We start from the raw sequence: 56,857 nt of genomic DNA, 5'->3' as shown, positions 1-56,857 counted from the left end.
AGATGTCGCGTCGGCGGCGTCGGACGTCGCGAAGATCGCCGACGCCCTGGAGATCGAGAGGTTCGCGGTCTTCGGCCATTCCGGCGGCGGGCCGCACGCGCTCGCGTGCGCCGCTCTGCTGCCGGAGCGGGTCTCGGCGGCGGTCGGTGTCGCGAGTATGGCGCCGTACGACGGCGAGGGGCTGGACTGGTTCGCGGGTATGGGTGCGGCGGGAGTCGGATCGCTGACGGCCGCCTTGGCGGGACGAACGGAAAAGGCGAGATACGAGGCCTCGGCCGAATACGACGCCGAGATGTTCACCGCGTCCGACCACGCGGCCTTGAAGGGCGACTGGGCCTGGTTCCTCGATGTCGTCGGCCCCGCCGTCCAGGGTGGGCCGGACGGGCTGATCGACGACGACCTCGCGTACGTCGCGCCGTGGGGATTCCAGCCGTCCGACATCACCGCGCCGGTTCTGCTCGTGCACGGTGGAGCGGATCGGATCGCGCCTCTCGCACACGGGGAGTGGCTCGCCCGGCAGTGCGCCACGGCCGAGCTGCGGACCTTCCCCGGGGACGGGCACATCTCGGTCCTGCGAGAGGGAAAGGCCGCGCTCGAATGGCTGGCCGGTCGGCGATGACGGAGGCCCGCACCTCTGTCGCCAGGTAGTGAAGGCCTCCTTCACTACGTTGAGGTCAGGGTTCCGGCAAAGTCGCAGAGTTGCTGGTCGGTGCTGTTCTTGGTGGTCCGGATGTGGCATCGCTGGTGCCCGCGGGGTTCGAGTGTGGAGGATTTGGGACGTTGCACGTCCCAAATCCTCCACACTCGGCGTGCCGGGTTCCTGAGCATGCCCCTGATCCTGTGTCGCTCAAGCTTCGCCACCCGGGCGCCAACCCCGCGTCCATGAAGGAATCGGGACACTCGACGTCCCAATTCCTTCATCGTCGGCCCGGACCATGACAAATAGTTGCCCGACCTGCACGATGGCGACTTTGCCGAGGCCCTGACCTTGAGGGTAGGCAAGGCGCCCTTCACGGGCAGCGGGCCGATCACGCCGTACGGCGAAGCCGGTAGCTAGGCCGCAGGCCGTCCGGCGCCCGTGTAGTCGTCGCCCTTCGAGTGATACGTGTGGATCTGGATCGCCTGGCCCTCGGTGGGCGCGTTGATCATCAGGCCGTTGCCGAGGTAGAGCCCGACGTGGTGGATCCGCGTCGCCGGGTTCCCGTAGAACACGAGGTCGCCCAGCTTCGGTTCCTGATCGCCGGGCACCCGCGGCAGGGCGCGGAACTGGCTGTCCGCGGTCCGCGGCAGCCCGACTCCGGCTTCGTCGTAGGACGCCTTGGTCAGCCCGGAGCAGTCGAAGCCCGCCGCACCCGCTTCCGGCCCGTTGCCGCCCCACACGTACGGGAGTCCCAGCTGGCCGAGGGCGAACCGGGTCGCCTTCACCGCGGGACTGGAGGCTCGCGCCGGGTCGAGCGAGAGGGTCGCGTACAGCTGCGCGTTGCCCAGGACGCGCTGGCGGAACAGCTCGGCGTCGTTGCCGATCTTCCCGGTCCCCTTGCCGCCCTGGTATCCGGCGATCGCCTTCCACCAGCCGGCGCCGCCGCCGAGGTCGGCTCCGGACGCGCACAGCGCGCGACCGGCGGCGACCGAAGCCGAGTCGGGGTCGGTGAGCGCGGGTTTCGTGATCCCGGGGATCGCCGTCCCGTACTTCTTCCACTGCTGCGCCGACAGGCCGAGCGGGTTGTCGCCGCCGCGCCCGTGGTTCGAACTCGCCGCGCCGACCCCCGCCAGAGTGACCCAGGAAAGGTGACAGTTCGGCTGTTCGCCGCGCAGTGCCAGCTCGCCGTTCGCGTAGCCGATCAGCGACTTCGCCGGGATGTCGAGCGGTCCGGAGAGCTTGGTGGCCCACTCCTCCAGCGGCCGGGCGCCCTTCGGCGTCTCCTGGGCCTTGACCGGTGCGCTGACTTCGAGGACCGAGGGACCCGCGCCGCCGCCGACGGTGGCCGGATCCTGGTTGGCCGCCGGGAGGGGGACCGGCTGGGTCCCGTCGGCGGGTGCCGGATCGTTCCCGCCCGCGAGCAGCCAGCCCGCCGTCGCGAGCCCGGCGACCAGCGGGAGGGCGACCAGGCTGCGCATCGCCACACCATGCGCCCACGACTTCCTCTTCGGGCTGGTTTCGGGCGCGCTCGGGGCGGGCTCGGGCTCAGTCACGCCGTCCAGGCTATTGGAGACCACCTCTCTGTAACGAGCGACCGCCTTGCACGTTAGGGGGACTCTCATATTCTGGACAAATGACTGAGACGGGAGCGCTCGACGCCGGGCGTCTGAGTGCCGCGCTGTCCGGCCGGTACGCCGCGATCCAGGTCGTGGCGAGCACCGGGTCCACCAACGCCGACCTGCGGGAAGCCGCCGCGAAGGGGGGCGAGGACCGCACCGTGCTGATCGCCGAGGAGCAGACGGCAGGGGTCGGCCGCCGCGCCCGGCAGTGGTCCTCGCCGAAGGGATCCGGGCTCTACGTCAGTGTCCTGCTGCGCCCCCGTGAGGTCCCGTTCGCCAATTTGGGTTCACTTTCCGTGGTCGCCGGCCTCGCGGTGCGGGAGGTCGCCGCGGGCCTGGGCGTCGATGCCGTCCTCAAGTGGCCGAACGACGTCCTGGCCGGGCCGGACCGCGGCAAATGCGCGGGCATCCTGGCCGAGGCCGTCGCCGGGGACGACACCACCGTGATCCTCGGTATCGGCCTGAACGTGCTGCCGCTCGGCGAGAGCGTCCCGGCCGGGCCGGGCGGTCTGCCCGCGACGTCGCTGGCCGAGCAGGGGGCGACCGACACCGATCGCGGCGAGATCGCCATCCGCCTGCTCGCCGGTTTCGACGAACTCGAACGCCGCTGGCGTCTGGCGGGCGGCTCACTGGCCGAGGCGGGCCTGCTCGGTGACTACCGGCGGCATTGCGCCACGCTGGGCCAGGACGTCGAGGTCCAGCTGCCCGACGGCTCGGCGCTGACCGGCCGCGCCGCCGACATCGATCCCGCCGGCCAGCTCCAGGTCGACGTTCCCGGTGGTGAGCGGTACACGGTGTTCGCCGGAGACGTCGTCCACGTGCGGCCCGCGCGGTCCTGATCCGGCGAATCGTGACAATTCTCGATTTGCGGCGCCTCCTCTTCCCCCGGGGCTGTTCGCCGGTACGGTGAGGCTCACCAGCGCCGAACACACTTTGGGAGCGTCCGTCGTGGCCTATCCGGACGATTTGCTCAGCGAAAACGAGCACGTCGTGGTGCACAGTCACCCGCATTTCAAGATGCTGATCTTCCCCTTCCTCGCGCTGATCGTCACGCTCGGCGTGGGTATCTGGCTGGGCATCCTGGCGAAGGACGCGACGGCCCCCTGGGACCTGATCTCACTGATCGCGGTCGGCGTGGTCGGGCTCGGCCTCGTCGTCTGGCTCTTCCTCGCCCCGTTCGTCCGCTGGCGCACGACACATTTCATCGTGACCACGGACCGGCTGATCGCCCGTGAGGGCGTGCTCAAGCGGACCGGGATCGACATCCCGATGTCGCGGATCAACAGCGTCCAGTTCGAGCACGGGCTGCTGGACCGGGTGTTCGGCTGCGGCACGCTGGTGATCGAATCCGCGTCGGACGAACCGCTGAGGTTCGACGACATCCCCAAGGTCGAGCGGGTGCACACGGTCATCTACCGCGAGGTCAACGACAACCCGTACGACGACTACGCGCCGCCCGCACCCGGCGCCCCGCAACAGACCGAGCCGCTGCCTCCGCAGGGTCGTCCGCCGCGCGGCGACAGGCGCCGTTGATGGGCACGCGAGAGCTGGGCCTGCCCGACCGCGTCTCGTCTGCCGCGGCGTTGCCGGAACGGGTGACGATCTGGGAGGTCGGCCCCCGGGACGGCCTGCAGAACGAGAAGTCGATCGTTCCGGTCGAGGTGAAGCTCGAATTCCTGGACAAGCTGGCCGACGCCGGGTTGACCACGCTCGAAGCGACCAGTTTCGTGAGCCCGAAATGGGTGCCGCAGCTGGCCGACGCCGAGCAGCTCCTCGCCGGGCTCGAACGCCGCGAAGGCGTCCGTTATCCGGTGCTCGTCCCGAACGAGCGCGGGCTGGACCGCGCGCTGGAGGCCGGTGTCTCGCATATCGCGATCTTCGCCAGCGCCACCGAGACCTTCGCCAAGAAGAACCTCAATTCGACGGTGGACGACCAGTTCGCGATGTTCGAGCCGGTCGTCACCCGGGCGCGGGCCGAAGGGCTCGACGTGCGCGGCTACGTGTCGATGTGCTTCGGCGACCCGTGGGAGGGCGCCGTCCCGGCCTCGCAGGTCGCCGGGGTGGGCAAACGGCTGCTGGACCTCGGCTGTTCGCAGCTTTCGCTCGGCGACACCATCGGCGTCGCCACCGCGGGGCAGGTCGAGGCGCTGATCGGGCAGTTCGCCGACGTCAGCACCCTCGCCGTCCACTTCCACGACACCTACGGCCAGGCGCTCGCGAACACCTTGGCCGCCCTTCGCTGCGGTGTCTCCACTGTGGACTCGTCCGCCGGCGGGCTCGGTGGCTGCCCGTACGCCGAATCGGCCACCGGGAACCTCGCGACCGAGGATCTGGTGTGGATGCTCGACGGACTCGGCGTGGAAACCGGTGTCGACCTCGACGTGCTGGTGTCGGCGAGCAAGTGGATGGCCGGGAAGCTGGGCAGGCCGAGCCCGTCCCGGGTGGTCAACGCGCTCGCGGGATGAGGTTCGCCGAACTCACGGACGACACCTGGCCCCTGTTCGAGCGGTTGTTCGGCCCGGGCGGCGTGCAGGGCGGGTGCTGGTGCGCCTTCTTCCGGCTGACCGGTCCCGAGTTCAAACGGGCGGGCAAGGACGGCCGCAAGGCGCATGTCCGCGGCGAGGCCGCCGCCGGGAAACCGTTGGGATTGCTGGCCTTGGCCGACGACGACGAACCGGTCGGCTGGGTCGCGGTCTCACCCCGGCCGGACAACCCGAGGCTGGCGCGATCGCCGGTCGCGGCTTCGGCGGGAGACCAGGCAGGGGTCTGGTCCGTGACGTGCTTCTACATCGACCGGAAAGCCCGCCGCCAAGGGCTTTCCGGCGCGCTGCTGCGGGCGGCCGTCGAGTTCGCCGCCCGGCGCGGGGCGCGAGCCGTCGAGGGATATCCGGTCGAGGTACTGGGAAAGCGGCCGGGAGCGGATCTGTACCACGGCACGGTGAGCATGTTCGAGAAGGCGGGTTTCGAGCTCGTCGAACGCCGCCCGCCGGCACGGGCTTTGATGCGCTTTCGGGTATCCGCCGACGAGAACGCCGGTCGGCGATAAGGTCTTCACGGGACCTGTCCGCTGCCTCCCCCTTCACCGGTGGGATCGATTCCTTGGGGGAGGTGCGGTGACCGATCCGAGCGAGGCCGGAACGGGCCCGATCCGGCTGCCCGTCCAGTACGCCGACGCCGACGCGCCGACGCCGCCTCAGGGGCTCCGCGCTCCGTACGCGCCTTCGCCGTGGCCGCCCGCCGTCGCGCCGTTGCGCGTGCCCTTCCCACCCGCCGCGCCGCCCCCCGCTCCGTTGCCCCCGGCTCCGCCGCCGATGGGGGCTTTGCGCACCGAGCGGGAGAGCGTGATCGCGCTGTTCCTGGTGCATATGTTCCCCATCGGGCATCTCCCGGTCGCGATGGCCAAACCCGCGCGCCAGTTGCCGCTCCCCGAGGGCGGTTCCGGTCCGCTGGATCACCCCGACGCGGGCGTGCTGGACGACCTGGACGCGTTGTCGCATGTCAGCGGCGGTTTCCGGCGTTCCCCGACGGCTCCGCCCGCCTTCCCGCCACCGGCGTTGACCAGGGGGCACGATCCGTGGGGCGGCGAGTCCCGAGAGGACTGGGAGCGCCGGTTCACGGATGAGACCGGGTACCTGTGGCCGCCCGGCGAGCTCTTCCCCGAGGGGGGTATCGACCCCGCGACACCGGTGATGCTCGAGGTCGGCACCCACCTCGACCGGTTCGGGGACCACCACGGCCGGGTGTTCGCCGAAGACGCGACCCTGTTCTCGATGCGCTCGCTGCCGCCGGACCGGGTCACCGCGTACCGGCGCTACCGCGTCGTCCGGCCGCTGCCGGTCTGGCGATCGGTGACCGCCGAATGGTTCGGCCAGCCGGGCGGCGGGGTGCGCTTCCGCGCGGTCCTCGGCGCGGATGAACTCGTCACGCTGGGCTTCCTGGCGGACGTAACGGGGGAGGTTCGGTGAACACGGGGACGATCCTGCGGTGGCTGGCCGCGCTGGGCGTACCGCCCGAGGTGGTCTCGGTCGGCGCGGAGACGGACAACGCCTGGTGCCTCATGCGCACCGAGGAGGAGGGCGCCGAGCCCGCCTGGGAGGTGTTCTGGCGCGAGCAGGGGAACCGGTACGACTGGGCGCGCTTCACCAGTGAGCAGGTCGCCTGCCACTACCTCTTCGGCCGCCTGGCCTGGTCGCAGGTCGCGCGCGGCGCCGTCGGCCTCCTGCCCGGCGCGCAGTGACTCAGCGCTTCAGGATGGCCAGCGCTTCGTCGTGGAGCAGGCCGTTCGTCGACAGCGCCGAGCCGTTGTCGTAGCGGGCCTCGCCGGAAAGGTCGGTGAACCGTCCGCCGGCCTCGGTGATCAGCACCTGGGCGGCGGCGACGTCCCACGGGTTCACGATGCATTCCGCGGTGATGTCGAGCGCGCCCTCGGCGACCAGGCAGTGGTGCCAGAAGTCACCGAAAGCGCGGCTTTCCCAGCACGCGTTGACGAGGTCGAGGTACTTTTCCCGCGAGTGGTACTCGACCCACGAGTTCAAGTCCGTTGTGGACAGATAGGCGTCTTCGAGAGAGGCCACCTTCGACACCGAAAGACGCCGTTCGCCGCCGGAGTCGCGCAGCCAGGCGCCGTCCCCGGTGGCCGCCCACCAGCGGCGTCCGAGCAGCGGCGCGCTGATCATGCCCACCACCGGGGTGCCGTCTTCGACCAGCGCGATCAGCGTCGCCCACACCGGGACGCCGCGGAGGAAGTTCTTGGTCCCGTCGATCGGATCGAGCACCCAGGCCCGGCCGGTCGCGGCCGAACCGCCGCGTTCTTCGCCGAGGACGGTGTCGTCCGGGCGTTCCGCGGTGAGGATCGCGCGGATCGCGTCTTCGACGGCGGTGTCCGCGTCCGTCACCGGGGTCCGGTCGGGTTTGCGCTCCACGGCCAGGTCGAGCGCGCGGAACCGGTCGGTCGTGATGGCGTCGGCGGCGTCGGCCAGCCGGACGGCGAGTTCCAGATCATTCTCGTAGCCGGGCACGGTCACGATGCTTTCACGCCCGGCGGCCGTAGAGTTGACCAGGTGAGCATGGTGCTACTCGCCGAGGATGACCCGGCCATCGCCGACCCGCTTTCCCGCGCCCTTCAGCGGGAGGGATACGACGTGCGCGTCGTCGGTGACGGGCCCGCCGCCCTCGACGCGACCGAGAGCGACCGTGTCGACCTCCTGGTCCTCGATCTCGGCCTGCCCGGGATGGACGGACTCGAGGTGTGCCGCCGCCTGCGCGCCAGCGGGACGGAGGTGCCGGTGCTGATGCTCACCGCGCGCACGGACGAGGTCGACTTCGTGGTCGGGTTGGACGCGGGCGCCGACGACTACGTCGCGAAGCCGTTCCGTCTCGCCGAACTGCTGGCCCGTATCCGGGCGCTGCTCCGCCGCCGGGCTCCCGAGGTGCTCGAAGCCGGCGGGGTGCGGATGGACCTCGGCGCCCGGATGGTCACCGTGGACCTGCACGAGGTGCAGCTGGCGAACAAGGAGTTCGAGCTGCTGCGGGTGCTGATGAGCCGTGCGGGCCAGGTCGTCAGCCGCGACGAGATCCTCGCCGAGGTGTGGAACGACCTGGAATCGAAGACCTCCAAGACCCTCGACATGCACATGTCGTGGCTGCGCCGGAAACTCGCGATCGCCGCGGACGAGGCGGCGGGCCGGACGAGCAGGCCGGGCGGGAACGGGGACGGCGAACGGCGGATCGCCACGGTTCGCGGCGTCGGCTTCCGCTTCAACGCGGAATAGCATGCGGCGTCGCATCCTCCTGGCGATCCTGCTCGCCGTCGCGGTGACCGCGGCGGTGCTGGGCATCCCGCTCGGGATCACCGCCTGGCAGCTGGTCGAGAACCTCAACCGGGAGAACCTCGCGTCCGCGGCGCGCGGGATCGCGGCCACCCTCGACAACGAGATCGCCAACGGCCAGCCGATCGACCTCGACCAGGTCCGGGTGGCCGTGCCGCCGGGCGGGCTGCTGACCGTCCGCGCCGAGGGGCAGATCGAGAAGCGCTACGGCTCCGATCCCGGCAGCGACGTGGTCTCCGAAAAGGTGCCGATCGCGCTGCACGGCGAGGTCGAGCTGTCCGTGCCGGCCGGGCCCATGCGCACCCGGCAGACGCAGGTGACCCTGCTCGTGGTGCTGCTGGTCGTGCTGTCGGTCGGCACCGGCACGGTGGTCGCGACCGTGACCGCGCGACGGCTCGCGAAACCGCTGAGACACGTCGCCGATCGCGCGGTCAAACTCGGTGGCGGCGATTTCCGGCCGGATCCCAAGCGCTACGGCGTCGGCGAACTCGACATGGTCGCCGAAGCGCTCGACGCGTCCGGTTCGGCGCTGGCGCAGCTCGTCCAGCGAGAACGCCAGCTCGTGGGCGATGTCTCCCACCAGCTGCGGAGCCGGTTGACCGCGTTGCAACTGCGGCTCGAACCGCTCACCGTCCATCCCGATCAGGACGTCGTCGACGAGGCGAAGGCGGCGCAAGAGCAAGCCGACCGGCTGGCCGAGGCACTCGACGAGCTGCTGGCGGCCGCGCGGGCCGCCAGCGAGGTCAGCGCGGAACCGGTGAATCTGGCGGAAGTGCTCCCCGAGGTTTCGGAAGAATGGCGACAGCTGCTTCGCGCCGAAGGCAGGCATCTGCGGCTTCGCGTCACTGACGGGCTGAGGGCCAGGGCCACCCCCGGCCGGCTGCGCGAGGTCGTCGGCGTCCTGCTCGACAACGCCCTGCGCCACGGCGCGGGAACGGTCACCCTCGCCGCCCGCCGCGGCGACACGGACGGCACCGTGGTGATCGAGGTCGCCGACACCGGGTCGGGCGTGCCCGACGAGCTGGCCCCGCACATCTTCGAACGCGGGTTCTCCGGCGGCGGGTCGACCGGCGTCGGGCTCGCGCTCGCCCGCGCGCTCGTTGAAGCCGACGGCGGACGGCTGGAGCTGTCGAGCAAACAGCCCGTGGTGTTCAGCCTCTTCCTGAAGGTCCCCCGGCCGGGCGATGTGGCCGAAGTGCGGTGGCCCGCGGAACGAGTCCCCAGGTAAGACCTCCCCAAGAACTTCCCGATAGGGCAGCGTCGCGGACGCGGACCGACCTACCGTCTGGAGGGTGCGTGCGACGGCGTTCCGGTATCGCCCACCGGTGACTCCGGTGGCCGCGGCTACCGCGGAGATCGGCAAGGTGACGGTTTCCGTGCGCTTGTCCTTCGAAGGCGACCTCTACGCGTGCCGCCGCCCGCCCGGCGTGGTGGAGCGGGTGGAGGCCGAAGCGCTGGACCTGCTCTCGAAGGGTCTGTTCGTCAGCGGGATCGACACCCCGGTCGCGACCGTCACCGGAGCGGCCGGACATCGGTTCGTGCAGGAGACGGCCGTGTTCCAGGCACCGGACCGCTGGGTCTACCGGGGCACCTGCGGGGTCGGCGCCAGCCGGAACGGGCTGACCTTGACCGGCGTGCTCGGCTACCGGCTCGAAGTCCGGGCCTGCTGGGCCCGGCGAGCGGGCGAATGCGGCCCGCCCACGACCGCGGCCGAATGGTGCGAGTGCTTCGGAGCGCAGCTCGCGTCCATCGGCGGGGTGGTCCTGCGGCGGGCCTCCGTGCTCAGTCTCGGTACTCCGCCGTGACCGTGACGACGAACGCCGCGCGGGCGGGCAGGCCGAGGCCCGCCCACAGCCCGGTGAGATCGGTTTCCCCGATACCCAGCCGGAACGGCTGCGCGTCGACCATCAGGAACTCGGTTTCGAGCAGGACCCGCAGTGACCGGTCGAGCAGGGTGTGCTCGTCGCGGACCCGGTCCGCCCGCGCGGTGACCAGATAGGACAGTGCGCACCGCTTCGCCCGCACGGCGCCGTTTCCCGGACCGGCGCCGTGCAGGGCGAAGAGGAACAGGTCGACGCTCGACACCTGCGTCTCCGTCTGCCAGGTGGGTTTCGGCGGATCCAGCCGGACCACCGTCCCCTCCGGCAGATGAGGTGCGATGAGCAGGCACAAGGCCTCGTCGACCTGGGTGATCACGAGCTCAGATCAATCCCTCACGCAGTGCGTAAGCCACCGCGTGCGAGCGGTTCCGGAGCTGGAACCGGTTGGTCACGTCGTGCAGGATGCTCTTCACCGTGCGCTGCGAGTAGCAGAGCTGATCGGCGATCTCCTGCGTCGAGAACCCCGACGCGACCAGCTTGAGCACCTCGGTCTCCCGGTTGCTCATGCCGCCGAGGTGCAGACCGCGCGGCTGCAGGACCTGACGCTGCAGCCGGGAGACCCGGTGCAGGAGCCTGCCGAGCAGGTCGGGCGGGAGCGCGCCTTCCCCGGCGGCGGCCGCCTTGATCAGCCGGACCAGAACGTCGGCGCCGGCGTCCGAGCGGCGGGCGACCGCGCAGACACCGTGCTCGATGGCGCCGAGGATCTCGTTGTCGTCGACCTCACCCGCGATGAGCACGATGCGGGTGAACCCCTGGTGATGCAATGCGGACAGCATCTGCGTCATCGCCTCGTCGAGGCGGTCGGTGACCAGGAGGGCCACCATGCTCGGGTCGGCGGTCTCCCCGTCCACCAGCCAGACGTCGTCACGGGAGCGCAGCGTCATGCAGACGCCGTTGTGCAGGATCGGATCGGTGGCGCGGACGATCACCGGTGTCCTGTTCGGTTCGAACATGTGATTCCCATTCCCCTCGAACGGTGCGAGGGCCCCACCCCTCGCACTACTCACCCTGCCGGGTGAGGTGTCCCGGGCACATGGGACTCCGGTCCCGACATTGCCCGAAAAGCCGCCCTTATTGGGGTCGCCAAGTCGTCAGTGCGCGATGGCGACCGTTCACCGGCCCAGCCCGGCTTCGCGGGCGCGCACGATCGCTTCGGCGCGGTCCGCGACGTGGAGTTTGCTGAACACGTTGGAGATGTGGTTCCGCACCGTTTTCGGGCTGAGGCACAAGGTGCTGGCGATGGCGGTGTTGCTGTGGCCGCCGGCGATGAGGGAGAGGACCTCCCGTTCGCGGACGGTCAGTTCCGGGAACACCGTGTCCGGGCTCGGCTGAGAGTGATTGAAGAAGCCGAGGACCCGTGTCGCTATGTCGGGCCCGAAGATCGCTTCGCGCCTTGCGACGGCGTGGACGGCGCGGATGATTTCGTCGGGCTCCGCGTCTTTCAGCAGATATCCGCGGGCCCCGGCCCGCATCGCGGAGAAAACGGACTCGCTTTCGTCGGCCATCGTCAGCATGAGCACGCCGATGTCCGGCTGCCTGGCGACGATGTGACGGGTCGCTTCGGCGCCGCTGAGGTCGGGCAGGTGCAAGTCCATGACCACGACGTCGGGCCCGAGGACGCTCGCCGCGCTGATCGCGTGCGCCCCGCTCGCGGCCTCGCCGACCACGTCGATCTGTGGTTCGTTGGCGAGCAGCGTGCACACCCCGAACCGGAACAATGGATGGTCGTCGACCACGAGCACACGAAGGTGTTCATTCATCCGGGCTCCCCCTGTCTCCCCGTCGCGGCACGCTAGCGAGCGGGGCGGCCGCGGACAACGCGTGGTCCGTACAGCGGACCGGCAAGAATTCAACGCCTGACGAGTATCGCGTATACCGGCGATCCGCCCAAGTCCTTAACCCTTTCGGCGCAGGCGGGGGAGCAAGGGACCTTTGCTCTCGTCGCCCAGGCAGGCCAAGCGAGCGATAGCAAAGGTCCCTTGCTCTCTTTCCGCAGGTCAGGCGAAGGTGGCGGCGTGCTCGCCTGCCCACTCGGCGAACGTCAGCGGCGCCCGGCCGAGGAGTTCGCGGACGGTGTCGAACACGATCTCCTCGTTCCCGGCGGACTGCCGTTTGAGTTCGAAGAACCCGTCGACCGCCGAAGCGGGCCAGCCGTACCCGAGCATCCGTGCGCGGGCGTCGGCTTCGGGCTCTTCGACGTAGGTCAGCCGTCGTCCGAGGGCTTCGCCGAGGATCTCGACCTGCCGCCGCGTCGTGAGGGCTTCGCCGCCGGTGATCGGGTAGGTCTTGCCCGCGTGCCCGTCGGTGGTGAGCACGGTCGCGGCGACTTCGGCGATGTCGCGGACGTGCACCAGCGCGGACGCCGGATCGCTCTCGGGGACGCGGATGACGCCGTCGCCGCGTACGGCGGGCAGCCAGGCGAACCGGTTGTCCATGAACGTGCCGGGCCGCAGGATCGTCCAGTCCGGCCCGGCCTCGCGCACGGCCTGCTCGGCCGCGGCGTGTATCGAGGAGATCGGATCCGTCTGTCCGAAGTGGACGCCGGTGGTGGAGAGCTTGACGAGCCGTTCGACGCCGGTGGCCGCCTTGACCACCGCGCGTTCCTGGGCGAGAACGTCCGAGCCGTGCCCGGAGGTCAGGATGAAGACGCGATCGACACCGTCGAGCAGCGCGGGATCGAAGGCGTCGAGGTCGCAGGCGGCGACTTCGGCACGCGGATCGAGGCGGGCGCGGGCCGGATCACGGGTCAGGGCGCGCACGCGAGCGCCCTTGTCCAGCAGCGCGGGAACGAGTTCGCGGCCGATCTTGCCGGTGGAACCGAGGACGAGAATCATCGAAGAAGTCCTTCAGTGGTGGCGTCGCAGCGCGACGCGGGGCAGGAAGAGGGAAGCGACGAGGCCGATCACGAGGGCGGGGACCATCACCCAGAACACGCCGTTGAGCGCGGAGGCGTAGCCGGCGGGACTGTCGGTGCCGAACGCACTCGTGAACACCGCGCCGAAAACGGTCAGCCCGGCCGTGGTGCCGAGGGAGCGCAGGAAGCCGACGGTCGCCGAAACGGCGCCGAGGTCGGTCCGGGCCACGTTCTGCTGAGCGGCCATGGAGAGCACCTGGATGTTGAGCCCGGCGGCGATGCCGAATACGACGAGGTAGGCGACGACGAGCGGCAACGGCGTCTTTTCGTCCATTGTGGACATGGCGAGCGCGGCGGCGAGGCCGAGCGTCATGCTGAGGATCGGAGCCCAGCGATAAGCGCCGGTCTTGGCGATGATCCGGCCCGCGACCATCGACGACGCGGCGACCGCGAGCGTCATCGGCAGGAGCAGGAGCCCGGCTTCGGACGGTCCGGCACCACCCGCGGTCTGCAGGAAGAGCGCCAGGTAGTTGACCGAACCCAGGAAGACGAATCCGGCGGCGGCACTGGCCAGGACGCTCAGGCTGAACATCCTGGCGCGGAACAGCCGGAGCGGGATGACCGGCGCGGCGGCCCGGCGCTCGATGGCCAGGAAGGCGACGAGCAGCACCGCGCCGATCGACGCGGAGAGCGGCGTCGCCAGGGTGAGACCGACGATCGCACCGGACAGGACGACGATGCCCGCGAAGTCGAACGGTGCGGCCGTCCGGCGTCGTTCGAGCTGGAGGAAACGCGCGACGGCGCCGAGTGCGACCAGGCCGATCGGCACGTTGACCAGGAAGATCGAACGCCAGCCGGCCAGGTCGGTCAGCACACCGCCGACAACCGGGCCCGCCAGCGAGGAGCCGGCGAAACAGAGCGAGAACCAGGCGAAATAGCGGGCGCCTTCGCGGCCGGGGAACAGTTCGCCGATGATCGCGGCGACTGTGACGAACAGGCCGCCGGAGCCGACGCCCTGCAGGACGCGGGCGGCGATCAGCAGCGGCATCGTCGGTGCGAGCGCGCAGGCGAGGGAGCCGAGGACGAACAGGGCGATCGCGGCGAGAACGACGCGTTTACGGCCGAAGAGGTCGCCGAGCTTCCCGTAGACCGGCGCGCTGACGCTGCCGGCCAGCAGATAGGCGGTGGTGACCCAGGCGAACGACGTGGCGCCGCCGAGTTCGCCGACCATCCGAGGCAGGGCGGTCGCGACGACCTGGGCGTCGAGCATTCCCAGGAACACGGCGGCGAAGAGCCCGACGAGGGCAAGGGTGTGGTGGACGCGCGGAGGCGCGCCGAGAGCGGTGCTCAAGAAAGAGATCCATTCACTGGAAGAAACGAGGGAACGCGAGGGACGCAGAGCACTGCTTTCGAAAGCAGCCCCTGGATCCCCGCCAAGACGGGAAAAGGCTCAACCGTCATCCGAACCGGATGCGGTCCTCTTCGCGCTTGGCGATCACCTCGAATTCGTCCCGCTCGACCGTACGAACCCGGCCGGCGTCATCAGTGAAGGAACGTTGACGTGGATGACTCTAGACAATCACATGCACTTTGACAAGTACTTAGCGGAGCGGGATGACGTCCTCGTCCGGCTCGTCGCTGTCGCGGCGGCGTTTGCCCAGCTCATCCGGGAAGACCCACTTCTTGAAACCCCAGAAGCGGAAAAACATCGCCAGGAGCATGCCGATGATCGACCCGCTCGTGAAGTCCGCGAACTCCTGCACGAACCGCGTCACGTGCGGCACTTCGAGATCGAAGATGTACCGGGAGGTGTACAGCGGGATCAGGTTGACCACCACGGCGATCCCGCTGATCACGAAGAAGAGCGCCGCCTCGTGGTGCCGCTCGCGGCCGCCGCGGGTCCGGAAGGACCACTCGCGGTTGAGGATGTACGACACGATCGTCGCGACGATGATCGCGATCGCCTTCGCCGTGGTCGGCTTCGACTCGAGCACGCTGAGCTTCAGCAGGTACCAGACCCCGTTGTCGACCAGGAACGTCGTGCCGCCGACGATCCCGAACTTCAGCAGCTCGCGGTGCTTGATCAGCACGGAGCGGAACGGCTCGGGCGTCCGGGAAAGGACGGATTCGACCACGGTCACCCGACCAGTCTAATTCGGGTCGGTCCTCGAATGGGCTCGCAGGGCATATCCGGAGCGTTATATGACGCTTTGGGCGATTCATTGAGCCGGGTGTGCCGCCCGGGGGAGCAAGGGACCTTTGCTATCGCTTTGGCGGGTCAGGCGGCCTTGTCGCCGCGGTCGTCCGAAGAGGGACGCCCGCCGCCCCGCAGCAGCCGCGGTCGCGCACCTGCCTCCGGGAACACCCACTTCTTGAACGACCACCAGCGGAAGGCCGTGCCGAGAAGCGTGCCGATGAGCACACCGCTCACGAAATCAGCGATCTCCTGTGTCAGCAGCCCGACGTGCGGCTGCTCCAGGCCGAGCACGTAGCGCGAAACCAGCTGCGGAAGCGCGTTGAGCCCCAGCGCGATCGCGCTGAGCAGGAAGAAGAGCGCCGCTTCGTGGGCCCGCTCACGGCCGCCGCGGGTGCGAAAGGACCATTCGCGGTTCGCCACGTAGGAGAAGACGGTCGCCACCAGGACGCCGATCATCAGGGCGGTCACCGGTTTGTCGGTCAGCACGGTGAACTTCAGCCCGTAGGTGATCGTCATCGTGATGACGAAACTCGCACCCCCGACCACGGCGAAACGCAACAGTTCCCGGTGTTTCGCCAGCATGAGGGCACGCTACTAAAAGAGGCCCCCGAAGACCCCGTCGGGCTCCACGGTCGGCTTCGACTTACCCGGCCGAGGCGGTGCGCTCGTGGTCGCGGGCGGCGGGGCCGGCTCCTGCTTCGCCGGCTCCGAAGGCGTCGCGGACGGCGAAGGCTTCTTCGACGGAGCAGGCCAACCAGGCCGCCCCGGCTTCGTCGTCTCCGAAGTGGCCGGAGGCTTCGAAGTGATCGAAGGCAGCGAAGGCGGAGTGGTCGGCGGAAGCAGCGCGTGGTCGTCACACCAATGGTGCCAGCAGCCGAAGTAGACCGGCACCGGCTTCGCCTTGGCGACGCCGAGGGTGGCGTTCACCGTCACCGGCAGGTTGTCCGCCGGGCGTCCCTTCAACCGGACCCACAGGCTCACCTGACGCCCCGGGGTCAGCGAGCCGCGCGAAGTGCACGACGCGCCTTCGCCGGTCGGGTGGCACGGGATTCCGTACACGCTCCAGGAGCTGAGTACGCGATGGTCGAGAGTGATCGTCACCGGCTTCGTCGTCTTGCCGGTGTTCTTCACGCGGATCATCACCAGCGGGTTGCGGTTCCAGGGGAACGCGGACAGCCCGTCGCTCTCGGCGCTCAGGGTGAGGTCGTCCGGCGGCGGCTTCACGGTGACCTTCACCGCGACCGACACCTTGATCTGCGTGCCCGCCGTCACCGAACCGGTCACCATGCTGCCCGCTTCGGCCGTCGCGTCGGCACGCAGCCGGAACGTCAGCACCGCGGACTGCCCCGGTTCGAGGCCGGTGCCGGTCTTGCAGGTCACCGTTCCGCTGCCGCCGGGGCAGCTCACCGCGATCGGGGCGGGCGCCGCCTGCTGCCGGACGTCGGTGACGCCGCTCGCGCGACCACCGCCGACGGGGACGGCCCGCACGCCCTTGGGCAGGTTCAGCGTGACCGCCACGGGTTCGGACTTCGAGCCACCGTCGTTACGCACGGTGATCGGCAGGTTGGCGTCCTCGCCGGGTTCGAGCTGGATACCGCCGGACGGGGTCGACGCCGTCATCACCGGGGGCGCGGGGATCGCCGGCGACGAGGCGGGAGGCTCGGCGGGCGGCGGGGTCTCCGCGGGTGGCTGGGCCGGAGGCGCCGCGGGCGGCTGGGCCGGAGGCGCCGCGGGCGGCTGGGCCGGAGGTTGGGGCTGCGGCTGCGCGGGCGGAGGCACGGGCGGCGCCGGAGGGACCGCCGGGGGCGCGGGCGGGGGAGCGGCGGGCGCCGGTGCCGCGGCGGGCGGGGCGACGGCCGCGGCGGCGGGGATCTCCTGGGTGCCGCCCCCGGCGGCGAGAGCCACCGCGACGGCGGCGACGATGGCCGCGCTCGATCCGGCCACTCCGGCGAACTGGCGCGGTCCGGCCGCGGCGGCACCGGCCGCCGCCCCCGACCCCGATCCGGCCGCGGCGGCCGTCGCGGCCGCGGTGACCGCGCCCGCCTTGCCCGCCCCGGCGGTGGCCAGGTAGCCGAGCGCCGCGCCACCGAGCACGATCGGCGCGATGATGCCGCGCAGACCGCCGTTGATGTCGGCCAGCTCCGCGGCCAGCGCACGGCATTTCTCGCATTCGTCCAGGTGGTTCTCCACCTGGGCCCGTTCGCGTTTGGACAGCCCGTCACGGGTCCACGCGCCGAGTTTGTCCGCACTCGCGCGGCAGCGTTCGCCGGAGTTCTCGGCCAGGTGGACCTGCAGGTACGCCTGCCGCAGGCCTTCACGCGCCCGGTAGGCGAGCGCGGAGACGCCGTTCGCGGTCAGCCCCAGCAGCGGCGCGACCTCGGCGGGGCTCTGTCCCTCGATCTCGGTGTGCCACAGCACCGCCTGCCACCGTTCGGGCAGCCGGGTGAACGCCTTCGCGGCGAGCGTGCGCTCAAGCCCGGCGACGGCGGTGTCGGAGAAGGGGACCGTCAGCGCTTCGCCGACGGCACCGCCGACGTCGGACATGTCCTCGTTCAGGTCGACACGCTTGTCCTTGCGCGTCTTGTCGTAGGCGGTGTGGCGGAGCGCCGTCAGCAGGTACGCGCGGAAAGCTGTTTCGGGGCCCTTGCCGCCGCGCAGCGTGTCCAGCACCTTCGCGAAGGCCTCCGAAACGAGGTCGTCGGCTTCGGAACTCGACCGGGCGAGCTGGCGGGCGAGGTTGTGCGCCGCGCCGGCGTGACGTTCGTAAAGGGTTCCGTAAGACGCGATCTTCCCGTCACGCACCTCGGCGATCAGCTCGGCGTCACTCTTACCGGTGAGATCGGCGGGAACGGTGGACACGGGACTCCTTCACTGCAGGTTGGGCGGCTCTACTCATCTTCGACGCCCGAACAAGGTCAGTGTGACGGACAGGGCGACGTACGTCACCTCGCGGTCCCGCCGATGACCCGGAGGGCCCAACAGCTTCACCCGCCATGGGTTACCGAAGAGTTCGGAAAGATCCTTGGAAAACGCCGTCACGCCCGCCTCGGACCGGCGTCCCCACCGTGAAGCGATCGCAAGATCGAAAAGATCAGGACGGAAGGGGCGGTGGCCTGTGGACGTACCGGCGACCGGTGCGCCGTCCGGGGGACCCGACGGGCAAGCCGCCTGGAACCGGTTCGAACGAGATCGCTCTCTCCGCGCCCTGCGGGCTCGCTGGCGGACCGCCAGCCTGGCTTCGGGCTGGCGTTTCCCCAGTGACTGGGGCCTCCCCGAGGTCGACGCCGTCTGCGCGGCGGTGATCAAGAACGGCCGGGTGGTGACCGCCGACGTGGCGGAAACCGCGCTCGCGGGCTTGGGTCGCGCACGTGCCGCGGCGGGTGCCGGGCTGGCCGAGACGCTGGCGGATCTCGCGGCGTTGCACGCGGTGCTCGCCGACCCGGACGCGGTGGACGGATTCATCGCACCGGACGTCGACTCGACGCCGTCCCGGTTACTCCGGGTGACGGCGTTGGCATGGGCGGACGTCGCGACCGATCAGCTCGTGAACACGGAGGTCACCGAACCTCTCACGGGGCTGCCCACCGCCGCGTACCTGAGGACCCGGCTGAGTGAGCTGTACCGGCAGGCCCGCCGTGACGAGCGGCCGGTCGCGGAGGCGCACACCCTGCTGGTGGTCGCGATGGACTTCAGTTCGGTCGCGGGCTGGCCCCGGCTGACCGGGATGATCCTGGTGGCGGACGCGCTGAGGCACGTGTTCGACGGCGGCGAGAGCGTCGCTTCGCTCGGGCCGTCCATCGCGGGCGCGCTGGTGCCGAAGGACGTGAGGCTCGCTTCGTCCGGCGTCGCGTTGCGAAGGGCGCTCAACGAACGGCTTTCGGTCGACGCCCAGCTGTGTGACACCGGCCGTCCGCGGATTTCGGCCGTCCGGCTTCCGGCGACTTACGACCAGGCCTGCGATCTGCTCACCTCGCTCGCCCGTTCCTAGCGGGCTACCGTAAGACGTTCTCCTGGTCACGGCGACCCTGTCGACGTGCGACGACCCGGTTCATGATTTCCTGGTTCCGTGACCCGGACTGTTTCCGCCGATCCGAACGGCGACGTTTCGGCGAGCCGACCGCAGCATCGTCTCTCGTTGCGCAAGTCGCTCGCCCGCTTGTCCGTCCGGCCGAGATCGATCCTGATCCTTTCGGTGATTCCGCTGGTCGCGATCGGTTTCGGCATCTGGGGCTGGCAACACGAATGGGTGCTCGGCGTGGACAGCGCGGTTTATCGCGCCGGCGCCGAGACCCTGCTGAACGGCGATCCGCTGTACGACGCCAACACACTTCCGGTGGAACCGTGGTGGGCGCTGCTGCCGTTCACCTATCCGCCGACGGCCGCCCTGCTGTTCGTCCCGCTCGCGCTGGTCCCGACCCAGGTCGCCTGGGGCCTGCTGACCGCGGTCTCGCTGCTCGCCCTCGCGCTGTGCGTCCGGATCGCCATCGGCGCGCTGCCGAAGCCCTCGGCCGACGGCCCCCGCTGGTGGGCCTCGCCCGCCCGCTCGACGATCGCGTTCTTCCTGGTGTTCCTCGGCCTCGAGCCGGTGTGGCGCACGATCTTCCTGGGGCAGATCAACCTGATCCTGATGGCGCTGGTGATGCTCGACATCCTCGTCATCGGCGCCCGGGGCAGCCGCTGGGGCGGGGTGCTGGTCGGCGTCGCGGCCGCGGTGAAGCTGACCCCGATCGTCTTCCTGGGGCACCTGTTCATCACCGGCCGCCGGATGGACGCCGTCCGCGGCCTCATCACGTTCGTCGTGATGCAGGGCCTGATGTTCCTGATCATCCCGCACGACGCGGCGCGGTACTGGACCTACACGCTGCCCGACACCGGGCGTATCGGCCCGGTGCACTGGGCGGGCAACCAGTCGCTGAACGCGCTGATGAACCGCTTCACCGAACTCGCGCCCTGGGCGTCGAAGGCGGCGATGGGGATCGGCGCGCTGCTCGCGATCCCGGCGATCTGGCTGGTGCTGCGCTTCCACCGCAAGGGCCAGGCGCTCGCGGCGATGCTGGTGACGGCGTTCTGGATCCTGCTGATCTCGCCGATCTCCTGGACGCACCACTGGGTCTGGGTGGCGCCGCTGGTCGTGCTGCTGGTGTCGCGCCTGCCGCAGACCACGCCCGCCACCGCGTGGAAACGCTGGCTCGGCACCTTCGCGGTGTTCTTCGTCTTCATCAGCTGCGTGCTGCTGATCCTGCCGAACGGCCGCAACGTCGAGCTGCACTGGAAGGTGTGGCAGAACATCCTCGGCAGCGCGTACATCTTCATGCCGCTGGTGCTGGCGCTCGCGCTCGCCGGGCGGTGGTGGCTCCTGCGGAGGAAGCGGCATTCGGCGTCGGGGGGCAACGCTGTGGGGGACAACGACGAGCATGCTGAAATCGCGACCGGCGGCTGAACCCCGCGTCGTCGGGATCGCGCTGGCGGGTGCGCTCGCCCTGGCGATGCTCGTGCTGGGCGTCGTCGCGTGGCTCGGCGAATGGCACCTCGGCGCGGACAGCGCCGTCTACCGCGCCGGCGCGCTCACCCTGCTGAAGGGCGAACCGCTCTACACTCGCGAGGCGCTGACGACGCTGCCGCCGTGGGTGCTGCTGCCGTTCACCTACACCCCGGCCGCGGCCCCGCTGTTCCTGCCGCTGGCGATCGTGCCGGCCGGCCTGACCTGGGGCGTCGTCGGCGCGCTCTCGCTGGTCTGCCTCAGCGTCGTGATCTCCGCCGTCGCCCGCGCCTGCGGTGCCCCGATCACCCGGTGGTGGGTGCTGCCGCTGGCCACGGCGGGCGCGCTGGCCTTGGAGCCGGTCTGGAAAACGCTCTTCCTCGGGCAGATCAACCTCATCCTGATGGCGTTGATCGTCCTCGACGTCCTGGTGCTTTCGGCGCGCGGTTCGCGCTGGGCCGGGGTGCTGATCGGGATCTCGGCGGCGATCAAGCTGACGCCGCTGATCTTCGTGCCGCATCTGCTGTTCACCGGCCGCTGGAAGGACGCGCTGCGGGCGCTCGGCACGTTCGTCGTGCTCGAAGCCGTGATGTTCGCGGTGATCCCCGGCGACGCCGTCCGGTTCTGGACCGAGTCGGCCACCGATCCCAGCCGGGTCGGCTCCGTGCACTGGATCTTCAATCAGTCACTCAACGGGCTGGTGAACCGCGCTTCGGAACTCGCGCCCTGGTCGCTGACGGTGGCCATCGCGATCGCCGCGGTCCTGGCCGTCCCCGCGGTCTGGCTGGTCGTGCGCCTGCACCGCAGCGGTGACCCGGTCGGCGCGCTGCTGGTGACCGCGTTCTACGGACTGTTGCTCTCGCCGGTGTCCTGGTCCCATCACTGGGTGTGGACGGTGCCGCTGCTCGTCCTGCTCGTCGTCCGCCGATCGTGGGTTCCGGCCGCGGGTGCCGCGGCGCTGTTCGTGAGCGGCGTGATCATGTTCGTGCCCAACGGCGGGGACACCGAGTTCGGCTGGGGGCTGGGCTGGTCGCTGCTCGGCAACGTCTACGTCCTCGCGGCTGCGACGGCCATCACAGGGCTGGCCGTCCGGGAGCTGCGGCGCGGGTCCGCCCAGGTCGTGGCGGTGGCGGCCAAGTAATCTCATCCGCGGCATCGGCTTTTTCGGAGCGGGAGAGTGCGGCAGTAGTGGACAAGCGAACCGGTCTTCCGATCGTCGGCATGGTGGGCGGCGGGCAGCTGGCCAGGATGACCCACCAGGCGGCGATCTCCCTCGGCCAGTCCCTGCGTGTGCTGGCGGCCGGGGAGAACGAATCCGCCGGCCTCGTCGCGGGCGAGGTCGTGCACGGGCATCACACGGACCTCGAAGCGCTGCGCTCGTTCGCCGCCGGGGTCGACGTGCTGACCTTCGACCACGAGCACGTCCCCGGCGAGCACCTGCTGACGCTCGCGATGGAAGGCGTCACCATCCGGCCCGATCCGGCCGCACTGTCGATGGCGCAGAACAAGCTCGTCATGCGCGAGATGATGGCCGGACTCGAGATCCCCGGCCCCGATTTCGCCGAAGTGTCCTCTGTGGACGATGTGATCTCCTTCGGTGACAAGCACTCCTGGCCGGTCGTGCTCAAAGCGGCGCAGGGCGGCTACGACGGCCGCGGCGTCTGGATGCTCGACACCGCGCAGCACGCGCGCGAGACCGTCCCCGAACTGCTCGACGCCGGAACCCCTTTGCTGGTCGAGGAAAAGGTCGTCATGCGGCGCGAACTCTCCGCGCTGGTGGCGAGGTCCCCGTTCGGGCAGGGCGCGGCGTGGCCGGTGGTGGAGACCGTGCAGTCCGGCGGGATCAACACCGAGGTGCTCGCGCCCGCGCCGGGGCTGAGTTCCGCGCGCACGCAGGAGGCGCAGGATCTCGCGCTGCGGATCGCCGCGACGCTGAACGTGACCGGCCTGCTCGCCGTCGAGCTGTTCGAGACCGACGAAGGCCTGCTGGTCAACGAACTCGCCATGCGCCCGCACAACTCGGGACACTGGACGCAGGACGGCTCGAAGACGTCGCAGTTCGAGCAGCATCTGCGTGCCGTGCTCGATTATCCGCTCGGGGTGACCGATCTGATCGCCCCCGCCTGCGTGATGGCGAACGTCCTCGGTGCCCCCGAAGCGCCCGAAATGGGACCGGACGAGCGGCTGCATCACCTGTTCGCGCGGTACCCGGACGTCCGCGTTCACCTGTACGGCAAGGGAGAGCGTCCCGGCCGCAAACTCGGCCACGTCAATTTCGTGGGCGAACGCATGGAGGAGTTGCGCGACCGCGCGCTGCTCTCCGCGCACTGGCTTTCCCACGCCGTCTGGCTCGACGGCTACGAGATTCACTAGGAGTGTGAGCATGGCGCCGCAGGTGGGCGTGATCATGGGCAGCGACTCGGACTGGCCGACGATGGAGGCGGCCGGGCAGGCGCTGGCCGAGTTCGACGTCGAATACGAGGTCGGCGTCTACTCGGCGCACCGCACTCCGCAGCGGATGCTCGACTACGCGACGTCGGCCGCTTCGCGCGGCGTGCGCGTGATCATCGCGGGTGCCGGCGGTGCCGCGCACCTGCCGGGCATGGTCGCGTCGGCGACGGTGCTGCCGGTGATCGGCGTGCCGGTGCCGCTGAAGTACCTCGACGGCATGGACTCGCTGCTGTCGATCGTGCAGATGCCGGCCGGGGTCCCGGTCGCGACGGTTTCCGTTGGCGGAGCACGGAACGCCGGTCTGCTCGCGGTGCGGATCCTCGCCGCTTCCGACGAGGGACTGCAGGCGAAGATGGCCCGGTTCCAGGCGGATCTCGAGCAACTGGTGCTCGACAAGGACGCGGCCCTGCGCAAACGCGTCGAAGGCTGACGCGTTTCGTCCTCTGGATGCGATAGTTCGAGGTCGAATCACCGCATCCAGAGGACGAAACGCGGGAGATTCAGTCGGCGAGTTGCTTCCGCAGTTCCCGCTTCAGCACCTTCCCGGCGGCCGACACCGGGATCTGGTCGACGAAATGGACCGCCCGCAGTCGTTTGTACGGCAGCACCCGGGCGCCCACCGCCTCCATGAGCTGCTCCGCCGTGACGTTCTCGTCGCTGCGGACCACGAACGCGACCGGCAGTTCACCGACCTCGGTGTCCGGTTTGCCGACGACGGCCGCCGCTGCGACACCGGGCAGGGTGATCAGCAACTCTTCGAGTTCGCGGGGAAAGACGTTGTATCCCTTGTACAGCAGCATGTCCTTCTTACGGTCCACAATAGACAGGTAGCCGTCCTCGTCGAGGACGCCGATGTCGCCGGTGTGCAGCCAGCCGTCGACGAGCGCGGCCGCGGTCTCCTCCGGGCGGTTGCGATAGCCGGTCATCACCTGCGGCCCGCGTATGCACACCTCGCCGCGTTCCCCGGCGGGTAAGGAATCTTCGCCGCCTTCGGCAGGGACGATCTTGATTTCGGTGTCCGGCAACGGAAGGCCGACCGAGCCGACCTTCCGCGTACCGGAACGGTGGGACGGCGCGATGACCGCGCCCATGGTGACCTCGGTGAGGCCGTAGCCCTCGGTGATGATCACGCCGGGGAAGCGGTTCTGCAGCGCGCGGATCATCTCGTGGTTCATCGGCGCCGCGCCGGAGCCGATGGTCAGCACCGACGACAGATCGGCCGTGTGGAACGCCGGGCAGGCGAGCAGCGCCGCGAACAGCGCGGGCGCGCCGCCGATGGTGGTGACCCGCAGCATCTCGGCGTCCGCCACGTACGCGGCCGGGTCGAAGCGGTCGTGCAGGACGATCGTGCCGCCGTCGAGCAGGGGGACGTTGAGCGCGGCGATGGTGCCCATCGCGTGGAACCACGGCGTCAGGTTGAGGGCGATTCCCGTGCCGATCCGGGCGGGCCACTCCTCCGGGCCGCCGAGCTGCTCGACGATCACCTCTCCCGAACCGTCGACCGCCGGGACCGCGCCCAGTCGCCAGCAGGAACTCTGCAGGCTGTTGACCACGACGTTCCGATGCGGCAGGCAAACGCCTTTCGACAGACCCGTCGTACCGCCGGTGTACGCCAGATGGGCCAGATCGCGATAGATGTCGATCTCCACGTCCGGTCGCTCGTCCGGGTGATCGGCGTAGAACTTCGTGAACTCGACTTCGTCCTCGCCCGCTGTCCCGGGTGGGTGCACGACGATGCTCAGCCGTACCGACGTCCGCTCACGGATCGAAGCGAGCACACGCGCGACGGGACCGACGGTGACGGCCGCGACCGCACCGGCGTCGGCGAGCTGGAAGGCGAGGTCCTCCGGCGGGAGCAGGGGATTCGCCGGGGTGAAGGTGGCGCCCGCGAGCAGCGTTCCGTAGTACGCGACCGGGTACGCCAGGCAGTTCGGCAAATGGAGCGCGACGACGTCGCCCCGGCCGATGCCCTCGGCGCGCAGCGCGTTCGCGAACCTGCAGGCCGAGCTGAACGTTTCGGCGAAGGTGAGGCTCTGGTCTCCGTGGGCGAAGGCCGTACGGGAGCCCCAGCGAGCAGCGGCGCCGGCGAGAATCGAGCCGACCGGGACCTCGGGATAGTCGAGCGACCTGGGAAGCTGAGTGAGCTGCATCACCCGAACGTACGGACTTTGCGGCCAAAGACACAAGCGCTCGCGATGTCGCACGATGTGAACGAGCGCTAACATCGGTCAAACTCCCATTCGCGGTTACGAAGAGGTGACGAAGGTGTCTGACGGCCCGGGTCTGTACCAGCTTGCCGAGGAGCACGAAGAGCTGCGGGCCGCGGTCCGTGCGCTGGCTGAGAAGGAGATCGAGCCGTACGCGGCCGAGGTCGACGAGAACGAGCGCTACCCGATCGAGGCGTACAACGCACTGGTCAAGTCGGGTTTCAACGCCGTCCACATCGGCGAGGCCTACGACGGCCAGGGCGCGGACGCCATCGGCGCCTGCATCGTGATCGAAGAGGTCGCGCGCGTCGACGCGTCGGCGTCGCTCATCCCGGCGGTCAACAAGCTGGGCACCCAGCCGATCATTCTTTCGGCGTCGGAAGACCTCAAGAAGCTCGTTCTGCCGTCGATCGCCTCCGGTGAGACTTCGGCGTCGTACGCCCTTTCGGAGCGCGAAGCCGGCTCGGACACCGCGTCGATGCGCACCCGCGCGAAGCTCGACGGCGATCACTGGGTGCTGAACGGCACCAAGTGCTGGATCACCAACGCGGGTGAATCGTCCTGGTACACCGTGATGGCGGTGACCGACCCCAACGCCGAGAAGAAGGCCAACGGCATCTCCGCGTTCGTCGTGCACAAGGACGACCCCGGCTTCACCGTCGGCTCGAAGGAGCGGAAACTCGGCATCAAGGGCTCGCCGACCCGCGAGATCCACTTCGAGAACTGCACCATCCCGGCCGACCGCATCATCGGCGAGCCCGGCACCGGCCTGAAGACCGCGCTGCGCACCCTCGACCACACCCGCCCGACCATCGGCGCGCAGGCGCTGGGCATCGCGCAGGGCGCCCTCGACGCGTCGATCGCGTACGTCAAGGAGCGCAAGCAGTTCGGCAAGTCGATCTCGGAGTTCCAGGGCGTCCAGTTCATGCTGGCCGACATGGGCATCAAGATCGAGGCCGCCCGCAACCTCGTCTACGCCTCCGCCGCGGCGACCGAGCGCGGCGACAAGCGCGGCGGCTACATGGCCGCGGCCGCGAAGGCGTACGCGTCGGACATCGCGATGTCGGTGACGACGGACGCCGTGCAGCTCTTCGGTGGCGCGGGCTACACGCGCGACTTCCCAGTGGAGCGCATGATGCGTGACGCGAAGATCACGCAGATCTACGAAGGCACCAACCAGATCCAGCGCATGGTCATGGCTCGCGCCCTGCTCAAGGGCTGATTTGATCTTGATCCGGTAGTTCGGGCGGCTCTGGCTGCTCATGATCAGGCCGCCTCCAGGCCGTCATGGGCATCAGGCCGCCCGAACACCGCGTCGATCGCCTGCCGAGCCCGCTCGTGGCTCGACGGGACGAGGTGCGTGTAAGTCCGCAGGGTGAACCCGGCATCGGAGTGGCCGAGGTACTCGGCGAGTTCCTTGATCGACACGGCGCGAGACAGCAGCGTCGAGGCGAAGAAGTGCCGCAGCGCGTGCATGCCGTCCGCCCGGCCACGGTAGGCGATCTCCGCCGCCCTGAACGCGCCCTGCCACACGACCTTTGTGAACAGGTCTCCGGTGTAGAGCCGCCCGTCTTCCCCCGTCATCAGGAGCCGGACCGTCACGGGTTCGCCGTCTGGCTTCCGCCAGGGAAGTGTAACCGCGACGGACGGGAACCGGTCCTCATGGTCGTCGATCTCGGCGAGCATGGCGGGGGAGAGTGGCACAGTTCGAGTCTTCCCGCCCTTGGGCGGCGCGAACATCATCACGCCCTTGACGGTCTTGATCTGTCGTTGAACGCGGACGACCATCGCGTCCCGGTCGACGTCGTCCGGCGAGAACCCAAGAATCTCCCCTTGCCGCAGACCCAGCCCGGAGCCCAGCGGCACGGCGATGCGGAACCGTTCGGCGAGCCCCTTCCGCACCTTGTGCACTCGCTCCTCCGGCCACACGACCACCGGCGGGCTTTCGCCAACAGGTCGGCGAACCGTCTTGGCATGACAGGGGTTCTCTCGAATCAGCCTGTCGTCCACCGCTGAGTCCAGCACGCCGGCCACGATGGTGAACAGGACGACCTGATAGTTGGAGGAGAGCCCCCGTTCGTCCATGTCGCCCACCCAGTCACGGATGGTGGACGGCTTGATCTGGCCGAATTTCAGATGCCCGAAGGTTGGGTAGATCTGGCTTTCCAGGCGGCTACGCAGAATCTCGCGGGTGGCCGGGTCGGGTGAGGTGGCCTTGAGCCAGTTCTCGCCCTGCTTACGAAAGACCTTTAACGACGCCCGCGGATCGATGTACTTGTCTTCTCGCTTGTCTGCCTCCACACCGATGAGAAAGTTCTCGGCGCGCTTCTTTTGCTTGTCCGGGAAGGACTTCGAGCGCTCTTCGTTGTCGGGGTCGAGGTAGCGGACCTTGTACCGCATGCCGATGCCGTACAGCTCGGTCTTTTCGAGCACGGGCTTGCCCCGCCCGTTGAGGATGACCTTTCCGGTCTCCTCGTCACGGGCGGGGCGATACCAGCGATCTTGAATGTGTCCCATCAGGCCGCCGCCTCGTCTGTGCTCCAGGCGCGGACCTTGGTCGGGTCGTACCGCAGATGACGGCCGATCTTGCGGACTGGCGGGCCTTCACCGAGCCATTTCCACTGGTAGAGCGTCTTGACCGGTACCCCGAGGTAGGCCGAGACGTCTTCGACCGACCAGAGCCGGTCCACCTTGCTCACGTTGTCCATGTCGTCCCCCTCAGGCTGCTAGTGGAGTTGCCGAAAGATCTGGCGGGTCTTGTGCGGCGAGTAGCGCTCTGTCGTACTCGGCCTTCCATGTGATGCGTTCGGAGATCGCGTGCATCACCAGGTGGTCCCGAGGTGGCACGGACGGATCGCCGGAGTCGACCTTGCGCCACACCAGCCGAGCCGGATCAGGCGCAGGCTTCTCGATCCCGACCGCCGCCAGCGCCTCCAGGACGAACGCCTTTCGATCGGCCTTATGGTCGACGAGCGTCTTCCCCGACCACTTGCGCGACACCAGCACTCGACGCCCCGGCAGGCCGAGGGTGGTTCGCCGATGAGCCCGCCCCTTGCAGTGCCCCGGAGTCGTCTTTCCGTTGGCGCCCTTGGGATTGATCCCGTACAGCAACCAGACCGCGCAGCGAGGCGAGCAGGGTGTCACTGACAGTTCCGCGTGCAGCCGGTCGTGGTGATCGCGTTGCCGCACGGTGTCTGCCTCGACCACCTCACCGGTGGATTTGGTGAGGTATTTGGTCAGGTAGCCGATGTGTCGTCCGGCTTCTTCGGAGCCGCCGAGGATGCCCTTGGAGTGGACCTGGCGTCCGAAGGTGACCACGTGTGCCGGGTCTTCCACGGCTTCGACAGCGTCGTCCCAGTCGGTCAGTGGTTCGCGGGTGTCGGGGTCGACGAACACTCGGCGGTCGCCGTCCCAGAGCGGCATCCGATCGACGTAGACGACCTGGTCATGGTTGGGCCACCAGACCTGGTGATAGGTCGCTTCGGTGACTTGGCGGATCACGTCATGCGGGACCGATCCCCGAACAGCCGCGTGCAAGTGCGGAGCTGCCCGCCGTTGAGGCTCCACGGTCGCGAAGTACTGCGCGTCCCAGCCGACCACGCGCCGCAGGTTCTGCCACCACCGATCGACCAGGGCGGAGAAGTGCACGGCGTCCCGAGCCGCCCGCCGGTAGTCATAGGTCGCTGGGACGACGGGAGCGCCGTCGGAGCGGACCGGGCCGTAGGTGTCGCAGGTGAGCGTGACGAACATCGACGGCCGGAACCGCCCCGCGTACTCCCGGCCCACGGTGGTCTTGGCGACCTTCCGGCGAGGGAGGTTCGGCGCGTCCTGCCGCCTCTTGGTCGACCGCTTCACCGCCTTCTTTGCGGGCAGGTCGATCGACGGAAGGCGGCCCCGCATCCCGAGTTGCCGAAGTTCCTCATCGACACTCTGGATCTCCTCCCGCAGTTCCTCGGCTTCCTCTTGGTCCGTCTGTTGCCGGTAAGCGGCGACGAGATCAGCCCGGAACGCCAGCAACTCCGTCTGGACCTCGGAAGGCGGTTCCGGGGTGAAGTCCGGTTCGGTGTCGATGTGCCAGCCCTCACGGCACTGAACCTGCCGCAGCGCCTTCGCCTTCCGAGCACACGGCAGGCACACCGATTCGACCGTCGAGCCGCAGGGAACGGGGACGTAGCGAAGTTCTCCGGTGTCGGTGTCGCCGACCTCCATCGTGAACGGCCGGACACAGACTCCGTGCTTCTCAGCGGTCGCTTTCACCACGTCCGACGCCAGGGGTTCCCGCATCCGAGCGGCCCGGGTTTTGGCCGGCATGGTCACCGCGGATTCGTGGGTGCTCATTAGGCGGCCACCTCCCCGGGGCTGTTCCACTGCCGCAGTACGAACACCGGCATTTCCTGCCGCATCCCCGCAGGCAGGTCCGGGAAGGTCGCTTCGTCGAACCAGACGCCGCCGTAGACCACCACGGGGATGCCGCAGGGAGTCCGGCCGCTGAGTTCCAGGTGCACCGACCCGCCACCCTCAGGACGCCACAGCGAGGCCGTCACGTCGTCGAGCGAGGCAGCCCAGGTGAGCAGCCCACGGGCTACGTCCTCCAGGCGGTCGGAGTCGAGTTGCACCGTGATCGGATCAGGACCCACCCCAACCCGCACGGACGCGGCCGGAGGCAGAGCGAACGAGTCCAGGTGGTCGCGGATCGCGTCGAGGAACACCATTAGCCGGTTCATGCCGCCCTCCCTTCGGAGAGTCCAACCACGTGAGTGCCACAGTTGGTCACGTAGGTCTCCAGGGCCTTGATCTCCTCGTCGGCGACCCATCCGGCCCGGACGCGCAGGGGCTCACGGACGCCTTCGCCCCAGACGTAGCCGACACCGGCTTCGGAATCACCGATCCGGTTCGCCCACGCCCCGCGCTCGTAAGCGCCGTCGCCGAGGACCATCCCGACATGCGTCTTCGAGGTCACCCGCAGACAGACCCGGCGCGGGAACAGCTCACGAACCGGGACGGTGTCCTTGGTGGGTTCCTGGACGTAGCCGCGCACCGTGATCCCCAAGGCCCTGCCCTGCGTGGTGAGGAGCGCGACCTTTTCCACGATCGCGTCACGGGTCTTGCGGTCGGTGTACTTGGTCAGCGCGCCGATCTCGTCGAACTCCAGAACCTCCAGCGGATGCTCGACGCTGATCGGGATCATCCGCACGCGTCCGGCGAACTCGTGCTTGCGGGCTTCCATCTCCTCAAGCAGGCCGTCGAGGAGTTCGAGCGCCTGCTTGCCGGTCACCGCGTACCGGGCGAAGATCCCGCGTCCGTAGGCGAGTTCCATCCCCTTGGGATCGATGCCGGACACCCGGACCACACCGGACCGGATCGCGGGTGCGGCCGACACCAGCGGGCACCACATGACCGAGTTCTTGCCCGATCCGGTCGCGCCAGCGGTCAGGCAGTGCGCGCCCGAGCCGACCAGCGGAACCCGCCAGTCCGAGCCGTACTCCGTGGTCCCGGACCACACATGACGCAGATCCACGCCGAGCCCATCGGGGGACACCAGGTCAGGAACCGGCAGGGAGGTCACCGCGGATTTGAGTAGGTCACGGCGCTGGAAGTCGATGGAGACCACGTTGGGCTCCAACTCCCGCACCTGGCACCGCTTGACCTTGCGCGCCACAGCCAGCGCCCGCGCGGCTTCGTCGAAGTCCTCGGGCTTCTGCCCCGGAACGAGCTGCACTCGCACCTCATCCCACGACGGACCCGACCGGACCTTCAGCACCTTCGGCACCTGCACAGCGCGAGAGGCTGAAGCGGCCTTGCGGGAGAGCAAACGTCGACGGCCGACCAGGTTCACCGTCACTTCCACCGGCAGCGTCTCGTCCCGGATGCTCAGCCCGCAGGTGTGCAGCCAGGCCGGGAGCTTGCGCGCGTAGACCGCCCAGCGCATCCACCAGGACCGCAGGAACCGGCCGCAGTGCTGGTCATAGGACATCACGTTGATCAGACGCCACGACGTCAGCACGACGACGACCGAGCCCGTCACGATCGCCAGTGACAGCCACCCGAGGTACTGCCACCACGCCATGAACGCCACCACGGCTAGGCTGGTCCGCCAGCGCGTGATGACTTGCTTTCCCAGACACATCAACGATTTCAGCAGCCACCAGAGGGCGATGAACACCAGTGCGGCCGCCGCCAAGACTTCCAAAATCGAGGCGAGAGCACGACCGATCTTGTGCAGCAGCCAAACGGCCACACCGAGCACTCCACCGCCGATGAGAAGAAAGCCGATCCCGTTCATCGGCGACCACCGCCGGTCAGGTCCAGCGGAAGCATTCCCCGGCAGGGAGCACATTCGGTCTCACCGGGCAGGAGCTTCGCGAACCGCTTACAGACCGTGCAGCGCGTTCGGGTGACCCCGTCTAGCGGTCGCTTGTTGCCATCGTTTAGCGTTGTCATTGTTCACTTCCAGAGGTTGTGGACAGCGCAGGAGCGGCAAGGTTGGTAGCCGGATTCCGCTTCTGCGCCTTACAGGACAAGAAAAGCGTTTGAGGACGTGTTTGTACGCCGCACGTCCCCACGTGCGTTTTTCGCTCTGTTGTTCAGTTTCTAGCTGGCTTGCGACTTCTCCTTCTGGATCTGCGCGGCCACCTCGTTGGCCTTTCGTTCCTCATACCCGACCCAGTACTTGAGTTCGTGGTGGTGTGCACGGTCCACATCGGACACGGCTTGATACATGCGCGCGTTCTCTTTGTGGAATTTCAGCCACGTCGCCAGGTTCGAACCGGGTTTCGGGCGGCGAGCGGAAGCGACGGCATGTGCGTCCGCCAGCGTCTGCGGTTCATTCCGGCCCGGGGTCGTCACCTCACACCTCCTCGGCCTTCGCGTGCTTGCCGAGGAACACGGCCAGTTCGTCCGCGCTGTCGCGGATTTGGCGAAGGAGCCGGATGAATTCCGGCCACGCGGCCGGGTCGGACGGCGGCAGGATCGCCAGGCTGTCCGGATCGAGGTAGATCACCAGGGCCGGGTTCGCCGAACCATTGCCCTGCATCCCCGCGACCGCCTGCGGCCCCGGCTTCCACATCGCGTTGAACGCCACGGCCCTGCTCCTCCTCACTGTGAGCGCGGATCTCCCACGACCGCGCGTTCTCCTCGAATCCCTCAGCCGCCGCTGTCACGGCCGCGAGCACCCACCACGGCAACTGGCCTTCCGAAGCGAGGTCCCGCCAGGCCGACGCCACCGCGAGGGAAGCAACGGCCAGGTCATGCGCCGCCACGGAGTCGACCGCGTGCGCCCTCAGTGCGCTGTAGTGGTGGTAGGCCATCTCCCACGCCTGGACCAGGTGCGGAGGAACCACGGCCACACGGTGGCTCCCCGGCACCCCGCCCGGCATCACGCAGCCTTGGGCGTCGACTCAGCGGAACCTGAGGCCCGGCCCGACTTCGACGCACCGCTAGCGGCCGCAGCCTTGAAGCCGGTCGCGCGGAACGTGTACGACTGGTACTTGAACTCGCCCTGACCAGCCACCTTCGGCTCAGCCGTCAGGCCCTCCAGTTCGATCGGCCGCATACCCGGCAGCACCTCCGACGTGGTCGGCACCGGCTGCACATCGGCCAGCAACGTGATCTCGAACGACGCGCGCTTCGCCTTGACCTCGTCCGGGTCGGTCACCGTGACCTTCCACTGACGCTTGCCCGTCACCTCGTCGACCCGCTGCCGCGCCGGACGACCCGACGACCGGTCCTCTCGTGACTGGTACTCGTTGTCCGGCGACACCTCACCGACCATGACCAAGCCCTGGCCGAACGCCTCGTCGAACTCGATGGGGAACCGGAAACCCTTGTAGATAGCCATTTGTTGCTCCTAAGTGCGTGTGATCAGTCGTTCTTGCGCGTGACGGTTTCGTCGGCAGCGTCGGACCATTGGTCATGGAAGGAGGAGGAATGCGAGCGCGTGCGGTGCTGGGTTTCGCACCACTCGCTGAACTCGCTGGCAGCGGCCGCGAGACTCTGCGCGAACCGTGCGGTGTCCATCAGGCCGCCGATACGGGCGGGCACCTGGACAATGAAGGAGGTCTCTTCGCTTCCGGCGACGAGCTGACGAACGCCAGGAGAGGGTGAAACCACCGCCGCGCCGTAGCCGACGAGGGGCTGAATCACCACGTGAATGCCCATGTGCTCTCCCGATGTCTCGGTCTCGGCGAGCCCGGTCGGGCGCGCTGAACACAGGAGACACCCAGTGAGCAGCCTCACCCCGGACAAACTGTCCGGGTAGGGACTAGCGAGGGAGAGCGTCCTCAGAAATGACGGCCCACCTGGCGTGACGTAGCCGGGTTCAGGAGGCCCGGTACTCGTCGAGGAGGCGGAAGAACACCTTCAGCGGTTCCTCACCGTCGGCATGCGCCTCGATGGCAACCGCCCACCCTGCACACATCGACCAGCCAAAGCGAGCCTCGATCCATTGGGCGAACGGACCGACAGCCCCCATCGCGAACGTCTCATCAAGTCCGTGAACGTCCAGGGCGACGCCGTAGCCGAAGAGGATGCTCTCCAAGTCCCGCAAAGACCGCTGCCGCAGCCACATCCCCGGCCGCAGCCGGATCTGGTCGAGGATTTCTTGAACGTCCTGACACTGATCGATGGGTTTCGGCCGTTCCCCAGATGCAGCTGTCACACGTCGATCTTACCGAGCTAGCCCGGCGAGGGGACCGCTGCGTTCACCGCGGAAAGTACGGCTGACCAGGGCAGCTCTCGCCCTGGAGCGCTCCGCGGTTCGTGCAGCGGCCACACGTCGTCCCCGTACACGAGACGCACGCCAGCACGCCGAAGCGCGTCGATGTGGGTTTCCCAGGACGGGTGACGAGCGTGCGCGGCATTCACGCGCGGGAAGACGACGACTGGCAGGTTCAGGGTTCCGATGGCCTCGTTGACCTGCGTCAGAGCTTGATTGTCGGCGATGCCCATTGCGAGCTTGGCGACCATGTTCGCCGAGGCGGGCGCGACCAGGTAGCAGTCCGGCGCAGGATGAGGGCTGGATTCGGCCGGCGAGCGGGACTCGACCCGGACCGGGAACCCGGTGGCCTCCTCGATCTCGGCACGTCCGCCGTTCTCGTCCAGCCAGCGCCCCGCCGTCGGGGTTAAGGTCACCGCGACCGTCCAGCCGTCCGCTTGGAGGGGCCGGATCACGCGCGGAAGAAGATCTTCAACACCACCAGCACCCGAGCCCACCAGGCTCAGAACACGCGATGCCACCCGACCTACCTCACCGCGCCGCAGCGCTCAGCCAACGCCAACAAGGGCGAGGACTTTTTACCAGCCGTCGCCGGAGCACGGCGATACATCGACCGCACGACCTCCCGCACCGCCGTGCTGTGGCGGACGATCCCCGGCGCCTTCTGCTCCGCCGTCAGCAGCGCCGACAACGCCTCGTCATCCTTCGCCACCAGGCTCAACGCCCGCGCGAAGTCGATCAGGTGTGTGACCTGGCGTTCCACGGGGAGGTGGTCGACGGTGATCCTCGGAGCCCACTCGATCACCTGCGAAATGTCGCCCAGATCCAGCGCCGCCGACAACCGGTGAAGCTCGACATTGGCCGGACCGAACCCGGTCTGCCAATGGTTGGCGTCCACGCCGAGCTGATCAGCCGCGCGGCCCGCGTGAGACAGCAGTTCGTTGGCCGTCGACCGGTCCTGTTGCCGAGCAGCGGCGACGGCCGTCCGCAGGTAGAGCATTCCGTAGAGACTCAGAGCTGCCGGATCACCATCGCGCATCCTCGGGACCAGCCACTTCGCGGCGACGTCGCCCAGCTCAAGCGCGTCATCGAACCGGCCGACCGCCAGGAGCGCGTGAGTACCAGAACGGGCAGCCGAGGCCAGCACCAGGGGATCATCGGCCTCGTCGGCTGCTTGCATGGCGCGCTCTGCCGCGATCCACGCGAGGTCAGCTTCACCGATCTTGCTCAAAGTGGTCGCGGCCAGGTGGTGAACGCGTGCCGACACCGCTGCGCAGGCCCGCCGGTAGGCCGCGTCGTCGGCCGAGGCGGACTCCATGCCCTGGCTGGTCTTGATCAGGCCCGGTAGCGCGGCGACGACGCGACCGAGGTCGCCCTTCTGGTAGCTGGACCAGGCACCTTCCACCAGCCGTGCCACGGGGGCCGGGTCGATGTACTCCGGCGACATGGCCGAAGAGAACAGCGTGCGGGACAGACGACGGGGAGCCATGAGCGCGTCTCGGATGGCCGGGACGTCGTCGTTCTTGTCCTCATCCTCCATCAGCACCGGTTCGCCAAGGAGATCTCCCAGCGTCACCCGTAGGCCCCGCGCGACGTCGGCCAGCACATCCAGACGCCGGATCTCACGTTCGCCGCGCTCGATCTTGCTTAACCAGTCCTCAGTACGGCCTACCAGATCAGCAAGAACCGCCTGCGACAGACCACGCCGCCGCCGGTAGAAGGCAATACGCTCCCCGATGCTGAGCTGATCACCCGCACCACGCATACCCCCAGGCTAACAGCGTTGGTCTACGTGCCGTCCGGTCCAGGCTGGCCGCTCTTCCCAACGGCAAAGCCAGGCCGAGTCAACTTGCCAACGCAGCCGCCAGAACCTCATCTATTTCTCTCCGTACTAGCACAGGTAGATCGAGTGCCCCAAGCTCCGCGTCTCGGAGCCACTCTAGGCACTGGTCTGGCTGTAGATCATCAGCCGAAATATATTCGGAAACTCCGACAGCGCTAGTGCGAGATAGACCAATAGTCATCAATGAAAGTTCTGTTACACGCGAAACCCCAAGCTCAAGCATCATGCCAATATCGGGCAACTCTGAAAATGATTCAGGCGCGTTTTCCCCGAAATGATATCGCAGTATGTCTACATAGCATCCCAAAAATTTTGGAGCTTCAAACCTTGCGATTTGCTCTACATCGGACATGGTTGAGCGAATAACAGCGCTTAGACTTTCAGGTTTGGGTCTCTTGATATTGTAAGCGACTCGGCTCGCGATAATCTGAGCTAGAGGCCGGCCTCTCATCCAGTTGATCAATAGTATGGCCAGTTGCATTCGGCGGCCCTGGGGTCCAAAGTTTCCGCCGAGAAACCTTGCCACTCTCGATATCGCCTGAACGTAAACGCTGGCTGCGTCATCGTCCTCTGGTGCCGTCAGGGGCAGTCTTTCTGGTGCATCGTGTTCACGGAAGTAATCAAGAAGGCGCTGCATCGAAAGTGGGCTAATGCCAGAATGCTTGCTCACGATGCTCGGAGGGATATCCACATGAGACAACGCGGTAGTAACTACCGTTTCAAGGCGCTCTGCCGCGGATTCACTTAAACCAAGACCGGATATTTCGGCAATGTGTCGGCCTCGCAAGAGATTGTCGGCCACCAAGTTGAAAACAGATTCGGCAACTGGCCAACGGTTCTTTCGGTCGATCGGTGCCCCGGCTGTGATGAAGTCTATTAGCTTGTCGAATTCCCCAATCACGTCGTCCGAGGCGCGCCGAAGCGGTTGCCGCGATCTTACACGCGGCACCTCCGCCCACTTCCTGGCAACGGTAGTATCAACACAAACTATGTTGCCTTGGAATTCCTTTCCCCAGCGTCCTGCGCGGCCAGCTAAGTTCCAAAAATCAGCTGAAGACATTGGGCGACCGTTTCCTTTTTGAGGGCCGCGCACAAACAGGTTCTGGCATGGAAGGTTGACGCCTTCTAGCAACGTGGAAGTGCACACGAGATATCGCAGCTTGCCTATTCTGAATAGTCGCTCAATTTCTGCGCGAATAATGAGAGGCATGTTTCCATAGTGAAACGCCACGCGTCTCCGTAGTACGGCAGCGAGGGCATAATCTGGATGGATTGTCTTCATTACAAGATCGCGAAGGTTTAGTAGCTCTTGGTCACTGTCGCCGTCAAAATCAGGGTCGCCCACTACTGCGTCCCGAATCTGAAGCGCAGCCTTCTCGGCCTCTGCTGCACCATTTACGTAGACGACATTCCCTGTACTTTTGCGGCCAAGTGTTGCTGCAATTAAAGGAAGTCGCCTGCTCTCGGGGCTCGGTCGGCTGGGAAGCGAAAACTCGCCAATCTGGGTGACTTCTCCGGCAACTACCAGATCTATGGTCCAGCGCGTTGTTTTGCCGCGCTTCTGGTTGACCCAAAGCAGGTTCTGATTTACGGTTGCGCTGCCGCTAGAAACTGCGATCTTTGTGGCGGACAATGGTGCGTAGTCAAGTAATAACTCGGGATTATCCGACAAAGGACTTGCTAGCATTACCTGTGTATCAAGGTTTCTCCTAACAGTCTCAACGAGTACCTTCTGAAGGAGAACGCCACGTGAGTCATCGCCGAATTTTTGTGCCTCATCCACAAATACTACGCCAGGGGCGAATAATGGAAACTTTTGCTGGAGCACATGCAGGCGCTCCTGGGTTACGACGTGGACTTCTCTTGCGTTACTTCCTATGCTCGAATCCCAGGGCAGCGTATGGATGCCAACCCGAGCAAATCCCTGGTCCCTGCGAAGGTCGTTACTTACTTCTTCGATGAGCGCGCGTGTCGGAACTAGATAGACGCAGGTCAAAGCATCGGATATTGTGATTTTCTCTTGAAACCATCGTTTGACAATGTACGATTTTCCAGCAGAAGTTGGAGCGGACACGCTGATCCACGAGCTTCGAAGCGCCGCATTCCAGAACTGGCGCTGAAACAAGTTGGCCGTAATAGATTCGCCGGAGCTGGTTCCAATAGTCAACTCCATGCGGCGTCGTAAAATGTCTAGCTTTAGTGGTGCGGGAGAATTCAGCCAAGAATCTGAATCTACGAGCTCGCGATCGACAGCCAAAGACAAAGCAGGTCGATTTCCCATCCTCTCCAAGAGGATTGCTGCTGCTTCGCGGTGGTGATTCTGTGAAGTGTTGCTCATTAGGCAACCTTGCGCTATCCGCAGCGCGGCATCTTGGGCAGCGTCGGAAGCGTCAGCGCCGATTGCGCTCGCGCAGAATAGTGCAAAGTTCCAGTCTACTTCCTCGCGACTACGAGTAGCCTCGACACCAGACAGGGTATCGAAAACTGAGTTTCTTGCTACCGTAGTCATAGTTGAAGAAAAACGGCGTGATCTCAGTATCTCATTTGCTATCTCGGCTGTCGTCATTTCAGCCCCAGGCTGGATCGCACGTTGGCGCGAAATTCATCAACGGAAGGCACTGGAATGCAGAAGATCTCAATTTCAAACGAGAGTAACTCGTGTTCGGTCACCCGTTTAAGGATTCTTTTTGACCACTTCTGCATTGCTGTGGCAATCTCCTTCCGTATTGAAATCCCATCGGCGTCATGCGGTGTTGGGTAGTTGTCCATATCGAACCCAACGAGGCATGCGCCTCGAAATTCAATTTTTCCAGCCTCCGGGTTGTCTGAGATGAAGTATCTCACAAGAGCGTCGGTCACTTCTTGCGCGCCCATATCCAGGTGGTCTCTTATCAGCAGTAGATCTCGGGTCCTTACATCCGACATCTCGCCCACCAAAAATGGTGCGATGCTTTTAAAGCAGTCGTCCACCGCCGACGATACCGTTGCATGCATTTTGGACTCGCCCCAGTATAATGCAATATTCCCGCCAGGTAATACTTTTGCGTGAAGCCCATCGGTCCCATGTACATGCATCTGTCGGCTGGTCTTCAGTGGCATCTTGCATAGAATTTGCGGCAATTTAAGTATGGCTTCGAGTAAGAAGTAAAGAAGCAGCTCTCCACCCTCGCCGGACTTTTCTAAGCTAGTGAATAGGTTCACAGCTTCCTTGTGGAGCTGCGAGAACTTCTCGGCTGACCTTGTTTGTTCGTAGTAGAGATTTGCTTCTTCTAGTCTAGACCGCGGGATGCAATAGTCTATTGCGAGAGTGGCAAGCTTCTCACTTAGAGCTTTAACTCGCGGATAGCCATTTGCGTCTTTGACTACGAAATGAGTGCGCACAGTAGCCTTTGTTCCATCTAGAAGGATGGGGTCTCCCACTGTGCATAAGAAGTTGCCGACCCCGTCAGGCTGAACACGTGCAGCTCGATCGACGGAGTCAGCTAGCCAAGCGGTCACCCCATTTTGGCGCAGACTCTCGCCTGAGATCTCTGCTGGTATATCCGTCATGCCGTCACCGCTATGCCTTTGCCAAATTGATGGCCTGCCGAACTTGGCTCTATAGGATCAAGGGTGCGCCGCCGCTGGGCGGCGCACAGGGGCGCATCAGTAGCCACTCGCCTGGGCGGCCGCGCCGGTTCCCGACACGGCGGGCTGCCGCTCCGCTCCGCCCACCGGCCGGGCGACGCGGCCGCCAGCGAGTCACTTTGCGCAGCGCCACCCAGCGGCGGCGCACATGTCCCCATTGCCAACGTCGGCCCTCCTCAACGAGCGTCGTGACATACCGGTCGGCGATGTATCGCCACCTGTTACGCGCGGTTGTCGATCTCCTTCACCCCGACGCCTGATCGTGACAACGGCCGGTAACACCGCGTCAAGGCTGGAAGGCGTGCCTTGACCCGATGCCACCGGCCGCATGCTGGCTTCGTATCGGGATGAAGGGAGAGATGTGGGCAGGGTTTCGCCAGGCCGTCTACAGGCCGTCAGACGTCGGGTAGAGCCAAGATCCACCGAGAACTGCCGAGAGACGTTTAAGCAGCTCAGAGGCTGTTTTCAGGCAAGATCGCCAGGAAGCCCGAAACCGGCCGAGAGATCACCCAGATCTACGAAGGCACCAACCAACTCCAGCGCATGGTCATAGCGCGCGCTGCTCGAGGGCTGACGCCCTCGGTCAAGTACGTTACGGCCCCCTTCACTGCGTTTCCGGCGCCGAAGACTTCGCATTTAGAGGACGAAATGCGGTGCTTGCGCGTACAACTACCGCAGTTAGAGGACGAAAGGCGGGTGTGAGATCGCGCTTCGGTGAGATGCTTCACGGAGGGGCGGCGATCAAGCGCGGACCCTGTCACTCTCGAAGGATGTTCTGGTCCGCTCCGGTGTCGTGGACACCGCACGACGAGGCCGAGCTGATCGCCGGCTGGCGGTTGTGGCTCGAACTCGGGGATCGCACGTGGCCGTCGGCCGCGTGGGATGGGACGGCGGCCGACGTGGTGAGGCCGTTGCGCGAGCTGGTCGCGGCCTGCGACGAGATCGAGACGGGTTACCGCAAGGCGGTAACCGAGCCGTCCGAGGAGTTCATCCGCATCATTCAGTTCCTCGTGTTCACCGCCAGTCCGGTGATCGAGTTGTGGGCCGACGACGAGATCCCGCTTGAAGCCGAGCGGATCGCCTTGCTGCACGCGGATCTGGCCGGTTTCGCCGAGCACGCCGAGCGGGTGCTCGAAGTGCTGGCGGTCAGCGGTGGCTGGACGGGTCTGGCCGCGGAGCACCGGCGGACGGATCGCTGACCGAATCCGGCTTCTCGACCCACGCGAACCGCGCGCCCGCCAGGTGCTCGGTCAGCGGGTGAGCCAGCGAGAGCAGGGTCACCGGCGTGCTGTACGGGGCCTCGCCGGGCGCGATCGTGTAGCCGGTCTCGATCACGGATTCTTCTTTCTCGTCTGACTCGACGTCGTGGCGCAGGACACCGTCGTTGTTCGCCCAAGTCCCGCCGAGGGTGCGGTGGAATCTGAAGACCAATTCGCCCGGCGTGAGCGTCGCCCAAGTGAAGCGGGACACCGCGAACTCGGTGCTCCAGCTCGACCAGTAGAGCCATCCTGAGCCGTCGCGGCGGAACACCAGATCGACGGACTCGACACTGCCCGGATGCAAGATTTCATCCGTCCACATGCCGGTCAGACGTTCATCCCTCACGGAGGAGATTCTGCCTGTCGGGGCGGGGATAACGTGGAGGAGATGCCGCCGACCGGGTTCTGTTCCTGTCGGATACCTGTCGATCACGCTCCGGAGGTGCCGTCCGGGGCGCCCGGTGCCCTACCGTGATCCGGGTAAGTTGAATATTCACCGATCAGAAAGCTGATACCCGATGTTCGCTCGTTTCAAGGATGTCGCCCTCCTGCTGGGCCGGATCGGGGTCGGTGTGGTGTTCCTCGCCCACGGCCTGCAGAAGTGGGATAACGGGATCGACGGCACCGCGAAGTTCTTCGAGCAGACAGGAATCCCACTGCCGACACTGGCGGCGATCTTCGCGATCGCGGTGGAGATCGTGGGAGCCATCTTGTTCATCGTCGGTTTCCTGACGCCGCTGGTGGGCCTCGGCTTCGTCGTGGTCTCCGTCGGTGCTCTGCTCTCGGTGCACCTCGACAACGGCTTGACCGGTCAGGGCGGTTACGAGCTGGTCCTCGTCCTGGCGGTCGCCGGGCTCGCACTCGGTTTCAACGCCGGGAAGCTCTCGCTCGACCACGTGCTCTTCGGGCGCAAGCGTGAGGCGAAGCAGCTTCAGGACGCCTGACCCGCGTGCTATGAAAGGACCTTTCCTTGCAAAATTTGCAAGGAAAGGTCCTTTCATAGCGCTTCAGGAGGGGAGATCCGCGGTCGTCCGCTCGGCTTCGCGCCGAGAAGCGAGTTTGGCCGGATCGGCGTTGCTGACCTGGACCAGATGCGCACCGGCCGCCAGCGGGGTCAGGAACCCGGCGAGGATGCCCTCGGCGCCGGTCCATTCCACAGTGGACAGAACACGGTCGTTCGCGGACAAACTCGCCGAAGAGGCCCGGGAACGGGCTTCGGCGAGCACTTCGTCCACAGTGGATGAACCGAGTGCGGGAGTGTCGCCGGGCACGGGGAACAGGGGAGTGAACTGGTCGCCCGAAAGCCGGGCTTCGGTCAAGTAGTCCAAAGCCCCGTCGGGTACGGAAACGGCGGGCAGTCCGAGGCCCATCGGGTGCAGCGAGACGACGGCGGTCGCGGCCGCGTCGAAAACGCCGTCCGGCGCGATGAACGCCACCCGCGCGCCCGCGGTCTCCGTCACCACCCTGGCGCCGCACCACCACGCGCCCAGCAGGACACCGGCGGTCTGCCAATGCGACGGCAGCACCACGGCCACCTCGTCGCCCGGTTCGACGTCGAACTCCTCGACCAGCCAGTTCGCCGTCTTGGCGGCCCAGTTCACCGTGGTCGCCACGGACAGCTCGACCCGGCTGCCCTGCTTGTCGTCGTAGTGCGTGATCAGCGGTTTCGCGGGCGACCCGAGCACGGGCCGCAGCAGCAGTTCGGTGAGGCTCACGCCCCCAACGCTAGTTCACGCAGGGAACGCTCGACGCGGCGAGCAGCGGAGCGGCACCGGGGGCGCCGCCGCCACCGCCCCGGCCCACCAGGCCCGAGACGAAGGTCCGCACGGCGGCGGGGTCGATCTCGACGATGCTCTGGCCGTCTTCGCTGCGGCCGTTGATGTTCACCACCGGGATGGTCGTGAACGTCAGGTCACCCGACGCGATGCCCTTCGCCTGCTGCGCGAAGTCCAGCAGGTCGAGCCCCTCGTCCAGGACGATCGACCGGCGCACGACGTCCATCAGGCCGCTCATCGTCGACGGACTGGTCAGCGTGCCCGCCGAAAGCACCTGGTTCAGCGCCGAGGACAGGAAGGCCTGCTGCCGCACGATGCGGTCGAGGTCGCCCCGAGGCAGGTTCTTCCGCTGGCGCACGAAGGAAAGCGCCTCGCCCCCCGAGACGACCTGTTCCCCGCGCCGGAAGTTCGCGCCGGAGTCCTTGTCCTCGGTGGAGTGGTTCAGGCAGACCTTGACCCCGCCCAGCGCCTCCGTCAGCAGGTAGAACCCGAGCAGGTTGACCTCGGCGTAGTGGTCGATGCGGATCTGCGTCAGGTCCTGCACGGTCTGGACCAGTGCCCGGCGGCCTTCCTGATCGGAGTCGCGTTCGAGTTTCGCCTGGTCGCCCTCGCCGCGGTGCGCGTTCGCGTAGTTGGCCTTCGCGACGCCGTACGCGGAATTGATCTTGTTCTTGCCGCGGCCGGGGATGTCGGTCCAGGTGTCGCGCGGGAGCGAGACGCCGGACGGTTTCCCGCCGTTCTTCGGGATGCGCAGGATGATGATGGTGTCGGTGTTGACGCCCGGCTTCTCCTCGGTGCGCAGTTCCCTGAGCACCTTCAGCGGCAGCGGGTTGCCCTGCGCGTCGGTGCGCGCGTCGCTGCCGACCAGGAGGATGTCGGTCGCGCCGTCGTCGGCGGGCGGGGCGGCGGGGTCGTCGGCCTTGCTCAGGGCGTTCGTCGTGGGGACGTTGTTCTGCAACTGGTCCTTGGTGACGTACGCGTAGCCAGTGGTGCTGAGGGCGAGCAGCGACACGAGCCCGAGTGCGATCCGGCGGGTGATCCGGCCGGCGCGGCGCAGCCGGCGCTCGGGTACGGCGAGTACACCCGAGACCGATTCGTCTTCGGGCGGGGTGGACGGCTGGGGGAGCGGATCCCGCGGGTACGGCGTCGGGACGAACCGAGGCTCTTCGTCACTCTCGGTGTCCGAGCTGGTGTCCTGTTCCGGCTTCGGCTCTTCGGTGTCCGGTGTGTCCGGACGTTCGCTGATGTCCTTGTCCTCGCTGTCCATCCCTGTTCACCCCCCCCTTGGCTGCCCGTCGGTCCGATCGTAGGAGAAGGCTAGGCCACCGGAAGGTCGGCCACGCTGAGTACCCGGAGATTAATTGACGCAGGGCACATTGCCCGCGACGATCGGCGTCGTGGTGGGGGCCGGAGCACTGGACGGCGGCTGAGCGGGCTTCGACGGGGTCGACGTCGTGGACGGCGCCGTGGCCGTGCCCTTGAAGTCCTTGCCGAGCAGGACCCGCACCTTGCCGGGGGCGACATCGCGATCCGCCTCGGCCTGCACCGCGGTGCCGAAGACCTGCTTGATCAGGGCGAGCGCGTCGTCGTCACCCGGCGCGTAGCGGATGACCGTGGAGTTGCGCGTGCTGAGCTTGGTGTCGGCCGCGAGTTTGAAACCCTTGCCCTGCAAGAGGTTACGGGTTTCGGTGGCCACCGTGGGCGAACCCGAGCCGTCGAACAGTTCGACGGTCACCTTCTCCGCGCCCGGCAGGGTGGCCGGGGTCTGGGTGGGCGCCGCCTGCCCGTCGGAGGTCAGGCGGTTGACCTCGGCCTGCACCTGCGCCGGGTCCACCCGGAGCACGGCGGCGCCGCCGATGATCGCGTCGCCCTGGGTCGGGATCGTGTGGAACTCGACGTTGCCGCTGCTCAGCCCGCGCATCTGCGCGGCGAACTCCGGCAGGTCCCAGCCCGCCGACAGCACGACCGACTTCTTCACCGCTTCGATCAGGCTCGAGATCTTCGCCGGGTTGGCCAGGACGTCCGACGAGAGGACCTTGTTCGCCAGCCCGGACAGGAAGGCCTGCTGCCGCGCGATCCGGTCGAGGTCGCCGTTCTGCAGGTCGTACCGCTGCCGGACGAACGCGAGCGCCTGGACGCCCTCGACGGTCTGCCGTCCGCCGGGCAGGTCGACACCGGACTTCCGCTCCTTGACCGGGCCGTTGAGGCAGACCTCGACGCCGCCGATCGCCTTGGTGATCTCGTAGAAGCTCGACAGGTTCACCTCGGCGTACCGGTCGATCATCTTCGGCTTGCCGATGAACTTCTCCAGCGTCGCGATCAGGTTCTTGCGGCCGGCGTCCTTGGCCTTGGCGTCGACGTCCTTGAGGTCGGAGTTGCCCTGCTGCTGCAGCGTCTTCGACGTGTCGTTGTAGGCGTAGACGTACGCGCTGTTGAGCTTGTGCTTGCCGAAGCCGCCGGTGATCTCGACCCACGAGTCGCGGGGGAAGGAGATCGCGATCGCCTTCTCGCCGTTCTGGGGGATGTGCACCAGGATCATCGTGTCGGTCTGGCGCTCGCCGTCGGCGTTGCCCGCGTGGAGCATGTCGAGGACCTCGCGCGGCAGCGGGTTGCCCTGCGCGTCGGTGCGGCTGTCCTGGCCGACGAGCAGGATGTCGATCGCGCCGTCCAGCGGTTTCGCCGGCGGGTGGCCGTTGTCCTCGAAGAGGTTCGTCGTGGCGAAGCCCTGCGCCTGGTCGCCGAGGAGCTGCCAGCCCCACCAGGTCAGCGCCAGGACCGTGATCGAGATCAGGCTGAGGACGACCTTCACCCCGCGACGGGCGAACACCACGAAGCCGCCACGGCGCGCCGGAATGGGTGGCCCGGGCCACTCGGTCACGTGCGGTCCTCCACGAATCTCCCCAGGGCACACGTGTGCCTCGGATACAACTCTACTGATCCTCGTGTTAGACGTCCGTAGGCTGGTGGAAGGTTGCCCCGGTCGTGACACACTCGCCGGGTCCGGGAAGTCGTACAAGGAGGATCGCGGGATGCGGGTGCTGGTCACCGGGGGAGCCGGATTCATCGGTTCGCATTACGTCCGGCAGGTGCTGACAGGGGCGTATCCGTCGCTGGCCGACGCCGAGGTCGTCGTGCTCGACAAGCTGACGTACGCGGGCAACGAGGCGAATCTGGCGGCGGTGAGCAAGAGCCCGCGCTACCGGTTCGAGAAGGGCGACATCTGCGACGCCGCCCTGGTCAGCGAGCTGATGCGGGGGATCGACCTGGTCGTCCACTTCGCCGCCGAGTCCCATGTGGACCGTTCGATCACCGGTGCCGCCGACTTCGTGCTGACCAACGTGCTCGGCACGCAGACCCTGTTGCAGGGCGCGCTCGAGGCCGAGGTCGGGAAGTTCGTGCACGTGTCCACCGACGAGGTCTACGGCTCCATCGAGGAGGGTTCCTGGGCCGAAGACCACGCGCTGGAGCCGAATTCGCCGTACTCGGCGTCGAAGGCGTCCTCGGATCTGTTGGCACGTTCCTTCTTCCGTACCCACGGACTGCCTGTTTGTGTCACCAGGTGCTCGAACAACTACGGTCCGTACCAATTCCCGGAGAAGGTCATCCCCCTCTTCGTGACCAATCTGCTCGACGGCAAGAAGGTCCCGCTGTACGGCGACGGGCTCAACGTGCGTGACTGGCTGCACGTGGACGATCACTGTCGCGGCATCCAGTTCGTCGCCGACGGTGGCAGGCCGGGCGAGGTCTACAACATCGGCGGCGGCACGGAACTGACCAACCGCGGGCTGACCGAGCGGCTGCTGACCGCCCTCGGCGCCGACTGGGAGTCGGTCGAGCCGGTCGAGGACCGCAAGGGACACGACCGCCGGTACTCGGTCGACATCACCAAGATCTCGCAGGAACTCGGCTACGCGCCCCAGGTGTCCTTTGAGGACGGTCTGGCCGAAACCGTCGCCTGGTACGCGGAGAACCGATCTTGGTGGGAGCCGCTGAAGAACCGTTCGGTATAAGGGAGCAAGGGGTGCTGAGCATTCTCGTGCCGGGTGGATCCGGCCAGTTGGGCCAGGATATCGCCGCTTTGGCGCCGGACGCCGCGACGCCGTCTTCGGCGGAGCTGAACGTGCGCGACACCGGGCAGGTCATCGCCGCGGTGACCGAACTGGCGGACCGGGCCCGTGCGGCTGGGACGTCGCCCGTCGTGATCAACGCCGCCGCCTACACCGCGGTGGACGCGGCGGAAACCGATGAGGAACGGGCCTTCGCGGTGAACGCCGACGGCCCCCGGGTGCTCGCCGCGGCGTGCTCGTCGCGCGGAGTGCCGCTCATCCACGTGTCGACGGACTACGTCTTCGCCGGGGACGCGACTTCGCCGTACGAGACCGATGATCTGCTGGGGCCGCTCAACGCCTACGGCCGGACGAAGGCGGCCGGTGAGGACGCCGTGCTCGGATCCGGGGCGCGTTCCTGGATCGTCCGCACGTCCTGGGTGTACGGCAAGACCGGGTCGAATTTCGTGAAGACCATGGCGCGCCTGGAGAAGGAGCGCGAAGAACTGTCCGTTGTGGACGATCAGACCGGGGCGCCGACCTGGTCCCGTGACCTCGCCGCCGGTTTGCTGGAGCTGGCCGGACGCGTGGTCGCGGGTGAGGGGCCTGCCCGGCGGGTGCTGCACTGCACGGGTGGCGGATCGACGACGTGGTGCGGGTTCGCGCGGGCGATCTTCGCGGAACTCGGCGCGGATCCGGCACGGATCAAGCCTTGTACGACGGCGGAATTCCCGCGTCCGGCCGCCCGGCCGGCGTACGGGGTGCTGTCGAACGCCTCGTGGCGCGAGGCCGGTCTCACGCCCCTTCGCGACTGGACCGAGGCGCTCAAGGCGTACTTCTCTAGCGTTTAGTCCTCTGGATGCGGTAGTGAGTAGTGCGAACTGACGCATCCAGAGGACCAAACGCGGGGAGTCAGTGCTGCGTGCTGGCTTGGCGGTAGGCGGCGACGGTGAGTTCGGCGCACGCGCGCCAGGTGAAGTTCGCGACGTGGGCGCGGCGCGTGGCCGAGGTGGCGACGGCGTGCGGGTCGCTGACGGCGATCCGCAGGGCCTCCACGAGCCCGTCGACGTCCTCGTAGGGCACCAGGCTCGCGCAGTTCCCGGCGACCTCGCGCAGCGCCGGGATGTCCGTGCACACCACGGGGACGTCCGACGCCATCGCTTCCAGCACCGGGAGCCCGAAGCCCTCGTCGCGGGACGGCAGCACCAGCGCGCTCGCCCCGGCGACGACCGTCCGCAGGTTGACGTCGGAGAGGTAGCCGAGGTGCCGCGAACGCGAGCCCACCGAGAACGAGCCCGGTCCGGCGAACACCAGATCCGGCAGATCCGGCGCGGCTTCGTGAGCCTGCTGGAGCCAGTGCAGCCCCTTGCGCGGTCCGGGAGCGCCGGCGAAGAGCAGGTACTTGTCCGGCAGTCCGAGTTCCCTGCGGCGTTCCTTGTCCGGCGGCCGCGCGGTGAACCACGCCGGGTTCACCCCGAGCGGGGTGACCACGATCTTGCGGCGGTCCACGTCGAGCCGTTCGGCGATCCGGTCGGCGACGGCGTTGGTCGGCGTGCAGATCACGTCGGAGAGCCGGGCGCCGCGGCGGACCAGCTGCGGCAGTTCGTGATCGCTCGGCGCGAGTTCTTCCGGAGCGTCCAAAAAGGCCAGATCGTGGATCGTCACCACGCCCGCCGCGCGGAACCGTCCCGGCAGGACGAAGTTCGTGCCGTGCACGACATCCGTCGGCCCGGCGAACAGTTCCACCGGCGGCAGTTGCGACCGCAGCCACGCCTTGCGCAGCAACCGCGCTGCCACCGGCATCCCGCGGGCCCGGACGCCGTGCGGGAGCACGTGCCGCAGCCGCCGCCAGCCGCGCAACGTGAACGCGACCGCACGAGTGTCCACTTCGGACATCGAGGCGAGTTCTTCGGACAGGGCGACCGTGTACCGGCCGATACCCGTCCTGGCACCGAGAAGCGGGGTCCCGTCGAGCAGGACGCGCAAGGGGCGGTCAGCCACGGCCGAGCCTCTGCTTGGCGACCTTGACGACCCGGCCGCCGACGCGCCGCACGAGTTCCTTCGGCCCGCCGTCGGCGAGGTACTCGCGGATCAGGTCGACGTCGCGGCGCAGCATTTCCTTGCCCCGCACCGGTTCGGTGACGACGAGATCGTCCGTGCCGGGCAGTCTGTCCGCCGCGGGGCGCGGGTTCCGGCAGAACTCCACGAGCGGTTTCAGCGCCTCCGGCCAGGCGTAACGCTGGGCGACGGCGGCGATCCGCTCGACGCAACCCGCCGCGAACTCCTCGTCGTACAACGCCTTTTCCAGCGCGTCGGCGAGTGCGTCGACATCCTCGGCCGGGACGACGACGCCGAGCCGTTCCTCGCGGACCAGGTCGGCGAACGAGTCGCCGTCGGTGGTGACGATCGGCAGTCCGGCCCACAGGTAGTCCAGCACCCGGGTGCGGAACGCGAACGTCGTCTCGACGTGCTCGTAATGCGTGGTGACGCCGCAGTTCGCGTCCAGCAGCCAGTTCTGGCGCTCCTCGAACGGCACCCACTGCTGGTTGAAGAACACGTGCTTGCCGGTCAGCCCGAGGGTGTCGGACAGCAACATCGTGCGCGCGCCGATGTCCATCTCGGTGACCTCGGGGTTGGGATGCTTCATCCCGAGGAACACCAGCCGGACGTCGCCGCGGCGCTGCCGCAGCTTCTCGATCGCGCGGACCAGGGTGAGCGGGTCGAACCAGCTGTAGACCCCGCCTGCCCACAGCACGACGTGGTCGGTCTCGCCGATGCCGTCCACAGTGGACCGCAGGCCGGGGCCGGTGCGGACCGGGGCCTGCGGCGACAGGCCGAAAGGGACGACCGAGAGCAGCGACTGCGTGGTCGGGTCGGCGTCGTAGAGCCGCGGCGAGAGCCTGCCCATCGCGGCGAGGTGGCCGAGCCAGAAATGGCGCTGCCGTTCCGACGCGCAGAGGAAGAAGTCGCCGCGTTCGAGCTGCGCGTCGAGGACCTTGGTGACCCCGATGAGGTCCTTCGCGCGCTTGTCGTCGGCGACGCCCTTGCCCTGTTCGAGCAGCTCGAGATGCATCGGGTCGTAAAGATCCGCGACGACGATCTTGTGCGCGTACTGCTTCTTGAGCGCGGGCGCGAGTTCCAGCACGTGCCCCTGCAGGATGACGATGTCGGCCCACGCGATCGGGGCCTCCAGCTCACGCCTCGTCGCCGCGCCGACCCGGAACGGCGCGGGCGGCGGGTCCGCGAGCGGGTTGACCGTCACCAGGTGGACGTCGTGTTCGGTGGCCAGCGTCGCGGAGATGTTCCACGCGCGGATCGCCGGGCCCGCCATCCGCTCGGTGATCGCGTCCCCGGTGATCACCAGGATCTTGCGCCGCTGTCCGAAGAGCGCGTCGATGCCGAAGGTCTCGACCAGGATCTCGTGGGCGGCGAGGTAGCGCGGCAGCGGGTACGCGGGCTCCAAAGCCTTGCGCAGCAAGGGAAGCAGATCGACGTCGGTGCGGACGCGGGCGGCCTGCTCGGCGGCGCGCGACTCGGCCAGCGACGGAAGCAGCTCGACGAACTGGTCGATCGCCAGCACGCCTGCCAGCGTCGTCCGCGGTACCTCGACCGGGCCGGTCTCGGCCGGGCCGACCCCCTTGGCGAGGTCGAACCGGGTCGCGTCGAGGTCGCCGCGCGCGGTCGCCCGGCGGACGGCCAGCGCCAGCGCGGCGGGCAGCGCCCGTGCCAGCGTTTCGTCGGAGAGGTTCTTGTACAGCGCCGCCAAGGCGTTGCGCTCCAGCAGGAACGTCTCTCGCCCGGAGTCGGGGGCGTCCACTGTGGACATCGTGGCGTGGTGCTTGTGGTAGGTCAGCGACTCCGGCACGTACCGGACGCGCCAGCCGCGCAGGTTGAGGCGCCAGCCGAGGTCGACGTCCTCGTAGAACATGAAGAACCGCTCGTCGAAGCCGCCGAGTTCGGCGAACACCCCGGCGCGGACGAACATCGCCGAACCGGTGGCGAACAGGACGTCCTTGGCGATCTCGTGGTCGGCGGCCGGGACGTCGGCCAGCGGGCTGCCGGCGTGGCGTTTGTAGCCCATGCCGAACCAGGTCAGCCCCGCGTCGACGAAGTCGGTGCCGGTGCCGTCCCAGTCGAGGACCTTGCTGGCCACCGCGGCGACCGTCGGCTGGGCGCGCAGTTCGGCGACGGCCGCGCGCACCCAGCCCGGTGCCGGGCGGGCGTCGTTGTTGAGGAAGGCGAGGACGGTGCCGGTGGCGTGCTGTGCGCCGAGGTTGCAGCCGCCCGCGAAGCCGGAGTTCACCGGCGACTCGACGAGCTTGACGCCCGGGACGGCGGCCTTGATCTCGGCCACGTCGGAGCCGCCGGAGGCGTTGTCGACGCAGATGACCTCGAGGTTCGGGTAATCGTGTTCAGCGAGCGCGCGCAGGCAGGTGATGGTGTCGGCGGCTCCGCGATAGTTCACCACGATCACCGAGACGACCGGTTGCGTTTCCCCCTGCGCCAAAGCCGTACTCCCTGCACTCGATTGGACGGTGTCCTGAAGAGCCCGCGACCGCATCGCGCCGCCAGGACGCTCGTTCGTCTGCCCGTCACCACTGGTGCTCGGGGCGCCCTGCCACCGCGAAGCGGGGCCTTCGGCCGGGGGCGGGCTCCTGTGGGGCCCCTTCTCGGACTCGACCTTCATCTCCGTCTTCTGTCAGAGCTTAAAGCCCGGCCCACGCCTCCCAGACCGCGCCTCGGCCGAGTGCCGCGCGGCGCCCGATGGCCCGCCGCTCGACCAGCGTGCGCGGCAGCCGGATCGCGACGGCGGCCAGCACCCGGCAGCGGAGGCCGAGACGGAAGTTCGGCGCCGCCGCCTTCCCCCGAAGAGGTAAGACGAGCGTGAGCACGGCGAACTTCACCAGCTGCCGGGCGGCCACCTGTCCCGGCGCACACCGGAGCAGGGTGAGCAGGCGATTGCGTTCGTTCCAGAGGTGGAACCGGACCGAACCCGGCCGCGTACTCGCGCCGTGCCGGTGGACGACGTCGGCGTCGGCGCTGACGACGTCCCAGCCCGCCAGCCTCAGCCGCCACGCGGTGTCGGTGTCCTCGTAGTAGCAGAAGTAGGAGGCCGGGACGCCGCCGACTGAGCGGAGCGCCTCGACGTTCAGCACGGCCGCGCCGCCGCAGAAGCCGAAGACCTCGTCGGCGGATCCGGGCAGGTCGGCGCCGTGGCCGTCCGCGGTGAGGCGGACGCCGGTGGACTGGACGGTCCCGTCGGCCAGCGTCAGCCGGGCGCTCACGGCCGCGGCGAGTGGGGCCTTGCCGAGGGTGTCTTCGCAGGTCGCGAGCCATTTCGGGGCCGGCGCGGCGTCGTCGTTCAGCCAGGCCATCAGCGGAGTGTCCACTTTGTCCAGTGCGGCGGCCATGGCGCCCGCGTAACCGGTGTTGCGCCGCAGCCGGAGCACCGCGGGCTTCGACGGATGGGCGGCGAGGAGCGCGGCCGTCCCGTCGTCCGAGGCGTTGTCGACGACCAGGGTCCGGTGGGGGCGGGACTGCGCGGCGAGCGCGTCGAGGCAGGCGGTGATGTGCGCGGCGCCGCGCCAGGTGACCACGACGACGGTGGTGCTCGGCTCGGCGTCGGTCATGCCAGAGAGAATAGAGACCATGCCCGAACTGGTCGTGCTCGCCGAGCAACTGCTGGCGCCCGTCCCCGGCGGGACCGGCCGCTACACCGGTGAGCTGCTGCGGGCGCTCGCGGAGACCGCGCCGCCCGGCTGGACGGTGTCGAGCGTGGTCGCGCGGCATGCTCACGTCGAGGGCGCGGTGGTCGAAGGTGTCGAGGGGCCGCGGGTACTGCCGATCCCGCCGCGGGCGCTGATCGCGGCCTGGCAGCTGGGCTTGCCGTGGTGGCCGGGCGGCGACGCGGTCCACGCGCCGACGCCGCTCGCGCCCACCAGGGTGCCGAAGGGGCGGACGCTCTCGGTCGCGGTGCACGACACCGTGCCGTGGACGCATCCCGAGACGCTGACGCCGCGCGGGGTCGCGTGGCACAAGGCGATGATCGCGCGGGCCGCCCGTACGGCGACCGCGCTGACCGTGCCAACACGGGCGGTCGCGGACGAACTCGCCGGGCTGGTACCGGTTTCGGTGCCGGTGAGCGTGATCCCGCACGGGGTCCGGCCGCTGCCGGAGCCGGTGGAGATCGAGCTACCCGAGAAGTACGTCCTCGCGATCGGGACGATCGAGCCGCGCAAGGGCGTCGACGTGCTGATCGAGGCCGCCGGCCGGATCGGGGTGCCGCTGGTGCTGGCCGGGCAGCCCGGCTGGGGCGGGATCGACCCGCTCGCGTCGGCGCGCGAGCACGGCGCCGACGTCCGGCTGCTGGGGAAGGTGAGCGACGCGGAACTGGCGTTCGCGTTGCGGGGAGCGTCGGTGCTGGCGATGCCGAGCCGGGCCGAGGGATTCGGGCTGCCGCTGATCGAGGCGATGGCGGCCGGGGTGCCGGTGGTGCACTCGGACGTCCCGGCGCTGGTCGAGGTGGCCGGGGGAGCGGGCGTCGTCGTACCCGTGGGTGATGCGCAAGCGCTTGCCAAAGCCCTTGAAGACGTACTAGACCATCCGGAGCAGGCAGCTGCGCTGCGTGACGGCGGTCTCAGCCGTTCGAGTGAGTTCAGCTGGCGACGCGCGGCCGAGGCCGTGTGGGGGCTTCACCTGCGCGGGGAGTTTGTCGGTTCCCCACCGCGAGGCTAGTGCGCCGCCGTACCCTGCAAGGGTGACCGATGACCCTCGCGTGCTGATCGACGCGACCGCCGTCCCCGCGGACAGGGGTGGCGTCGGTCGTTACGTGGATTCGCTGGTCGCGGCGCTGGACGCGGACGGCGCGCGGATCACCGTCGTCTGCCAGCCGCGGGACGCGGTGCTGTACGACCGGCTGGCGCCCGGCGCGCGGATCGTGCCCACCTCCCCGTCGACTTCGACCCGGACGGCGCGGCTGACCTGGGAGCAGGCGACCCTGCCCCGGCTGGTCCGGCGGCTCGCCGCCGACGTCGTCCACTCACCGCACTACACGATGCCTTTGGCCAGCCCGGCCGCTTCGGTGGTGACGCTGCACGACGCGACCTTCTTCACCGACGCGGTCCTGCATTCTTCGGTGAAAGCGCGGTTCTTCCGCGCCTGGACCGCGACGGCGCTTCGCCGCGCGACGCTGTGCATCGTGCCGAGCATCGCGACGGCGACCGAGCTGGAGCGGGTCGGCCAGGTGCGGACGGCCGAACTGGAGATCATCCATCACGGTGTCGAGCCGGATCGGTTTCATCCGCCTTCGCCCGCCGAAATCGAGGCCGCGCGTAAGGCCGTCGGACTCGGTAAGACGCCGTACGTGGCTTTCCTCGGCGCACTGGAACCGCGCAAGAACGTGCCCGCGCTGATCCGAGGCTTCGCGCACGCCGTCACCGGCAGGCCCAACCCGCCCGCGCTGGTGCTGGCCGGGCAGCCGGGCTGGGATTCGCAGGTCGAGCGCGCGCTGGACGCCGTGCCGCACCGGCTGCGGGTGATCCGGGCCGGCTATCTGCCGTTCGGCACGCTCGCCGGGTTCCTCGGTGGCTCGGAACTGGTCGCCTATCCGAGCCTCGGCGAGGGGTTCGGGCTGCCGGTGCTGGAGGCGATGGCCTGCGGCGCGGCCGTGCTCACGACGCGGCGGCTCTCGCTGCCGGAGGTCGGCGGAGACGCGGTCGCCTATTGCGGTGTCGGCGCCGGGGACGTCGCGGCGGCGATCTCGGAGCTGCTCGACGATCCGTCACGGCGGGCGGAACTGGCCGAGGCCGCGCAGCGCCGGGCGAAGGAGTTCTCGTGGGCGACGACCGCGGAGCGGCACCGGGAGGCCTACGCGAAGGCTTGGCACCGGCACGCGCGGCGGCGGGCCGGCTGAGTTCTCGTGAGTGGTAATGACGGTTAGAACCGTCTTTACCACTCACGAGGTGGTGGGGGTATAGTTATCGATGCGAGGCCCCGGTGGGGCCGAGTATGAAAGCCCGTGACGCGTCCGGACGGTCGTCTCGCGGGCTTTTCGCTGTTCTTACCTCGACGATCGATTCGATGAGCGGCGCCGCTCTCCGGCGCCAATCGCCGCCTGCGCCGAAGCACCATCCGGCGGCGTCGGAAATCCAAAGCAGAGGCTCACTCGTCGAGTTCAAATGCTCGTAGGTGAGTTCGGTTTTGGACGGGCGATAGCCGAGGGCTCGCTGCAGGGTCTTGCGGTCGTGGATATCGCGATGATCCCGAGAGTCGAGGACCAGCCGGTGAGCACTCTTGGCCAGCAAATCGGTGACTGCGCGTTCGAGGCATTTCTGCCGGGTGTTTTCTTCTGTTTTCCGGGTGCACGAACCCAGGTAGATGGTCGCCGTGGCTTCCAGCGCGGCTATGCGATCGATCAGCAGCCTTCGGCGAGGTTCCTTCTCCTTCTTGAAATGCAGCTCCCGTGCGCCAGGCAGCAATAACGCGTTCAGTTCTCGTCTTGAGGGTGCGAGCTGAGCCGGGGCGACCAGCGTCATGCACAAGAGGTAGCGCTGGTCGCGCACCGATTCGTCGATGAAGGCGTGCACGGGCATCGGTTCATTCTGCCCGGTGATGTTTGCGCAACGCAGTGGGGTGAGTACTCTCTGTTGCCTTCGCGCAAGGCGGGATGTCCAGGGGTGGGGGCCGGAGTCGCGTTCGGTGACGGGTGGACAATGGCCGCGTGACTGAGCACCCCAGCTACGGCGACGGGCTCGCCGTCGTGACCGTGACGTACTTCCCCGGCGAGACCCTCGAGAAGTTCCTCGACACGCTCGAGAAGGCGACGGACCGGGACGTCCAGGTCGTCATCGCCGACAACGCCTCGACGGACGGCGCGCCGGAGAAGGCCGCCCGCCGCGAGAACGTCAAGCTGCTCAGCATCGGCGAGAACGTCGGTTACGGCACGGCCGCCAACCGCGGCGTCGCGGAACTGGACGACAGCTACGGCTGGGTCGTCGTGGTGAACCCGGACCTCGAATGGGAGCCCGGTTCGCTCGACGCGCTGCTGGAGGTCGCCGAGCGCTGGCCGCGCGGTGGCGCGTTCGGTCCGCTCATCCACGATCTCGACGGCACCGTCTACCCGTCGGCCCGGCTGCTGCCGTCGTTCGGCCGCGGGATCGGGCACGCGGTGTTCGGCAAGATCTGGCCGGGCAACCCGTGGACGCGCCAGTACCGCCAGGAGACCGGCACCCCGGTCGAGCGCACGGCGGGCTGGCTTTCGGGGTCCTGCCAGCTGTTCCGCCGCGAGGCCTTCGACTCGGTCGACGGCTTCGACACGCGCTACTTCATGTACTTCGAGGACGTCGACCTCGGCGAACGGCTGTCGCGCGCGGGCTGGCTGAATGTGTACGCGCCTTCGTCCAGCGTCATGCACATCGGCGGGCACTCGACTTCGCAGGCTTCGGAGAAGATGCTGCGCGCGCACCACGACAGTGCGTACCGCTACCTCGCCGACCGTCACCGCGGTCTCCTGTGGAAGCCGGTCATGCTCGCGGTGAAGGCCGGACTCGCGTTGCGGCTCAAGCTCGAGACGCGCAAGAAGTAGCCGTTCCGGCCACCGGAACTCGCGCGACCCGGCGCCCGGCCGTCGTTACCGTCGGTGCATGGACTTCGCCGAACTGGACACCTGGCTGACCGGCCGCGCCGCCGAGGACCGCTTCTCCGGGGTCGTGCTGATCCGGCGCGGCGACGAGACGCTGTTCGAGCGCGGCTACGGCCTGGCCAGCCGCCGCTGGTCGGTGCCGAACGCGCCGGACGTCCGGTACGACACGGCGTCGGTCACCAAGGTCCTCACCGCGATCGCCGCGCTGCGCCTTGCCGACGAGGGACGGCTGGACCTCGACCGCCCGATCGGCGAGATCATCGACCTCACCGGCACGGCGATCGCGCTCGGGGCGACGACGCGGCAGCTGCTCACGCATACGTCCGGGATCGCCGACGACGCCGACGAGGAAGCGGGCGAAAGCTACGAGGCGCTGTGGGTCGACAAGCCGGTGTACTCGGTCGTGGACACACGCGATCACCTGCCCAATTTCGCTTACCGGGCCCCGAATTTCGCGCCCGGTACGGGCTGCCGGTATTGCAACTCGGGGTACGTCCTCGCCGGGCTGGTGATCGAGGAGATCACCGGGAGGCCGTATCGCGATCACGTCCGGGAAGCCGTGCTCGACCGCGCGGGGATGACCGCCTCGGGTTTCTTCGACCGGCGTGATCCGCGGCCGAGGGTCGCCGAGGGCTGGGACCCGATCCTCGACGGCGAGCGGATCACCGGCTGGAAGCAGAACATCTTCAGCTATCCGCCGATCGGTTCACCCGATGGGGGTGCGTACTGCACGGTCGGTGATCTCGTCCTGTTACTGCGCGCGATCCGGGAGGAACGGCTCCTGTCGCCGGAGCGCACG

At 67.9% G+C, this 56,857-nt stretch carries 57 protein-coding genes (2 of these 57 running past the window's edge); 24 read left to right on the top strand and 33 right to left on the bottom strand.

Going from position 1 to position 56,857, the window contains the following annotated elements; genetic code table 11:
• Positions 1-619, top strand: the 3' portion of a protein-coding gene (locus SD37_RS36455) for an alpha/beta fold hydrolase (protein ID WP_044854542.1). 212 nt of this gene lie to the left of the window's left edge; the window shows 619 of its 831 coding nt (coding positions 213-831); its start codon lies off the left edge, out of view; its stop codon occupies positions 617-619.
• 434 nt (positions 620-1,053) lie between these two features.
• Here the strand turns inward: SD37_RS36455 and SD37_RS36450 are convergent, their stop codons facing one another.
• Entirely contained in the window at positions 1,054-2,193 is a 1,140-nt protein-coding gene (locus tag SD37_RS36450) for a C40 family peptidase (protein ID WP_174567882.1), read from the bottom strand.
• 80 nt (positions 2,194-2,273) lie between these two features.
• Between SD37_RS36450 and SD37_RS36445 the strand changes: the two genes are divergently transcribed.
• The 6 genes from SD37_RS36445 (at position 2,274) to SD37_RS36420 (ending at position 6,496) form a co-directional block, all read left to right on the top strand.
• Complete coding sequence (locus tag SD37_RS36445) at positions 2,274-3,098, top strand: biotin--[acetyl-CoA-carboxylase] ligase (protein ID WP_044854543.1); 825 nt, start codon at positions 2,274-2,276, stop codon at positions 3,096-3,098.
• Between the two features lie 109 nt (positions 3,099-3,207).
• Entirely contained in the window at positions 3,208-3,792 is a 585-nt protein-coding gene (locus tag SD37_RS36440) for a PH domain-containing protein (protein WP_044854544.1), read from the top strand.
• Entirely contained in the window at positions 3,792-4,724 is a 933-nt protein-coding gene (locus SD37_RS36435; protein WP_044854545.1) for a hydroxymethylglutaryl-CoA lyase, read from the top strand. The genes SD37_RS36440 and SD37_RS36435 overlap by 1 nt, the downstream gene beginning before the upstream one ends.
• Positions 4,721-5,305 (top strand): GNAT family N-acetyltransferase, encoded by a 585-nt coding sequence (locus SD37_RS36430; protein ID WP_044854546.1) that lies wholly within the window; start codon positions 4,721-4,723, stop codon positions 5,303-5,305. The genes SD37_RS36435 and SD37_RS36430 overlap by 4 nt, the downstream gene beginning before the upstream one ends.
• A gap of 67 nt (positions 5,306-5,372) precedes the next feature.
• Positions 5,373-6,224 (top strand): TNT domain-containing protein, encoded by an 852-nt coding sequence (locus SD37_RS36425; protein ID WP_044854547.1) that lies wholly within the window; start codon positions 5,373-5,375, stop codon positions 6,222-6,224.
• A complete protein-coding gene (locus tag SD37_RS36420; RefSeq protein WP_037316053.1) occupies positions 6,221-6,496 on the top strand; it encodes a hypothetical protein in 276 nt (91 codons plus the stop codon). The genes SD37_RS36425 and SD37_RS36420 overlap by 4 nt, the downstream gene beginning before the upstream one ends.
• 1 nt (position 6,497) lies before the next feature.
• Here the strand turns inward: SD37_RS36420 and hisN are convergent, their stop codons facing one another.
• Positions 6,498-7,283 carry a histidinol-phosphatase gene (hisN, locus tag SD37_RS36415; RefSeq protein WP_037316056.1) on the bottom strand — a complete coding sequence of 262 codons (786 nt, stop codon included), beginning with the start codon at positions 7,281-7,283 and terminating at the stop codon, positions 6,498-6,500.
• Positions 7,284-7,325: 42 nt separating this feature from the next.
• Here hisN and SD37_RS36410 point away from each other — a divergent pair, with 42 nt between their 5' ends.
• The 3 genes from SD37_RS36410 to SD37_RS36400 all read left to right on the top strand — a co-directional run bounded on the left by SD37_RS36410 (position 7,326) and on the right by SD37_RS36400 (position 9,892).
• Entirely contained in the window at positions 7,326-8,030 is a 705-nt protein-coding gene (locus SD37_RS36410) for a response regulator transcription factor (protein WP_037316611.1), read from the top strand.
• Between the two features lies 1 nt (position 8,031).
• On the top strand, positions 8,032-9,315 hold the full coding sequence (locus SD37_RS36405) for an ATP-binding protein (RefSeq protein WP_037316059.1): 1,284 nt from the start codon (positions 8,032-8,034) through the stop codon (positions 9,313-9,315).
• 64 nt (positions 9,316-9,379) lie between these two features.
• Positions 9,380-9,892, top strand: coding sequence for a hypothetical protein (locus tag SD37_RS36400; RefSeq protein ID WP_236725202.1), 513 nt, complete (start codon positions 9,380-9,382; stop codon positions 9,890-9,892).
• On the opposite strand, the gene SD37_RS36395 is transcribed toward SD37_RS36400, so the two are convergent.
• The 8 genes from SD37_RS36395 to SD37_RS36360 all read right to left on the bottom strand — a co-directional run bounded on the left by SD37_RS36395 (position 9,870) and on the right by SD37_RS36360 (position 17,877).
• Positions 9,870-10,283 (bottom strand): Pvc16 family protein, encoded by a 414-nt coding sequence (locus tag SD37_RS36395; protein WP_044854548.1) that lies wholly within the window; start codon positions 10,281-10,283, stop codon positions 9,870-9,872. The two genes, SD37_RS36400 and SD37_RS36395, sit on opposite strands and share 23 nt — an antisense overlap.
• A gap of 4 nt (positions 10,284-10,287) precedes the next feature.
• Positions 10,288-10,920, bottom strand: coding sequence for a helix-turn-helix transcriptional regulator (locus SD37_RS36390; protein WP_044854549.1), 633 nt, complete (start codon positions 10,918-10,920; stop codon positions 10,288-10,290).
• Between the two features lie 159 nt (positions 10,921-11,079).
• Complete coding sequence (locus SD37_RS36385; protein ID WP_044854550.1) at positions 11,080-11,727, bottom strand: response regulator; 648 nt, start codon at positions 11,725-11,727, stop codon at positions 11,080-11,082.
• 237 nt (positions 11,728-11,964) lie between these two features.
• On the bottom strand, positions 11,965-12,801 hold the full coding sequence (locus SD37_RS36380; RefSeq protein ID WP_044854551.1) for an NAD(P)H-binding protein: 837 nt from the start codon (positions 12,799-12,801) through the stop codon (positions 11,965-11,967).
• A gap of 12 nt (positions 12,802-12,813) precedes the next feature.
• Entirely contained in the window at positions 12,814-14,172 is a 1,359-nt protein-coding gene (locus SD37_RS36375) for an MDR family MFS transporter (RefSeq protein ID WP_044854552.1), read from the bottom strand.
• Between the two features lie 250 nt (positions 14,173-14,422).
• Complete coding sequence (locus tag SD37_RS36370) at positions 14,423-14,962, bottom strand: GtrA family protein (RefSeq protein WP_037316076.1); 540 nt, start codon at positions 14,960-14,962, stop codon at positions 14,423-14,425.
• A 137-nt stretch (positions 14,963-15,099) separates the two neighbouring features.
• A complete protein-coding gene (locus tag SD37_RS36365; protein ID WP_044854553.1) occupies positions 15,100-15,600 on the bottom strand; it encodes a GtrA family protein in 501 nt (166 codons plus the stop codon).
• A 12-nt stretch (positions 15,601-15,612) separates the two neighbouring features.
• Positions 15,613-17,877 carry a sigma-70 family RNA polymerase sigma factor gene (locus SD37_RS36360; RefSeq protein ID WP_044854554.1) on the bottom strand — a complete coding sequence of 755 codons (2,265 nt, stop codon included), beginning with the start codon at positions 17,875-17,877 and terminating at the stop codon, positions 15,613-15,615.
• A gap of 256 nt (positions 17,878-18,133) precedes the next feature.
• On the opposite strand from SD37_RS36360, the gene SD37_RS36355 reads away from it, so the two are divergent.
• From SD37_RS36355 to purE, 5 genes are all read left to right on the top strand, one after another.
• A complete protein-coding gene (locus tag SD37_RS36355; protein ID WP_044854555.1) occupies positions 18,134-19,006 on the top strand; it encodes a hypothetical protein in 873 nt (290 codons plus the stop codon).
• Positions 19,007-19,084: 78 nt separating this feature from the next.
• Positions 19,085-20,458 carry a glycosyltransferase 87 family protein gene (locus tag SD37_RS36350; protein WP_044854763.1) on the top strand — a complete coding sequence of 458 codons (1,374 nt, stop codon included), beginning with the start codon at positions 19,085-19,087 and terminating at the stop codon, positions 20,456-20,458.
• Positions 20,433-21,638 carry a glycosyltransferase 87 family protein gene (locus tag SD37_RS36345; RefSeq protein ID WP_044854556.1) on the top strand — a complete coding sequence of 402 codons (1,206 nt, stop codon included), beginning with the start codon at positions 20,433-20,435 and terminating at the stop codon, positions 21,636-21,638. Before SD37_RS36350 ends, SD37_RS36345 begins: the two co-directional genes overlap by 26 nt.
• Before the next feature lie 47 nt (positions 21,639-21,685).
• Complete coding sequence (locus SD37_RS36340; RefSeq protein ID WP_044854557.1) at positions 21,686-22,870, top strand: 5-(carboxyamino)imidazole ribonucleotide synthase; 1,185 nt, start codon at positions 21,686-21,688, stop codon at positions 22,868-22,870.
• A gap of 10 nt (positions 22,871-22,880) precedes the next feature.
• Positions 22,881-23,378 (top strand): 5-(carboxyamino)imidazole ribonucleotide mutase, encoded by a 498-nt coding sequence (gene purE, locus SD37_RS36335; RefSeq protein ID WP_044854558.1) that lies wholly within the window; start codon positions 22,881-22,883, stop codon positions 23,376-23,378.
• Between the two features lie 70 nt (positions 23,379-23,448).
• Here purE and SD37_RS36330 read toward each other — a convergent pair whose 3' ends face one another.
• Positions 23,449-25,098: a class I adenylate-forming enzyme family protein gene (locus SD37_RS36330; protein ID WP_044854559.1), complete on the bottom strand. Its 1,650-nt coding sequence runs from the start codon at positions 25,096-25,098 to the stop codon at positions 23,449-23,451.
• Between the two features lie 106 nt (positions 25,099-25,204).
• Between SD37_RS36330 and SD37_RS36325 the strand changes: the two genes are divergently transcribed.
• The gene (locus tag SD37_RS36325) at positions 25,205-26,377 is read left to right on the top strand and encodes an acyl-CoA dehydrogenase family protein (protein WP_007031887.1); all 1,173 of its coding nucleotides are present in this window, start codon (positions 25,205-25,207) and stop codon (positions 26,375-26,377) included.
• Between the two features lie 44 nt (positions 26,378-26,421).
• Here the strand turns inward: SD37_RS36325 and SD37_RS36320 are convergent, their stop codons facing one another.
• From SD37_RS36320 to SD37_RS42290, 14 genes are all read right to left on the bottom strand, one after another.
• Positions 26,422-27,672, bottom strand: coding sequence for a tyrosine-type recombinase/integrase (locus SD37_RS36320; RefSeq protein ID WP_044854560.1), 1,251 nt, complete (start codon positions 27,670-27,672; stop codon positions 26,422-26,424).
• Positions 27,672-27,863: a helix-turn-helix transcriptional regulator gene (locus tag SD37_RS36315; protein WP_044854561.1), complete on the bottom strand. Its 192-nt coding sequence runs from the start codon at positions 27,861-27,863 to the stop codon at positions 27,672-27,674. Before SD37_RS36315 ends, SD37_RS36320 begins: the two co-directional genes overlap by 1 nt.
• Before the next feature lie 10 nt (positions 27,864-27,873).
• Positions 27,874-29,493, bottom strand: coding sequence for a replication initiator (locus SD37_RS36310; protein WP_044854562.1), 1,620 nt, complete (start codon positions 29,491-29,493; stop codon positions 27,874-27,876).
• The gene (locus SD37_RS36305) at positions 29,493-29,879 is read right to left on the bottom strand and encodes a hypothetical protein (protein ID WP_044854563.1); all 387 of its coding nucleotides are present in this window, start codon (positions 29,877-29,879) and stop codon (positions 29,493-29,495) included. Before SD37_RS36305 ends, SD37_RS36310 begins: the two co-directional genes overlap by 1 nt.
• A complete protein-coding gene (locus SD37_RS36300) occupies positions 29,876-31,438 on the bottom strand; it encodes an FtsK/SpoIIIE domain-containing protein (RefSeq protein WP_044854564.1) in 1,563 nt (520 codons plus the stop codon). Before SD37_RS36300 ends, SD37_RS36305 begins: the two co-directional genes overlap by 4 nt.
• Before the next feature lie 308 nt (positions 31,439-31,746).
• Positions 31,747-32,001 (bottom strand): AMED_5909 family protein, encoded by a 255-nt coding sequence (locus SD37_RS36295; protein ID WP_044854565.1) that lies wholly within the window; start codon positions 31,999-32,001, stop codon positions 31,747-31,749.
• 1 nt (position 32,002) lies between these two features.
• Entirely contained in the window at positions 32,003-32,236 is a 234-nt protein-coding gene (locus tag SD37_RS36290; protein WP_044854566.1) for a hypothetical protein, read from the bottom strand.
• Between the two features lie 294 nt (positions 32,237-32,530).
• Entirely contained in the window at positions 32,531-32,992 is a 462-nt protein-coding gene (locus SD37_RS36285) for a hypothetical protein (RefSeq protein WP_044854567.1), read from the bottom strand.
• Between the two features lie 23 nt (positions 32,993-33,015).
• On the bottom strand, positions 33,016-33,312 hold the full coding sequence (locus tag SD37_RS36280; RefSeq protein ID WP_044854568.1) for a hypothetical protein: 297 nt from the start codon (positions 33,310-33,312) through the stop codon (positions 33,016-33,018).
• A 160-nt stretch (positions 33,313-33,472) separates the two neighbouring features.
• On the bottom strand, positions 33,473-33,811 hold the full coding sequence (locus SD37_RS36275) for a hypothetical protein (protein ID WP_044854569.1): 339 nt from the start codon (positions 33,809-33,811) through the stop codon (positions 33,473-33,475).
• Between the two features lie 17 nt (positions 33,812-33,828).
• Positions 33,829-34,389, bottom strand: a complete 561-nt coding sequence (locus SD37_RS36270) for a flavoprotein (RefSeq protein WP_044854570.1) — start codon at positions 34,387-34,389, stop codon at positions 33,829-33,831.
• A 5-nt stretch (positions 34,390-34,394) separates the two neighbouring features.
• Positions 34,395-35,633: a helix-turn-helix domain-containing protein gene (locus SD37_RS36265; RefSeq protein WP_044854571.1), complete on the bottom strand. Its 1,239-nt coding sequence runs from the start codon at positions 35,631-35,633 to the stop codon at positions 34,395-34,397.
• A 79-nt stretch (positions 35,634-35,712) separates the two neighbouring features.
• Positions 35,713-38,277 carry a DEAD/DEAH box helicase gene (locus SD37_RS42295; RefSeq protein WP_145926815.1) on the bottom strand — a complete coding sequence of 855 codons (2,565 nt, stop codon included), beginning with the start codon at positions 38,275-38,277 and terminating at the stop codon, positions 35,713-35,715.
• The gene (locus SD37_RS42290; RefSeq protein ID WP_083255180.1) at positions 38,274-39,260 is read right to left on the bottom strand and encodes a HamA C-terminal domain-containing protein; all 987 of its coding nucleotides are present in this window, start codon (positions 39,258-39,260) and stop codon (positions 38,274-38,276) included. Before SD37_RS42290 ends, SD37_RS42295 begins: the two co-directional genes overlap by 4 nt.
• Before the next feature lie 848 nt (positions 39,261-40,108).
• Between SD37_RS42290 and SD37_RS36260 the strand changes: the two genes are divergently transcribed.
• Complete coding sequence (locus SD37_RS36260; protein WP_044854572.1) at positions 40,109-40,537, top strand: hypothetical protein; 429 nt, start codon at positions 40,109-40,111, stop codon at positions 40,535-40,537.
• Here the strand turns inward: SD37_RS36260 and SD37_RS36255 are convergent.
• Positions 40,485-40,943 (bottom strand): hypothetical protein, encoded by a 459-nt coding sequence (locus SD37_RS36255; protein ID WP_044854573.1) that lies wholly within the window; start codon positions 40,941-40,943, stop codon positions 40,485-40,487. The genes SD37_RS36260 and SD37_RS36255 overlap by 53 nt on opposite strands.
• Positions 40,944-41,115: 172 nt before the next feature.
• On the opposite strand from SD37_RS36255, the gene SD37_RS36250 reads away from it, so the two are divergent.
• A complete protein-coding gene (locus SD37_RS36250) occupies positions 41,116-41,541 on the top strand; it encodes a DoxX family protein (protein WP_037316109.1) in 426 nt (141 codons plus the stop codon).
• Between the two features lie 63 nt (positions 41,542-41,604).
• On the opposite strand, the gene SD37_RS36245 is transcribed toward SD37_RS36250, so the two are convergent.
• The 3 genes from SD37_RS36245 to SD37_RS36235 form a co-directional block, all read right to left on the bottom strand.
• On the bottom strand, positions 41,605-42,312 hold the full coding sequence (locus tag SD37_RS36245) for a TIGR03089 family protein (RefSeq protein ID WP_044854574.1): 708 nt from the start codon (positions 42,310-42,312) through the stop codon (positions 41,605-41,607).
• Positions 42,313-42,322: 10 nt separating this feature from the next.
• A complete protein-coding gene (locus tag SD37_RS36240) occupies positions 42,323-43,639 on the bottom strand; it encodes an LCP family protein (protein WP_044854575.1) in 1,317 nt (438 codons plus the stop codon).
• 90 nt (positions 43,640-43,729) lie between these two features.
• The gene (locus tag SD37_RS36235; protein WP_044854576.1) at positions 43,730-45,250 is read right to left on the bottom strand and encodes an LCP family protein; all 1,521 of its coding nucleotides are present in this window, start codon (positions 45,248-45,250) and stop codon (positions 43,730-43,732) included.
• Between the two features lie 151 nt (positions 45,251-45,401).
• Between SD37_RS36235 and rfbB the strand changes: the two genes are divergently transcribed.
• Together rfbB and rfbD are read left to right on the top strand one after the other, a co-directional pair.
• A complete protein-coding gene (rfbB, locus tag SD37_RS36230; RefSeq protein WP_044854577.1) occupies positions 45,402-46,382 on the top strand; it encodes a dTDP-glucose 4,6-dehydratase in 981 nt (326 codons plus the stop codon).
• Between the two features lie 11 nt (positions 46,383-46,393).
• Positions 46,394-47,269: a dTDP-4-dehydrorhamnose reductase gene (rfbD, locus tag SD37_RS36225; RefSeq protein WP_044854578.1), complete on the top strand. Its 876-nt coding sequence runs from the start codon at positions 46,394-46,396 to the stop codon at positions 47,267-47,269.
• A gap of 61 nt (positions 47,270-47,330) precedes the next feature.
• On the opposite strand, the gene SD37_RS36220 is transcribed toward rfbD, so the two are convergent.
• The 3 genes from SD37_RS36220 to SD37_RS36210 all read right to left on the bottom strand — a co-directional run bounded on the left by SD37_RS36220 (position 47,331) and on the right by SD37_RS36210 (position 52,048).
• Positions 47,331-48,419 (bottom strand): glycosyltransferase family 4 protein, encoded by a 1,089-nt coding sequence (locus SD37_RS36220; RefSeq protein WP_037316127.1) that lies wholly within the window; start codon positions 48,417-48,419, stop codon positions 47,331-47,333.
• Positions 48,412-50,925, bottom strand: coding sequence for a glycosyltransferase (locus tag SD37_RS36215; protein ID WP_044854579.1), 2,514 nt, complete (start codon positions 50,923-50,925; stop codon positions 48,412-48,414). The genes SD37_RS36220 and SD37_RS36215 overlap by 8 nt, the downstream gene beginning before the upstream one ends.
• Positions 50,926-51,124: 199 nt before the next feature.
• Positions 51,125-52,048, bottom strand: a complete 924-nt coding sequence (locus SD37_RS36210) for a glycosyltransferase family 2 protein (RefSeq protein WP_044854580.1) — start codon at positions 52,046-52,048, stop codon at positions 51,125-51,127.
• Between the two features lie 19 nt (positions 52,049-52,067).
• Between SD37_RS36210 and SD37_RS36205 the strand changes: the two genes are divergently transcribed.
• Both SD37_RS36205 and SD37_RS36200 read left to right on the top strand, forming a co-directional pair.
• Positions 52,068-53,153 carry a glycosyltransferase family 4 protein gene (locus tag SD37_RS36205; RefSeq protein WP_044854764.1) on the top strand — a complete coding sequence of 362 codons (1,086 nt, stop codon included), beginning with the start codon at positions 52,068-52,070 and terminating at the stop codon, positions 53,151-53,153.
• A gap of 40 nt (positions 53,154-53,193) precedes the next feature.
• Positions 53,194-54,330 (top strand): glycosyltransferase family 4 protein, encoded by a 1,137-nt coding sequence (locus SD37_RS36200; RefSeq protein WP_044854581.1) that lies wholly within the window; start codon positions 53,194-53,196, stop codon positions 54,328-54,330.
• A 64-nt stretch (positions 54,331-54,394) separates the two neighbouring features.
• Here the strand turns inward: SD37_RS36200 and SD37_RS36195 are convergent, their stop codons facing one another.
• The gene (locus SD37_RS36195; RefSeq protein WP_236725201.1) at positions 54,395-55,009 is read right to left on the bottom strand and encodes a hypothetical protein; all 615 of its coding nucleotides are present in this window, start codon (positions 55,007-55,009) and stop codon (positions 54,395-54,397) included.
• 128 nt (positions 55,010-55,137) lie between these two features.
• Here SD37_RS36195 and SD37_RS36190 point away from each other — a divergent pair, with 128 nt between their 5' ends.
• Together SD37_RS36190 and SD37_RS36185 are read left to right on the top strand one after the other, a co-directional pair.
• A complete protein-coding gene (locus SD37_RS36190) occupies positions 55,138-56,001 on the top strand; it encodes a glycosyltransferase family 2 protein (RefSeq protein ID WP_174567881.1) in 864 nt (287 codons plus the stop codon).
• 58 nt (positions 56,002-56,059) lie between these two features.
• Positions 56,060-56,857 carry the 5' portion of a serine hydrolase domain-containing protein gene (locus SD37_RS36185; protein ID WP_044854583.1) on the top strand. Its footprint extends 240 nt past the window's final position, so the window shows 798 of its 1,038 coding nt (coding positions 1-798); it begins with the start codon at positions 56,060-56,062; its stop codon lies beyond the right edge, outside the window.

The sequence above is a fragment of the Amycolatopsis orientalis genome, from assembly GCF_000943515.2.
Taxonomy (GTDB): Bacteria; Actinomycetota; Actinomycetes; order Mycobacteriales; family Pseudonocardiaceae; genus Amycolatopsis; species Amycolatopsis orientalis.
The sequence above is the reverse complement of the archived record's forward strand: the minus strand, read 5'-3'. Positions and strand labels throughout refer to the sequence as shown.

Coding starts and splice junctions, on each gene's coding strand:
- SD37_RS36385 (WP_044854550.1), bottom strand. CDS start 11,727: ATGAATGAACACCTTCGTGTGCTCGTGGTCGACGACCATCCATTGTTC.
- SD37_RS42295 (WP_145926815.1), bottom strand. CDS start 38,277: ATGACGACAGCCGAGATAGCAAATGAGATACTGAGATCACGCCGTTTT.
- SD37_RS36380 (WP_044854551.1), bottom strand. CDS start 12,801: ATGATTCTCGTCCTCGGTTCCACCGGCAAGATCGGCCGCGAACTCGTT.
- SD37_RS36305 (WP_044854563.1), bottom strand. CDS start 29,879: ATGAACCGGCTAATGGTGTTCCTCGACGCGATCCGCGACCACCTGGAC.
- SD37_RS36430 (WP_044854546.1), top strand. CDS start 4,721: ATGAGGTTCGCCGAACTCACGGACGACACCTGGCCCCTGTTCGAGCGG.
- SD37_RS36410 (WP_037316611.1), top strand. CDS start 7,326: ATGGTGCTACTCGCCGAGGATGACCCGGCCATCGCCGACCCGCTTTCC.
- SD37_RS36300 (WP_044854564.1), bottom strand. CDS start 31,438: ATGAACGGGATCGGCTTTCTTCTCATCGGCGGTGGAGTGCTCGGTGTG.
- SD37_RS36265 (WP_044854571.1), bottom strand. CDS start 35,633: ATGCGTGGTGCGGGTGATCAGCTCAGCATCGGGGAGCGTATTGCCTTC.
- SD37_RS36260 (WP_044854572.1), top strand. CDS start 40,109: ATGTTCTGGTCCGCTCCGGTGTCGTGGACACCGCACGACGAGGCCGAG.
- SD37_RS36435 (WP_044854545.1), top strand. CDS start 3,792: ATGGGCACGCGAGAGCTGGGCCTGCCCGACCGCGTCTCGTCTGCCGCG.
- SD37_RS36315 (WP_044854561.1), bottom strand. CDS start 27,863: ATGGACAACGTGAGCAAGGTGGACCGGCTCTGGTCGGTCGAAGACGTC.
- SD37_RS36330 (WP_044854559.1), bottom strand. CDS start 25,098: ATGCAGCTCACTCAGCTTCCCAGGTCGCTCGACTATCCCGAGGTCCCG.
- SD37_RS36210 (WP_044854580.1), bottom strand. CDS start 52,048: ATGACCGACGCCGAGCCGAGCACCACCGTCGTCGTGGTCACCTGGCGC.
- SD37_RS36250 (WP_037316109.1), top strand. CDS start 41,116: ATGTTCGCTCGTTTCAAGGATGTCGCCCTCCTGCTGGGCCGGATCGGG.
- SD37_RS36205 (WP_044854764.1), top strand. CDS start 52,068: ATGCCCGAACTGGTCGTGCTCGCCGAGCAACTGCTGGCGCCCGTCCCC.
- SD37_RS36405 (WP_037316059.1), top strand. CDS start 8,032: ATGCGGCGTCGCATCCTCCTGGCGATCCTGCTCGCCGTCGCGGTGACC.
- purE (WP_044854558.1), top strand. CDS start 22,881: ATGGCGCCGCAGGTGGGCGTGATCATGGGCAGCGACTCGGACTGGCCG.
- SD37_RS36310 (WP_044854562.1), bottom strand. CDS start 29,493: ATGAGCACCCACGAATCCGCGGTGACCATGCCGGCCAAAACCCGGGCC.
- SD37_RS36280 (WP_044854568.1), bottom strand. CDS start 33,312: ATGGGCATTCACGTGGTGATTCAGCCCCTCGTCGGCTACGGCGCGGCG.
- SD37_RS36320 (WP_044854560.1), bottom strand. CDS start 27,672: ATGGGACACATTCAAGATCGCTGGTATCGCCCCGCCCGTGACGAGGAG.
- SD37_RS42290 (WP_083255180.1), bottom strand. CDS start 39,260: ATGACGGATATACCAGCAGAGATCTCAGGCGAGAGTCTGCGCCAAAAT.
- SD37_RS36240 (WP_044854575.1), bottom strand. CDS start 43,639: ATGGACAGCGAGGACAAGGACATCAGCGAACGTCCGGACACACCGGAC.
- SD37_RS36345 (WP_044854556.1), top strand. CDS start 20,433: ATGCTGAAATCGCGACCGGCGGCTGAACCCCGCGTCGTCGGGATCGCG.
- SD37_RS36285 (WP_044854567.1), bottom strand. CDS start 32,992: ATGGCTATCTACAAGGGTTTCCGGTTCCCCATCGAGTTCGACGAGGCG.
- SD37_RS36445 (WP_044854543.1), top strand. CDS start 2,274: ATGACTGAGACGGGAGCGCTCGACGCCGGGCGTCTGAGTGCCGCGCTG.
- SD37_RS36195 (WP_236725201.1), bottom strand. CDS start 55,009: ATGCCCGTGCACGCCTTCATCGACGAATCGGTGCGCGACCAGCGCTAC.
- SD37_RS36365 (WP_044854553.1), bottom strand. CDS start 15,600: ATGCTGGCGAAACACCGGGAACTGTTGCGTTTCGCCGTGGTCGGGGGT.
- SD37_RS36390 (WP_044854549.1), bottom strand. CDS start 10,920: ATGTTCGAACCGAACAGGACACCGGTGATCGTCCGCGCCACCGATCCG.
- rfbB (WP_044854577.1), top strand. CDS start 45,402: ATGCGGGTGCTGGTCACCGGGGGAGCCGGATTCATCGGTTCGCATTAC.